General features: G+C 70.2%; 66 protein-coding genes and 1 pseudogene (2 of these 67 only partly in view). 17 read left to right on the top strand and 50 right to left on the bottom strand.

All coding sequences use genetic code 11. The features are described from left to right. The 11 genes from SGFS_RS32000 to SGFS_RS31950 form a co-directional block, all read right to left on the bottom strand. Window positions 1-481 carry the 5' portion of a hypothetical protein gene (locus tag SGFS_RS32000; RefSeq protein ID WP_286255440.1) on the bottom strand. 212 nt of this gene lie to the left of the window's left edge, so the window shows 481 of its 693 coding nt (coding positions 1-481); it begins with the start codon at window positions 479-481; its stop codon lies beyond the left edge, outside the window. A gap of 86 nt (window positions 482-567) precedes the next feature. Continuing rightward, window positions 568-843 carry a hypothetical protein gene (locus SGFS_RS31995; RefSeq protein WP_286255438.1) on the bottom strand — a complete coding sequence of 92 codons (276 nt, stop codon included), beginning with the start codon at window positions 841-843 and terminating at the stop codon, window positions 568-570. 260 nt (window positions 844-1,103) lie between these two features. Next, window positions 1,104-1,448 carry a hypothetical protein gene (locus tag SGFS_RS31990; protein WP_286248354.1) on the bottom strand — a complete coding sequence of 115 codons (345 nt, stop codon included), beginning with the start codon at window positions 1,446-1,448 and terminating at the stop codon, window positions 1,104-1,106. Window positions 1,449-1,531: 83 nt separating this feature from the next. Beyond that, complete coding sequence (locus SGFS_RS31985) at window positions 1,532-1,810, bottom strand: hypothetical protein (RefSeq protein WP_286248357.1); 279 nt, start codon at window positions 1,808-1,810, stop codon at window positions 1,532-1,534. A gap of 26 nt (window positions 1,811-1,836) precedes the next feature. Then, window positions 1,837-2,043 (bottom strand): hypothetical protein, encoded by a 207-nt coding sequence (locus tag SGFS_RS31980; protein WP_286255437.1) that lies wholly within the window; start codon window positions 2,041-2,043, stop codon window positions 1,837-1,839. After that, window positions 2,040-2,441: a hypothetical protein gene (locus SGFS_RS31975; protein WP_286255436.1), complete on the bottom strand. Its 402-nt coding sequence runs from the start codon at window positions 2,439-2,441 to the stop codon at window positions 2,040-2,042. Before SGFS_RS31975 ends, SGFS_RS31980 begins: the two co-directional genes overlap by 4 nt. Beyond that, entirely contained in the window at window positions 2,438-2,935 is a 498-nt protein-coding gene (locus tag SGFS_RS31970; RefSeq protein ID WP_286255435.1) for a hypothetical protein, read from the bottom strand. The genes SGFS_RS31975 and SGFS_RS31970 overlap by 4 nt, the downstream gene beginning before the upstream one ends. Beyond that, a complete protein-coding gene (locus tag SGFS_RS31965; protein WP_286255434.1) occupies window positions 2,932-3,096 on the bottom strand; it encodes a zinc finger domain-containing protein in 165 nt (54 codons plus the stop codon). The genes SGFS_RS31970 and SGFS_RS31965 overlap by 4 nt, the downstream gene beginning before the upstream one ends. Then, window positions 3,093-3,839: a zinc finger domain-containing protein gene (locus SGFS_RS31960; protein ID WP_286255433.1), complete on the bottom strand. Its 747-nt coding sequence runs from the start codon at window positions 3,837-3,839 to the stop codon at window positions 3,093-3,095. Before SGFS_RS31960 ends, SGFS_RS31965 begins: the two co-directional genes overlap by 4 nt. Then, complete coding sequence (locus tag SGFS_RS31955; RefSeq protein ID WP_286255431.1) at window positions 3,836-4,954, bottom strand: hypothetical protein; 1,119 nt, start codon at window positions 4,952-4,954, stop codon at window positions 3,836-3,838. The genes SGFS_RS31960 and SGFS_RS31955 overlap by 4 nt, the downstream gene beginning before the upstream one ends. Before the next feature lie 34 nt (window positions 4,955-4,988). Continuing rightward, entirely contained in the window at window positions 4,989-5,507 is a 519-nt protein-coding gene (locus tag SGFS_RS31950; protein ID WP_286255429.1) for a GIY-YIG nuclease family protein, read from the bottom strand. Between the two features lie 91 nt (window positions 5,508-5,598). Between SGFS_RS31950 and SGFS_RS31945 the strand changes: the two genes are divergently transcribed. Further along, window positions 5,599-5,811, top strand: a complete 213-nt coding sequence (locus SGFS_RS31945) for a hypothetical protein (RefSeq protein WP_286255428.1) — start codon at window positions 5,599-5,601, stop codon at window positions 5,809-5,811. A gap of 48 nt (window positions 5,812-5,859) precedes the next feature. Here SGFS_RS31945 and SGFS_RS31940 read toward each other — a convergent pair whose 3' ends face one another. The 25 genes from SGFS_RS31940 to SGFS_RS31820 form a co-directional block, all read right to left on the bottom strand. Then, entirely contained in the window at window positions 5,860-7,041 is a 1,182-nt protein-coding gene (locus SGFS_RS31940) for a hypothetical protein (RefSeq protein ID WP_286255426.1), read from the bottom strand. Between the two features lie 57 nt (window positions 7,042-7,098). After that, window positions 7,099-7,425: a hypothetical protein gene (locus tag SGFS_RS31935; RefSeq protein WP_286255424.1), complete on the bottom strand. Its 327-nt coding sequence runs from the start codon at window positions 7,423-7,425 to the stop codon at window positions 7,099-7,101. A 106-nt stretch (window positions 7,426-7,531) separates the two neighbouring features. Beyond that, entirely contained in the window at window positions 7,532-8,023 is a 492-nt protein-coding gene (locus tag SGFS_RS31930; protein WP_286255421.1) for a hypothetical protein, read from the bottom strand. After that, on the bottom strand, window positions 8,020-8,412 hold the full coding sequence (locus SGFS_RS31925) for a DUF6915 family protein (protein ID WP_286255420.1): 393 nt from the start codon (window positions 8,410-8,412) through the stop codon (window positions 8,020-8,022). Before SGFS_RS31925 ends, SGFS_RS31930 begins: the two co-directional genes overlap by 4 nt. Continuing rightward, window positions 8,409-8,852 (bottom strand): HNH endonuclease, encoded by a 444-nt coding sequence (locus tag SGFS_RS31920; protein WP_286255418.1) that lies wholly within the window; start codon window positions 8,850-8,852, stop codon window positions 8,409-8,411. The genes SGFS_RS31925 and SGFS_RS31920 overlap by 4 nt, the downstream gene beginning before the upstream one ends. Window positions 8,853-8,911: 59 nt before the next feature. Beyond that, window positions 8,912-9,049, bottom strand: coding sequence for a hypothetical protein (locus SGFS_RS31915; RefSeq protein WP_286255417.1), 138 nt, complete (start codon window positions 9,047-9,049; stop codon window positions 8,912-8,914). Beyond that, window positions 9,046-9,267 carry a helix-turn-helix domain-containing protein gene (locus SGFS_RS31910; protein WP_286255416.1) on the bottom strand — a complete coding sequence of 74 codons (222 nt, stop codon included), beginning with the start codon at window positions 9,265-9,267 and terminating at the stop codon, window positions 9,046-9,048. The genes SGFS_RS31915 and SGFS_RS31910 overlap by 4 nt, the downstream gene beginning before the upstream one ends. A gap of 187 nt (window positions 9,268-9,454) precedes the next feature. Then, on the bottom strand, window positions 9,455-9,895 hold the full coding sequence (locus SGFS_RS31905) for a hypothetical protein (RefSeq protein ID WP_286255415.1): 441 nt from the start codon (window positions 9,893-9,895) through the stop codon (window positions 9,455-9,457). Further along, complete coding sequence (locus tag SGFS_RS31900; RefSeq protein ID WP_286255413.1) at window positions 9,895-10,197, bottom strand: WhiB family transcriptional regulator; 303 nt, start codon at window positions 10,195-10,197, stop codon at window positions 9,895-9,897. Before SGFS_RS31900 ends, SGFS_RS31905 begins: the two co-directional genes overlap by 1 nt. Then, entirely contained in the window at window positions 10,194-10,808 is a 615-nt protein-coding gene (locus SGFS_RS31895; RefSeq protein ID WP_286255411.1) for a RuvC family protein, read from the bottom strand. Before SGFS_RS31895 ends, SGFS_RS31900 begins: the two co-directional genes overlap by 4 nt. Then, complete coding sequence (locus SGFS_RS31890; RefSeq protein ID WP_286255409.1) at window positions 10,805-11,647, bottom strand: DUF6205 family protein; 843 nt, start codon at window positions 11,645-11,647, stop codon at window positions 10,805-10,807. Before SGFS_RS31890 ends, SGFS_RS31895 begins: the two co-directional genes overlap by 4 nt. 3 nt (window positions 11,648-11,650) lie before the next feature. Then, window positions 11,651-11,905, bottom strand: a complete 255-nt coding sequence (locus tag SGFS_RS31885) for a hypothetical protein (RefSeq protein ID WP_286255407.1) — start codon at window positions 11,903-11,905, stop codon at window positions 11,651-11,653. Next, window positions 11,902-12,183 carry a hypothetical protein gene (locus SGFS_RS31880; protein WP_286255405.1) on the bottom strand — a complete coding sequence of 94 codons (282 nt, stop codon included), beginning with the start codon at window positions 12,181-12,183 and terminating at the stop codon, window positions 11,902-11,904. The genes SGFS_RS31885 and SGFS_RS31880 overlap by 4 nt, the downstream gene beginning before the upstream one ends. Further along, window positions 12,180-12,509 carry a hypothetical protein gene (locus tag SGFS_RS31875; protein ID WP_286255404.1) on the bottom strand — a complete coding sequence of 110 codons (330 nt, stop codon included), beginning with the start codon at window positions 12,507-12,509 and terminating at the stop codon, window positions 12,180-12,182. The genes SGFS_RS31880 and SGFS_RS31875 overlap by 4 nt, the downstream gene beginning before the upstream one ends. Continuing rightward, complete coding sequence (locus SGFS_RS31870) at window positions 12,506-13,132, bottom strand: 3'-5' exonuclease (protein WP_286255402.1); 627 nt, start codon at window positions 13,130-13,132, stop codon at window positions 12,506-12,508. Before SGFS_RS31870 ends, SGFS_RS31875 begins: the two co-directional genes overlap by 4 nt. 72 nt (window positions 13,133-13,204) lie before the next feature. Further along, window positions 13,205-13,798 (bottom strand): hypothetical protein, encoded by a 594-nt coding sequence (locus SGFS_RS31865; RefSeq protein WP_286255400.1) that lies wholly within the window; start codon window positions 13,796-13,798, stop codon window positions 13,205-13,207. Beyond that, window positions 13,795-14,592, bottom strand: coding sequence for a hypothetical protein (locus SGFS_RS31860; protein ID WP_286255399.1), 798 nt, complete (start codon window positions 14,590-14,592; stop codon window positions 13,795-13,797). The genes SGFS_RS31865 and SGFS_RS31860 overlap by 4 nt, the downstream gene beginning before the upstream one ends. After that, a complete protein-coding gene (locus tag SGFS_RS31855) occupies window positions 14,589-15,458 on the bottom strand; it encodes a PD-(D/E)XK nuclease-like domain-containing protein (RefSeq protein WP_286255397.1) in 870 nt (289 codons plus the stop codon). Before SGFS_RS31855 ends, SGFS_RS31860 begins: the two co-directional genes overlap by 4 nt. Next, window positions 15,455-15,739 (bottom strand): hypothetical protein, encoded by a 285-nt coding sequence (locus SGFS_RS31850; RefSeq protein ID WP_286255396.1) that lies wholly within the window; start codon window positions 15,737-15,739, stop codon window positions 15,455-15,457. The genes SGFS_RS31855 and SGFS_RS31850 overlap by 4 nt, the downstream gene beginning before the upstream one ends. Next, complete coding sequence (locus SGFS_RS31845) at window positions 15,736-16,167, bottom strand: hypothetical protein (protein WP_286255395.1); 432 nt, start codon at window positions 16,165-16,167, stop codon at window positions 15,736-15,738. The genes SGFS_RS31850 and SGFS_RS31845 overlap by 4 nt, the downstream gene beginning before the upstream one ends. Continuing rightward, window positions 16,164-16,472: a hypothetical protein gene (locus SGFS_RS31840; RefSeq protein ID WP_286255394.1), complete on the bottom strand. Its 309-nt coding sequence runs from the start codon at window positions 16,470-16,472 to the stop codon at window positions 16,164-16,166. The genes SGFS_RS31845 and SGFS_RS31840 overlap by 4 nt, the downstream gene beginning before the upstream one ends. Beyond that, window positions 16,469-17,554, bottom strand: a complete 1,086-nt coding sequence (locus SGFS_RS31835; RefSeq protein ID WP_286255393.1) for a hypothetical protein — start codon at window positions 17,552-17,554, stop codon at window positions 16,469-16,471. Before SGFS_RS31835 ends, SGFS_RS31840 begins: the two co-directional genes overlap by 4 nt. Beyond that, complete coding sequence (locus SGFS_RS31830; protein WP_286255391.1) at window positions 17,551-17,892, bottom strand: hypothetical protein; 342 nt, start codon at window positions 17,890-17,892, stop codon at window positions 17,551-17,553. Before SGFS_RS31830 ends, SGFS_RS31835 begins: the two co-directional genes overlap by 4 nt. A gap of 86 nt (window positions 17,893-17,978) precedes the next feature. Beyond that, on the bottom strand, window positions 17,979-18,149 hold the full coding sequence (locus tag SGFS_RS31825; RefSeq protein ID WP_286255390.1) for a hypothetical protein: 171 nt from the start codon (window positions 18,147-18,149) through the stop codon (window positions 17,979-17,981). Beyond that, a complete protein-coding gene (locus tag SGFS_RS31820) occupies window positions 18,146-18,376 on the bottom strand; it encodes a helix-turn-helix domain-containing protein (RefSeq protein ID WP_286255389.1) in 231 nt (76 codons plus the stop codon). Before SGFS_RS31820 ends, SGFS_RS31825 begins: the two co-directional genes overlap by 4 nt. A 237-nt stretch (window positions 18,377-18,613) precedes the next feature. On the opposite strand from SGFS_RS31820, the gene SGFS_RS31815 reads away from it, so the two are divergent. Together SGFS_RS31815 and SGFS_RS31810 are read left to right on the top strand one after the other, a co-directional pair. Continuing rightward, a complete protein-coding gene (locus tag SGFS_RS31815) occupies window positions 18,614-19,072 on the top strand; it encodes a helix-turn-helix domain-containing protein (protein WP_286255385.1) in 459 nt (152 codons plus the stop codon). 127 nt (window positions 19,073-19,199) lie between these two features. Continuing rightward, window positions 19,200-19,628: a hypothetical protein gene (locus SGFS_RS31810; RefSeq protein WP_286255384.1), complete on the top strand. Its 429-nt coding sequence runs from the start codon at window positions 19,200-19,202 to the stop codon at window positions 19,626-19,628. Here SGFS_RS31810 and SGFS_RS31805 read toward each other — a convergent pair. Further along, window positions 19,561-21,147 carry a recombinase family protein gene (locus tag SGFS_RS31805; RefSeq protein WP_286255382.1) on the bottom strand — a complete coding sequence of 529 codons (1,587 nt, stop codon included), beginning with the start codon at window positions 21,145-21,147 and terminating at the stop codon, window positions 19,561-19,563. The two genes, SGFS_RS31810 and SGFS_RS31805, sit on opposite strands and share 68 nt — an antisense overlap. A 23-nt stretch (window positions 21,148-21,170) precedes the next feature. On the opposite strand from SGFS_RS31805, the pseudogene SGFS_RS31800 reads away from it, so the two are divergent. The 3 genes and pseudogenes from SGFS_RS31800 to SGFS_RS31790 form a co-directional block, all read left to right on the top strand. Next, window positions 21,171-21,776: pseudogene (locus tag SGFS_RS31800) on the top strand (circularly permuted type 2 ATP-grasp protein); the annotation flags it as partial. Continuing rightward, entirely contained in the window at window positions 21,773-22,708 is a 936-nt protein-coding gene (locus SGFS_RS31795) for an alpha-E domain-containing protein (RefSeq protein WP_286255380.1), read from the top strand. The pseudogene SGFS_RS31800 and the gene SGFS_RS31795, both read left to right, overlap by 4 nt. Window positions 22,709-22,713: 5 nt before the next feature. Next, window positions 22,714-23,586, top strand: a complete 873-nt coding sequence (locus tag SGFS_RS31790) for a transglutaminase family protein (protein WP_286255378.1) — start codon at window positions 22,714-22,716, stop codon at window positions 23,584-23,586. A gap of 51 nt (window positions 23,587-23,637) precedes the next feature. Here SGFS_RS31790 and SGFS_RS31785 read toward each other — a convergent pair whose 3' ends face one another. The 4 genes from SGFS_RS31785 to SGFS_RS31770 form a co-directional block, all read right to left on the bottom strand. Continuing rightward, window positions 23,638-24,150, bottom strand: coding sequence for a hypothetical protein (locus SGFS_RS31785; RefSeq protein WP_286255377.1), 513 nt, complete (start codon window positions 24,148-24,150; stop codon window positions 23,638-23,640). A 55-nt stretch (window positions 24,151-24,205) separates the two neighbouring features. After that, a complete protein-coding gene (locus SGFS_RS31780; RefSeq protein ID WP_286255375.1) occupies window positions 24,206-25,777 on the bottom strand; it encodes a hypothetical protein in 1,572 nt (523 codons plus the stop codon). 153 nt (window positions 25,778-25,930) lie between these two features. After that, a complete protein-coding gene (locus SGFS_RS31775) occupies window positions 25,931-27,091 on the bottom strand; it encodes a sugar ABC transporter substrate-binding protein (RefSeq protein WP_286255374.1) in 1,161 nt (386 codons plus the stop codon). A gap of 692 nt (window positions 27,092-27,783) precedes the next feature. Continuing rightward, window positions 27,784-28,281: a hypothetical protein gene (locus tag SGFS_RS31770; RefSeq protein ID WP_286255373.1), complete on the bottom strand. Its 498-nt coding sequence runs from the start codon at window positions 28,279-28,281 to the stop codon at window positions 27,784-27,786. Window positions 28,282-28,635: 354 nt separating this feature from the next. On the opposite strand from SGFS_RS31770, the gene SGFS_RS31765 reads away from it, so the two are divergent. Then, a complete protein-coding gene (locus tag SGFS_RS31765) occupies window positions 28,636-29,010 on the top strand; it encodes a VOC family protein (protein WP_286255372.1) in 375 nt (124 codons plus the stop codon). 120 nt (window positions 29,011-29,130) lie between these two features. Here the strand turns inward: SGFS_RS31765 and SGFS_RS31760 are convergent, their stop codons facing one another. The 6 genes from SGFS_RS31760 to SGFS_RS31735 form a co-directional block, all read right to left on the bottom strand. After that, window positions 29,131-29,583 (bottom strand): heat shock protein transcriptional repressor HspR, encoded by a 453-nt coding sequence (locus SGFS_RS31760; protein ID WP_286255370.1) that lies wholly within the window; start codon window positions 29,581-29,583, stop codon window positions 29,131-29,133. A 5-nt stretch (window positions 29,584-29,588) separates the two neighbouring features. After that, the gene (dnaJ, locus tag SGFS_RS31755; RefSeq protein WP_286255369.1) at window positions 29,589-30,770 is read right to left on the bottom strand and encodes a molecular chaperone DnaJ; all 1,182 of its coding nucleotides are present in this window, start codon (window positions 30,768-30,770) and stop codon (window positions 29,589-29,591) included. A 42-nt stretch (window positions 30,771-30,812) separates the two neighbouring features. After that, a complete protein-coding gene (gene grpE, locus SGFS_RS31750; RefSeq protein WP_286255367.1) occupies window positions 30,813-31,487 on the bottom strand; it encodes a nucleotide exchange factor GrpE in 675 nt (224 codons plus the stop codon). After that, a complete protein-coding gene (dnaK, locus tag SGFS_RS31745; protein WP_286255366.1) occupies window positions 31,484-33,337 on the bottom strand; it encodes a molecular chaperone DnaK in 1,854 nt (617 codons plus the stop codon). The genes grpE and dnaK overlap by 4 nt, the downstream gene beginning before the upstream one ends. A 201-nt stretch (window positions 33,338-33,538) precedes the next feature. Beyond that, complete coding sequence (locus SGFS_RS31740; protein WP_286255364.1) at window positions 33,539-34,192, bottom strand: DUF4328 domain-containing protein; 654 nt, start codon at window positions 34,190-34,192, stop codon at window positions 33,539-33,541. A 127-nt stretch (window positions 34,193-34,319) separates the two neighbouring features. Continuing rightward, on the bottom strand, window positions 34,320-35,396 hold the full coding sequence (locus SGFS_RS31735; protein ID WP_286255362.1) for an MraY family glycosyltransferase: 1,077 nt from the start codon (window positions 35,394-35,396) through the stop codon (window positions 34,320-34,322). Window positions 35,397-35,694: 298 nt separating this feature from the next. Here SGFS_RS31735 and SGFS_RS31730 point away from each other — a divergent pair, with 298 nt between their 5' ends. After that, window positions 35,695-37,977 (top strand): (Fe-S)-binding protein, encoded by a 2,283-nt coding sequence (locus SGFS_RS31730; protein WP_286255360.1) that lies wholly within the window; start codon window positions 35,695-35,697, stop codon window positions 37,975-37,977. A gap of 156 nt (window positions 37,978-38,133) precedes the next feature. On the opposite strand, the gene SGFS_RS31725 is transcribed toward SGFS_RS31730, so the two are convergent. Further along, a complete protein-coding gene (locus tag SGFS_RS31725; protein ID WP_286255358.1) occupies window positions 38,134-38,925 on the bottom strand; it encodes a DUF6281 family protein in 792 nt (263 codons plus the stop codon). Window positions 38,926-39,134: 209 nt separating this feature from the next. On the opposite strand from SGFS_RS31725, the gene SGFS_RS31720 reads away from it, so the two are divergent. Beyond that, the gene (locus SGFS_RS31720) at window positions 39,135-40,607 is read left to right on the top strand and encodes an FG-GAP and VCBS repeat-containing protein (RefSeq protein ID WP_286255356.1); all 1,473 of its coding nucleotides are present in this window, start codon (window positions 39,135-39,137) and stop codon (window positions 40,605-40,607) included. Between the two features lie 63 nt (window positions 40,608-40,670). Here SGFS_RS31720 and SGFS_RS31715 read toward each other — a convergent pair whose 3' ends face one another. Next, window positions 40,671-40,928, bottom strand: a complete 258-nt coding sequence (locus SGFS_RS31715) for a hypothetical protein (protein ID WP_286255353.1) — start codon at window positions 40,926-40,928, stop codon at window positions 40,671-40,673. Next, entirely contained in the window at window positions 40,925-41,218 is a 294-nt protein-coding gene (locus SGFS_RS31710; RefSeq protein WP_286255351.1) for a hypothetical protein, read from the bottom strand. Before SGFS_RS31710 ends, SGFS_RS31715 begins: the two co-directional genes overlap by 4 nt. Before the next feature lie 149 nt (window positions 41,219-41,367). Here SGFS_RS31710 and SGFS_RS31705 point away from each other — a divergent pair, with 149 nt between their 5' ends. The 8 genes from SGFS_RS31705 to SGFS_RS31670 form a co-directional block, all read left to right on the top strand. Next, complete coding sequence (locus tag SGFS_RS31705) at window positions 41,368-41,610, top strand: winged helix-turn-helix domain-containing protein (RefSeq protein WP_286255348.1); 243 nt, start codon at window positions 41,368-41,370, stop codon at window positions 41,608-41,610. Window positions 41,611-41,792: 182 nt separating this feature from the next. Further along, window positions 41,793-43,265 carry an FG-GAP and VCBS repeat-containing protein gene (locus SGFS_RS31700; protein WP_286255346.1) on the top strand — a complete coding sequence of 491 codons (1,473 nt, stop codon included), beginning with the start codon at window positions 41,793-41,795 and terminating at the stop codon, window positions 43,263-43,265. A 479-nt stretch (window positions 43,266-43,744) separates the two neighbouring features. Next, entirely contained in the window at window positions 43,745-45,220 is a 1,476-nt protein-coding gene (locus tag SGFS_RS31695; RefSeq protein WP_286255344.1) for an FG-GAP and VCBS repeat-containing protein, read from the top strand. A gap of 78 nt (window positions 45,221-45,298) precedes the next feature. Then, on the top strand, window positions 45,299-46,699 hold the full coding sequence (locus SGFS_RS31690) for an FG-GAP-like repeat-containing protein (protein ID WP_286255341.1): 1,401 nt from the start codon (window positions 45,299-45,301) through the stop codon (window positions 46,697-46,699). A gap of 41 nt (window positions 46,700-46,740) precedes the next feature. Then, window positions 46,741-48,171 carry an FG-GAP-like repeat-containing protein gene (locus SGFS_RS31685; protein ID WP_286255339.1) on the top strand — a complete coding sequence of 477 codons (1,431 nt, stop codon included), beginning with the start codon at window positions 46,741-46,743 and terminating at the stop codon, window positions 48,169-48,171. Window positions 48,172-48,650: 479 nt separating this feature from the next. Continuing rightward, a complete protein-coding gene (locus SGFS_RS31680; protein ID WP_286255337.1) occupies window positions 48,651-50,105 on the top strand; it encodes an FG-GAP-like repeat-containing protein in 1,455 nt (484 codons plus the stop codon). A 232-nt stretch (window positions 50,106-50,337) separates the two neighbouring features. Further along, window positions 50,338-51,753, top strand: coding sequence for an FG-GAP-like repeat-containing protein (locus tag SGFS_RS31675; RefSeq protein WP_286255335.1), 1,416 nt, complete (start codon window positions 50,338-50,340; stop codon window positions 51,751-51,753). 45 nt (window positions 51,754-51,798) lie between these two features. Continuing rightward, on the top strand, window positions 51,799-52,504 hold the 5' portion of the coding sequence (locus SGFS_RS31670; RefSeq protein ID WP_286255333.1) for an FG-GAP and VCBS repeat-containing protein. Its footprint extends 680 nt past the window's final position; the window shows 706 of its 1,386 coding nt (coding positions 1-706); it begins with the start codon at window positions 51,799-51,801; the stop codon falls past the right edge of the window.

Raw genomic sequence — 52,504 nt, 5'->3', positions numbered from 1 at the left:
GCTGCTGCTGCGTCTCGGCTTCCGGTGTCTCGTTCTGCTGCTCGCCAGCCACACACGGGCCGCCGGACGGCTGCTCGCCGTCGAGCGCGCGGATCGTCGGGCAGGGCCAAGGGTTCTCGTCGCAGCCTTCGATGCCGTCGGGGTCGCAGCCGATGCACCACTGCTTGAGCTTGCAGCGGACGTTGACGCACTCGACGGGTTGGTGCAGGGCGCGGACTCGGGCGACGGCCTCAGCGTCCGCTCGTGTCGCGGGCGGCGGGACAGACACGGCAGCAGGAGCGGGCCCGACGACCACGACCGTGGTCCGCTGCGCGATCCGGTACACGAACTCCGGCCGCATCCTGCGGCGCGCTGCAAGACGCTCGGTCGCGAAGTCCAGATCGGTGGCCGTGCTGCTGGCTTGCTCCCACGTGCCGTCAGGCTGCTGGCACTGGACGAAGTACTCCACCGTCTCGCGGCGGTCGGTCTCGGGGTTGGTCACAGCTTCTCCTCGGGGATGATCAGGGGGGCCGGACGCCGGTAGGTCGAATACCGGCGGCCGGCGTTCTGGCGGGGTAGCCGGATGCGTCAGACCGCGGCGGCGGCGCGGCAGGGCTCGCTGCTGTACTCGCCGTTGTCCTGTCGCTGGCAGGAGCAGACCTGCTCTTCGCGGATGTGGGAGCAGCGCTCGATGCCGGGGTCCTCGCGGCCGTCGTCGTCGAAGTACTCGTCGCACTCGCGGTCCAGGCACTCGAAGGTGCCGACGAGAACCGTGACGGGCTCGTGCGCGGTGTCGATGCTGGGGACGATGCCGTGCTTGGGTCGGGCGTGCTCGCGTACCCGGCACGCCTCCCACGGCACCATGTCGCCCTCCTCGGCGGAGCAGGCCAGACAGGCGGATCCGGCGGGGCGGACAGGCAGAGGATGCCGTCGTCGTAGGGCTGGTGGTTGCACATCCACTGGTCCCAGGCGTCGGTGCCCTGTTCGGGGATCGGCTTGTGGGGGCAGTGGTCGGTGTCGGCGGACCAGTAGTAGGTGCCGGGCTCGTGCTGGTCGGTCATCGGGTGGCCTTTCGTGGGTGGGCGGACCGGTCCCCGCGTGGGTGATCGTCGGCTGGGCGCGGGCTACACGACGGGGTTGAGGGCGCGGGCCACAGCGGCCGGGTGGTTGGCGCTGCACCAGCCGCAGGTCTCGGCGTCACGCTCGGACGGGTCGAGCATCGCCAGGCAGCCGAGCCAGTCCGCGAGGGCGAGCGCGAGGGGCGGGTCCATCGCGGCGATGAAGGCGGCGCACTCGGGGGTTTCGGCGGTGGCGACGTCGTAGAGGCCGTGGTCGCCTTGGGTGACGTGGCGGTCGTCGGCGTGGAAGCGGGCGGCGACGGGGTTGGGCGGGCTGATCGCGGCGACGAGTTGGCGGAGCTTGTCGGCGGCGGCTCGGAGTTCGGCGGCTTCGGCGGCGGCGGCGGTCATGGTGGTGTCCTGTCTGGTTGCCGTCCCACCCTTGGCGAGACGGTGCGGTTCGTGTCGATGGCGGGAAGACGCCACGGGCGCGGTCAGGTAGGCGGCTCGGCCGCGGGGTCGAACGGGCGCTTAAGCCGCCACTGGTGGCCGCACTCCCGGTTCGTGCAGCAGGCGCGCGGGCGGCCGACGGTGCGCGAGTTGTCGGCCATGAGGACGCGCGGTTCGCAGTCCCATTCCTCGCGGCGCACCACACCGTCGTCGCCGATCACGGCAAGGCCCCAGTCGAGGTAGCCGGTGATGTCCTCGGCGATGGTCACCGGCGCTCCGCATTGGGTGCAGGCGAGCGCGCGGGGCTCGGGCGTGGTGTTCACGGTTGTCTCCTGTGGTGGGCGGGGGCTCAAGCGGCGGGGGTGATGAGGCGGAGGCGGGTGGGGCGTTGTTCGCGGGTGGCGCCGACGGCTTCGCGGAGGGCGTTCCAGTGGGCGTCTTGCTCGGCGGGCGTCCACGGGGAGGGGCGGGGCTCTGCGGGTTGGGGCCGGTTCGGGGGTGGTGCGGGGCGGACCGGGATGGTTTCGGCGAGGAGGCGTTCCAGCGGGGTGCTCACGTCTCCTCCAGCGGGAGTTCGGTCTGCTGGCCGGTGGTGGCGGCTTCGCGGGCGATGCAGCGGCGGCAGACCTCGGGGTAGTGGATGGCGAGCGAGGAGTGCAGGGCCATGGCGGTCTGGTGCTTGATGTGGTCGGCGAGGGTGCCGTGGGCGGCCATGTCGTCGATCGCCTCCGGGGTCATCAGCGGTTCGTCCAGGGGGACGTGGCAGCCGCACGGGCATCCGGCCTCGCCAGGCAGGCCGAGTGCGACTATGTGGGCCCAGCAGGCGTGGTGCTTGTGCTGGCGGCAGGCGGGGCAGATGAGGGTGTTCTCGCCGAAGGGGACGACGACTTTGCCGGGGCGGAGTTCAGAGTCCTTCGCGCGGTAGCCGCGAGAGCGGCCAGCACCCCGGGTCATCGGCCTCCCTCCGGGTGGTGGCAGCCGACGAAGGCCAGGTCCTCGTACAGGTCGGCCAGCTCGACGACGGCGGTCCGGACTTCCATGGCCGAGCCCGTCCAGTCGGCTCGGTTGGCGATCTCGTGGGCCCCGGCGTGCGCCTCGTGCTCGCTCGCGGCAACGGCGATCAGGAGGCCGGAGTAGTGGCCGAGCCGCCAGCGCAACGGGCTGTCTGTGTCGACGTGCTCGGGGATGCGGTAGACGAGAAGACCCGGCATGTAGCCGCGCGCCTGGACGGTGGCGGGTCCGGTCTCGCAGCGGATGGTGTGCTCGATGACCGGCTGCTCTGTGTTGGGCCGGACGCAGGCGGTGTGGTTGTGGCAGTTGCAGCGTCCGCATCCGGCGCACATGTGGGTGGCTTCGGTGTCGCAGAGGCCGCAGCCACCGCCGAGGGCGATGTCGAGGCTGTCGGCGAGGATCATGCGGTCAATGGGGTTCGTGGGCTGGCTGGTCACTGGCTGGCTCCTGTCTGACGGGCGGTCTGCACGGTGTGGGCGGTGATGCGTGCGTCGTGGGATTCGACGGCGAGGCGCCGTCCGCGGGGGCTGGTGCAGCGTTGGCCGGGGCTGGCGTTGCACCACGGGCAGCGGATCTGCCACTCGGGCGGCTTGGTCACGGCTGGTCCTCGACGATCACGGCGTCATGGATGCGGCCGTCGTCGCGGGCGAAGTGCTGGGCGGCGCGCGCCCGGATCGCCTGCTCCTCGACGGCCCGCTGCTCGGCGGTCTGCTCCGGGACGCCCTGCGCGGCTCTCAGGCGGGCGCTGTGAGGCTTCGGGCGGGGCTTCCCCAGCGGCCGCTTCTCGGACGCTCCCGGGCTCTTGCAGGGGCGGCCTATGGCTGCATGGCAGGCGGGACACTCGACACCGAGCGGACCGGCACGGCGGATGCTGTCGGCTTCGGCTTCCTCGTCGGAGTCGGCAACGGTGCGGTTGCCTTCCCAGCCGCGGGCCGTGAGCTCCTTCACGAACTCCCGGTCCCGCTTCGGGTCGGCTTCGAGGGCGAGCCGGCCGACGGGTGCCGGCGCCCGGCCGGAGGCGATTGCCTGGACCTGGCCGCGGTAGCGGGCCATGAACTCGCCGACCGACTCGTCGGGCAGGGGCTCGTACTGGAAGTTCTCCAGCCGGGCCGAGCGGAGCTTGGAGCGGAGGGTGCGGACGTTGTGGGGCTGGATCCACAGCCGCTGGTGCGGGTCCTTGGGGGGCGTGCCGTAGAAGCGGGCGACAGCGGTGCGCGCGTCGTTGTCGTACGGCACGTCGTGGAGTGCCGAGGCCCAGGCGGTGGCGTCGGCCTCTCCGACGGTGCGGTTGTCGAAGGCCGCGCAGTGACCGAGCAGCAGGGCTGCCTCTGAACGGTTCATCCCTCTGAGTCCTCCTGGGCGAGCCGGGCGGCAAGTTCCATGGCCCCGGCGAATCGGCGGTCGGCGGTGGAGGGGCGGGCGAAGTCGAGGACGTTCTCGGCTCCGGCCGCCATGGGCAGCCGTTGCGGCTGGGCGTTCATGGCTTCGTTGACGAAGCTGGGGATTGCGGAGGGGGCGGAGCCCTTGGCCATCCAGCGGGAGAGGCCGGCTCGGATGTCGTCGGCGTCGATGCCGTCCTCGAGGAGTTTCTTGATCTGCTTGGAGGTCTGGCCGATGGTCTGGCTGGGCGGGCGCTTGGCGCACCGGTCGATCCATTCGCCGACGATCGTCTGTGCGGTGACGGGCTCGAGGGGGGCGGCTTTGGCCGCTCCGACGAAGTCGGTGTCGTCGACGACGATCAGCTCTGGTTCCTCGTCTGCCTCGGCCGACCCCTCTTCTACGGGGTAGGGGAAAGGGGCAGGGGCAGGGGCAGGGGCAGGGGCCGCGCGCACGTACGTGGCCGCGCGCCCGCGCGTAGAGGCTTTCGGACCCCCTTCGTCAGGGGTATCGGAGGGGGTTCCCGAAGGGGTTCCGGAGGGGGTTTCGTAACCCCTTCCGTGAGGGTCCGGGGTGGGGGTCCCGAAGGCTCGGCGAAGGGTCTCGATGTGGGTGGCAACCTGCTCCCGGATCGACGGACCGTCCCCGCCGTTACGGAGCTTCGCCGGGGCGTCGCTCAACTCCTCGAGCGGGATCCGGTCCATCTCCGCGAGCATCGCCGCCTGAAGCTTCCGCGACGTGATCTCGAGCGCGCCGGACACCATCGCGCCCATGACCTTCGGCATGCGCCATACGCCGTCGTTACGGACGAAGGTCCGGATGAGGAGTTCCTCGGTGTCGTCGTCGACGACGATGAACCGGGCCTTCTCGAGGCACTCGATGCGCTGCTCGAGTTCGGCAACGGTCAGCCCTGACGCCTTCCTGGCCCACCGGCGGAGTGTGAGGTCGAGCAGGCCGGCGTGGTTCAGGTTGGGCTGGGAGATGAGGAACAGGTAGAAGCGCTGCTCTCGTTCCTCGAGCGCGAGGAAATCGTCGTCCTCCCAGATGCTGGTGAGGATTCTGCCGTGACCGCGAGCCATCAGATGAGTCCCTTTGCAGTGCAGGTGGAGCTGGTTACAGCTGGTTCGATTCGTCCGCGAACGCGGCGGGCGGTGGGGGTTCCGGCTGGGGGAAGCGCTCGGGCTGTGTCAGGAGAGCCGCGAGGCTGGCGATGAACTCGGGCTCGGCGTCGCGGAACAACAGCGCCGCCGCGTCCTCGGCGTGGCCATGCAGATGGAGTGAGGCGTTGGCCGGGCCGCGCAGGAACAGCTTGTTGAAGCGCGGCTGCTCGCTTCGGATGGCCGCCTTCTCCGCGACCTTGACGGCCTCGTACGACTGGTAGAAGGACACGGCCACGTACTCGGCGAGGGGCCACCATTCCGAGTGCTTGCGGTGCTGATCCCAGCGAATCCCGCCCCCGGCTGTGATGCCGATGTAGAGCGGCTGCTGGTCGCTGTCGTAGAAGCGGTAGAGGAAGTCGAACTTGTGCGACGACTCCCACTCGCGATGGGTGCGCTCCGGCGCCTGGAAGTACTTCGTGGGCGCGTCGCGGTCGAGCTTCCGCAGCGGGAAGTGAGTGACTCTCAAGGTCATGAGAATGAGAATACCGTTCGCGATCGCGGTTCGCGACCCCATAGCGCGGACGCGTAGCGCGATCGTGACAACGTGTGTCACCATGAGGGCCATGGACACCCCCGACGCCCTCGACCTGGAGATTCAGGCCGCCGCCAAGAAGCGCGCTCGCGCTGAGAAGGCTTTCAACGACGCCGACAGAGAGCTGCGAGCCCTGCTCGTGCAAGGGCGAGCAGAGGGCAAGGGGCCGTCGCACATGGCCAAGCTGACGGGCTTCACCCGCGAGTGGGTCGCGAAGATCGCGCCCGCCCCTTCCTCGTCCTGACACCGTCGTCCTCCTCTCCTCTGGGCTCCGCCGTGTGCGGGGCCTCGGTCATGTCTGTGGGGTGCGCCAGCAGTTGGTGGGCACGTGGTTGTCGCAGCGCCATCCGGCGGCGTAGAAGCGGGCCGCCTTGCCGCAAGTGGGGTTGCCGGTGTCGCAGACGCCCGGCTTGGGGCGTCGGATGGTGGGAGCCACCGGCCGCTTCGGGGTCGCTGCGGCGAGCGTCGACAGATCGATGGCCAGCGCGTGCATCGCCGCCAGCTCCGCCTCTTTGCGGCCGGAGTGTCCGCGGCGCGCACCGTTTCGGGTTGCCGGCTGGCTGGCTGGCGCGCCTTCGAGCGGCGCGAGTTTCCCGTCGCCGTCCAGGGCGGATATGTACCGCTCGTAGCATTCCCGAGTCGTCCAGAAACTCTTGGGCAGCGCGGTGACCTTGGCGTTCATGACGTATCGGAACTCGTCCAAGGCGCCGTGGATCAGGGCTTGATCGAGCGTGATCCCCCGCAGCGGCTCAGTGCGGGCATGGGGTTTGCCGCAGCCGGAGATCTTCCCCTTGGGGCAGTAGACGCCGTTGCGGACGTCGCAGGTGAATACGATGATTTCGCGCAGGCCACCTGTGATGATGAGCGGTCGGTTGAGGTCTTCGATCCACTCCAGCGGCACGTCGCCGTCAGTACGCAGGATGGGCGCCGTCTGCTTCTTGAAGATGGCTTCCTGGTCCGTGTGGAACATGGGAACGCGGCCGGCACCAGCGATGAGTTCAATGCGTCTGGTCAGGCCTTTGTCGCGGCTGAAGTCGGAGTGCTGGTGCTCGTAGTCCAGGGGCACGACGCCTTCGAGGAGTGCGTCGGCGATCGTCTTTCCGTCGGCGGCGGGTACTTCGTTGCGGGACTTCAGACCATCGCGGTCGCCGACCAGGCAAGCGCGCCTCTTGTATCCCTTATGCCGAGGCGTCTCGACGGACTGGTACGGGTGGTCTTGGCTTTCGCCGGGCTGGTGCCTGACGACGCGGTTGCCCCTGTGGTTGGTGAAGGTCTGCATCCACTGGAGTTCGCCGTGGTCGGCCCAGCAGAACCCGCACTGAACGAGCTTGGCTTTCGGCGAGTTGATGTTGAGGGCGCACAGCTGATCCCATTCACGGTCGAGCAACTTCTCGGCGTCCAGCTCGCGGTGAATGCCTCGCTGGGCAGCCAGGAACAGGCTTCGGTCAGTGACGATGATCTGGTTGTTCAACATGCTGCGCGCTCCTCCTTCCTCCGGCCCCGCACCGTCCGTGCGGGGCCGTCGTGCTGCTCAGCGGTAGTTGTGGATCAGCAGCCAGGCGGGTGCCGGGTGGTCGGTGAGGCCGAGGCGGACGGCGGCGTCGTGGAGGGCGGTGTCCCAGGCGGTGAGGTCGGTGGGTTCGGCGAGCGTGTCCGGGGCGATGCGGACGACTTCGTTCTCGGCGACGAGGGTGGATCGGGTGACGAGGAGCAGCTGGTCGCGGTCGCCGACGACGATGTAGCCGACGCTGTCGGGGCTGTTGGGCTGGCCCTGGAGCGCGCGGTCGATGTCGTCGATGTCGGTCCGGGGCGGGATCTCGAAGCCGTAGGAGAGGCTGACGGAGTGGTAGAGGCCCATGGGCGGTGCTCCTTCTGGTGGCTGGTGGTCCGGGCCGCCCCGCGGGGAAGGTCGGGGCGGCCCGGTGGCGGCTGCTGGGGGGAGGTGCAGCCGCCCGACAGGTGGCTCAGTCGTGGCTGTAGAACTCGATCTGGATGCCGTCGCGGCGGACGGTGATCTCGGCGTGGTCGCCGAACGCTTCGAGGAGGACGACCTCGAACGCCCCGCCCTCGACCGCCTTCTCCAGCTCCTTGCACCGCAGATAGCGGGCCTCGTCCGGGCCTTCGTACGGGTCGGTCACCCACTCGCCCGTGGACGCGTCGCGGTGGCCGGTGACCTTGCCGAGGGTGCGGTGCCCCCACATCTCCAGCTCGTCCTCGTCGGCGTCCTCGTCCGCCGTGGTGCGCACCCAGGTGCCGTGGGCGGAGAAGGTGCAGGGCTCGCCGTCGTTGAAGTACGGGGTGTACTGCCGCCAGCCGAACTCGACGATCGTCGGGTCGTCGAGGACGGCCTGGAGGATCGGCTGCAACTCCTCGATCGGCTTCTGCTCGACGCGGTCGGAGCCTCGGGTGATGTCGCCCTGGACGGGAATGCCGAGGAAGTTCTGCTGGGTGGTCACTGGGTGTCTCCAGAGGGCTGGTTGAGGAGCAGGTGGGAGAGGGGGATGGTCTTGCGCTGGGCGCCGGACATCCACGGCTTGATGGGCATGCCGTCGATGTAGTCCGCGGGGCTGGGGAGCCAGCCGAGGTCTTCGAGGACGTGCTGTTCGGCGATCAAGCGGACCGGGACGCGGACGGTGGAGTGGGTCTTGGGGACGTCGAGGGTGACGCCGAAGATCCGCTGGCAGAGCCAGACGCCCTCGGTGTGGTGGTAGAGGGAGCGGTGCCGGGAGTCGCCGATGATCCGCTTCGACGAATCGATGAACTCGTGGACGGGCAGGTAGATCTCGGGTTCACCGCCCCACTTACGGGCGCTGGACTGGGCGTGGTGCCAACTGTTGATCGTCATCCCCTCCCCATGACGCCCTGAATGCAGCCGAACGAGACGCTGTGCTCGCGGGCCAGGGAGCGGTAAGTGCAGCCGCCTCGCGCGTACTGAGCGCGGATTGCCGCTTCCTGCTCGTCCGTGAGCCGCCTCGCGCGCGGCACGTAGAGCCCTCGCTCTATGGCGTCTGCGGCATTGGACTTGTGGTCGCCGGGGAGCAAGTGGTCGGGACGCACACACGGCGGGTTGTCGCAGGTATGCCGCAGCAGGCCGGGCAGTTCGCCGTTGGCGAGCCAGTAGGCGGCGCGGTGCGCCTTGATGTCGACGCTGGCCTTGCGGGACCGGAAACGGCCGTAGCCGTTGCGGTCCTGGTTTCCGGTCCAGAGCCAACAGTCGTCAGGGGCCGTTGTCGTGGCTACTCGGGAGCGGAACCGCTCGACGAGCCATGTGGGCCAGGAGTTCACGCGTGTTCTCCTTGGGGTTGGGTGCCCCGGCCGTATTCGGGTCGGCCGGGGCGCTTCGGTCAGTGGTCGGTGAGTGCGTACGCGAGGGCCGCCGCGGCAAGCCCCGCCCACGCCGCCCACAGGACGCTCGCTCCGGCGGACCAGGCGATCGCGTACACAGCGGCACCGAAGACCAGGCCGGTTACGGGGCGCTTCATGACGGCCTCACGTACTGGCGGAGACGCCGGACCGTGCGCCCGGACACCCCGAACTCGACGGCCAGATCGGTCGACTTCTCGCCCTCACCCAGCCGACGGACGATGTCCTCGCGCTGTGCGGTGGTGAGCTTCGGCTTCTTCCAGCCTTGAGGCCGGAGCGCGGGCGTGTTGAAGCCGCCGTAGCCCTGGTTCCAGATGCGCTGTTGCGGGGTGGGCATCAGGTGTCCTTTCGGGTGCACACGGTTCGGTGTGCGTGGATGGGGTTCGAGGCGAGGAAGTCGCGGACGAGGGCGCGGCCCGTGATCCGGCGGTGGTGCATGCACGCCGTGCAGAGGAAGTCAGCGACGGCGACTTGGCCGCGTTGCATCCGCCGTACGGCGATACCGCCTTGCCACGGGCCGGCCATCACGCCGCGGCCCCGAAGATCCGGCGGTACATGGCGTCCGCCCGGCGCATCGGTTCATCCGTCGCATGCGCCGGAGCCACACACCACGACTGGCCACAGCCCGGCAGCACACGGCCGACCGGCAGTCGGCCGTATTCGAGCTGGAAGCCGACGCGGCGGGCGGAGTAGTTCCGTTTGCGGTGGACGAGGTTGGGGGTGATGCCGCGGACGGGGCCGGTCCATCGGATGTGGCCGCCGGTGACGGGGCGTGTCCAGGTGTTCCACTTGTGTTCGATGGCGGTGCCTTGTTCGCGTACGGATTTGGGGAGGCCGAGTTCGGCGCGGATCCGTGCGGCTCGTTTGGGGTTGGTGTGGAGGGTGCGGCTGATGTACCGGTTGGAGTGGCCTGCTTGGAGGAGGGCGACGATGTCGGCGCGCGGCACGCCGCTGGGGCCGGGCATCAGGCGGCCTTGACCGAGGAGACGCGGCGGCGCGTGTACAGGGCGTACCGCTGGCCGTGCGTCAGCCCGCCGCGTACTCCGAACCGGTTGTCCTTCGTCCGCCCGCCTTCCTCGGCGAGTGCGGCCTCCAGGCAGGTACGGAGTACGGGGCAGCCGACGCAGATCGCCTTGGCGTACTCGGTGCCGGCGGTGTCGCCGGGTTGCGGGAAGAACGTGTCGTCGTTGATGTCTCGGCAGGCGCTGGCGTCGCGCCAGTCGGGTCCGCGGCGGGTGTCGGGGACGGTGCCGGTGTAGTGGGTCACGACGGCTCCCCGTTCAGGTCGGGCCACGCAACCTTGAGCAGCCGGTCCCGCTGCGCCTGCGGCATGGTGAACTCGGGCTGCTCGTACCAGTCGAGGCCGGCGGCGCGGAGCCAGAAGGCGTCGCACTGGTTGTCGTCGGCGAACTCCCGCCCGGTGCGCTTCAGGGCGGCGACCGCCATGGCCGTCTTGTCGGCGTTGCCGCGGCCGGTGGCGTACGCCTTCAAGGTGGCCGGGGTGACGAGGACGTACGGCGTACCGAAGTCGATCAGCCGGAGGCGTACGGCGCCGTGGACCATGCCCGTGATCCCTGCGGACTTTGCGTGGGTGGGGAGGTCTTCGATGACGACGAGATCCACGCCGTCGCCGATGCCGTCCGGGCCTTCACCGAGGGCAAGGCCGACCTCGTCGACGATGTGCTGCAACCTGCGGTCGCCGGCCTTCGAGTTGGTCTTGACCGTGCGGGCGGTGCCGTCGGGTAGGGCGATCCCGGGGGCAGTGATCGAAAGATCCAGGCCCATCACTCGCAGGGCCGGGGTCCTGGCCGCCGCAGGGGCGATCGGGAGCGGGTGCAGCTTCACCAGCGGGTGTGTCTCGAACAACGGCGTGCTCATGAGCGCACCTCGGTCTCACCCTCGAAGGGCTCCAGCAGCCGGTAGGCGGCCTGCCTGTCGCCGTGGAGGTACTCGACGGCGTAGTCCCCGAGCCGCTCCCGCTTGAGCCAGCCGCGTTGTTCGGCGACGAACCCGGTGTCGTCCCAGTGACCGGCCCGGTAGCCGCCCATGGCGCTGCTGCCGTTCTCGTCGGCCCGGTTGAGGCGGGAGATGGGGAAGCCGTGCTCGCTGGCGGCTGCGCGGGACCACACGCCGGTGGGGGCGTCGCATACGGTGGACCAGCCGACGTACATGTCTTTGTCGGCCGCGGGCTTGACGAGCAGGCAGCGCAGTTGTGGGTCGTTCGCGGCTTTCAGTTCGGCGTTCTCGTCGGCGAGCTGAGCGTTCTCCTGCTCCAGGGCGACCGCAATCCGGCGGGCCCGCTCCAGCTGCTCGACAGTCGGGGAGCTGTCCTCGTCGGGCCAGACGATGCGCGGCTCGACCTTCACCGCGCGGCCGTCGCGGATGATGACCCGCCACAGGTCGGTGTTCTCCTCGCCCTCGCATTCGAGGCGGCCGGTGAACGCGTGGCCAGGGAACGCGTCGATCGCGGACTGCACCTCGTCGATGAGGTCGTACGCCCGGTACTCGTCGATGTCCCGCATGACGAGGGCGGTCGCGGTCCGCTTCAGCAGCGGACCCTCGTCGGTGTCGACGCTGTCCTCGCTGATACGGAGGATGAGTGACGGGTCGTAGCTGTTCTTGACGTTGTCCGGCGCGAACCGGCTGTCCTTGAACTCGGGCCAGGTGAGCGGCGGCGTGATGGCGAACTCGCCGGTCACGTGGGTGGTGTAGCCCACGGGTCAGTCCCCCTCGATGGTGGTGGTGTGGTCGTCGCCGCTGTACAAGGGCAGCGAGAGGATGAGCTGGCACTCGTCGAGGTCGGCGAGGTTGGTGCCCTCGAAGTTGTCCGGTGCTGGGGGCGGGAAGCCGACGCGGGCCCGCGCTTCGGCCAGCTGGTCGCGGACGGCCGTCCGGCGCTTGTAGCGGCTGAACAGGACGGCGGCGAGAATGCCGAGGCCGATCCAGCCGCCGAGGAAGAGGAGGGCGTCTCTCATGCCGCACCTGCCGACGACTCGGTCCCGCACACCCAGCAGCGGCGTGTATCCCGGCCCATGGCGTGCGGGGTGGTGTGGTTGCAGCACGGGCAGCGGGCGCCGGTCAGTACCTCTGCCTCGCCGTCGTCGAAGAGCCGCAGCAGTTGCGCCTCGGTGAGGTGCTCGCGCACGGTGAGAGCGACGGGCGGGATCGGCTCGTCGGGCAGCAGCAGCGGCCGGAGCCGGTGTCGGCCGTTGGGGGCGACGACCTGACGCAGGTAACGGAGCGGACTCGTCATGACGCCACCCCCCGCCGCAGGTCCTGAAGTTCGCGGCTGGCCGCGTCGTTCGATGCCTGCAACTCGTCGAGCCGCTGCTGCAACTCGCTGGCCCTGCGCAGGGCCAGGCTCAGCCGCCGCTGCAACTCGGCGTCGCCGACGGCGGGCTTCGGCTGCTGGACGGGCCCGTCGGGCTTGCGGTCTCGCTGCTGGTCGAGTTCAGCGCGGAGCCGTTGGATGGTGGCGGCGTGTCCGGCGTTGGCCTTCTTCTCGTCTTCGAGTTCACGGGCCTGGCGGGCGAGGCGGGCGAGTACGGCGGCGTGCTTGGATGCGGAAACGATCCTCACGACGCACCGCCCGTCACGGCGTCGAAGACGTCGCGGGCCCAGCGGGCGTCACCGAGGGCGGTGTGTGCCACGTCGCCGCCCGGCGGCTCTACGCCCGTCCAGCGGGACAGATCCCGGGACGAGAACGGGAACCGCACCTCGTCCGACGGCAGCGGCTTGCCGCCCATCCTGCGGACCATCTCGGCCATGCCGAGCTTCCGCCCGGCGGCGAGGGTGGCGATGTCGACGGGCCGGTAGTGCCACTGCGACGAGCCGGGGCTGAGGAGCTTGCGCAGGAAGCGGTCGTCGAAGCCGGGGTTCGAACCGACCAGGATGGCCCCGCCGAGGACGTTCATGAGGGCGCCGACGACCGCAGCCCGGGTCATGGGGAGGATGGGCCCGTCCTCGTATCCGGTCCACGCCGCTTCGGCGGGTACGGGTACGGCGAACCGCTCCAGGTAGCGGCCGATCTTCAGGGACTCGGGGTCGGCGGTGGCGAGGTTGGGGCGGATCTGCCACACGTACTCGGTGTCCGTGGGCTGGTTGTCGTCCAGGGCGCGGAGGATGACGGCGATCTCCCACGCGTCGCCGAGTTCGGCGTCCAGGTGGGTCGTCTCGCAGTCGACGAAGGCGATGGGTGTCATGGGCTGTGGTCTCCTTGAGGGGGCCGGGCCCCGCCTGTTATCGGCGGGCGGGACCCGGCGTAGAGGGGTGGGCTAGAAAGGGGGCTCGTCGCTGTAGCCGAGCGACGGACCGGTGTCGTAGGTGAAGGGCTTGCCGCCGTTGAGGTCCTCGGCGCGGTGCTCGATCGCACCGCGCAGGTCGAACCCGACCCGCAGCAGCTCGTCCGCGATGCTTCGGGCCCACTTACGGACTTCGTCGTTCTCGCCGTCGACCAGGGCCTCGGCGATGTGCCCGGCGATGACGGCCCGCGCGGAGATGAGCGTGTCCGCGGGCGTCACGTAGCCGGCCGCGTTCAGATTCCGCAGGGCGGTCTCGACGGGCGGCGAGTACGAGTGGCCGGGGATGTAGGGCCGCGGGGCGGCCGTCCACGGGTCGTCCACGATCTCGGCCGGCGCGAGCCAGCTCACGGCGTCCCGCCACTCGTTGATGTGGGGCCCGTCGCCGACGTAACGGTCGGCGAGCCGGGCGACGGACGCTGCGGTCTGCGCGGCCGCGAAGTGGGCTTGGGCGGCCATCAGGTGGAACATCGAGGCCGTCGGGTCGACGGGCTTCCCGCCGGGGCGGTCGAGGCGTTCAGCAGCGCTCATGTGCTGCTCGCCCTCGCGGTAGTGCTGCGGCCCGTTCACGCGGCACCGCCGGGGGTGGCCGTCTCGGGCCAGTCGGTGGAGCCGTTGACGGCGTCCTCGTCCCACACGCCGTCACCGGTCGCCTCGTCGACGTCGGCGCGGCCGACGCTGTACTCCTGCTGCGGCGTCTCCGCGACCGCCGGAGCGGGTGCGGGGGCGGTGATGGCGGCCACCGACAGCGGCGCCTTCGCCGGGAGTACTTGGCCGGTCGTGAAGCCCTCGTACTCCTCCGACGCGTACGGCATCCCGTGCAGCGCGTCCGAGGCGATCAGCCGGGACAGCTCGCCGGTGGCGCGGGCGATGAGCATGCCCTTCGGGTTCTTCTTCCACTGGTCCTTGCCGAGGAGCCCCATTAGCTGCGCACGGTCGACGGTCCACTCGATCTCCTGCCAGTTCTCCGACCCCTGCCGTCGGCCCCGCATCACGCAGCGGGTGTCGTCGGAGTGGACGAGTTCGATGTCGTGGCCCTGCTGCTGGACGATGGCGCGCATGGCGTGCGCCCGCAGCGCGGGTGTCCCTTGGATGACGTCGATGGACTTCAGCGTCGCCATCGGCTTCAGCCCCAGTTCGGCGCCGGCGAGGATCGCGGCGGTGATGTCGCCGGGCTTGCCGCGCAGGGACTGCGGGACGAACGAGGTGGCGGCGAGCTTCTGCGCCATCTGGTAGGCAAGGTCCGCTTCTTGGGCCCACGCCATGAGGGAGGTGGTTCCGGCGGTCGGCGCCGGGGCGGGAAGGTTCTGGGGTTGGGTGGCGACGGCTTGCTGCTCGTCGCGGGTGGCGATCTCGTTGCTCACAGGTATTCCTCGGCTTGGCGGATGGTGTCGTAGGAGGGCATCCCGATCGTTGGGATGTCGGTGACGGGGCCGGTCCAGTCGGGCCACTCGCCGGTGCGCTCGCAGTCGGCGTAGATCCGCAGCGCGCGTTCGTTGCGGGCTCGGCCGATGTCTTCTTCCTGACCGGCGAGTTCGCGCACGGTGATCAGGTACGGGGGCTTCTTCGACTGGAAGACGAAGACGAACCGGGCCCCCTCCGGCGCCAGCCCTGCGGCCTGGACGCCGTCGAGGTAGAGGGCGCCTTGCTGGTGGTAGCTGTAGGCGGCGATCGCCTTGCTGCACGCCTTCGGGTTGGCGTCCGTGGTCGTCTTCAGGTCGACGACGACCGTCACCTCGGGGCGGACGATCAGCCAGTCCGGGCGCACCCGGCAGCGGACACCGGTCGCCGGGTCGGTCCAGTACACCGACCGCTCCGCGATGCCGTTGCCCGGCGCGAACATCGGTCCGGCCTGGCGGTGCCGGCGGACGGCGGCCGCCATCGCGTCGACCTGTTCCTTCTCCTTCGGCAGGAGCGGGATCTTCCCGGCGTCGTAAGCAAGGTCGCGTGCGGCCTGCGCGTCGCCGGTCCTGTAGTTCGGGTAGGGGATCTCGACGATGTCGCTGCCCTTGCCGAGGACGGCGGCGTGGACGGCGTTGCCGAGGTCGAACTCCCGCTTCGGCGGCTGCGGGTACTGGCGGTCATGGTGGAACTGGGCGGGGCAGCCCGGCTCCAGCAGTTCCCGCAGCCCGGTGGAGGAGACCGACGTGAGGTCGGCGTGGTACTCCTCGGCGGTCAGGTCGTCCCGAACCTCCGGGCCAGCGACTGGGGCTTCTGCGGTCGTCGTCATGTGCGGCCGCCCTTCAGCGTGTAGAAGCGGTTGCTGGGCTCGTCGTGGAGGGTGAGGTAGCCCCATGCGGCGAGGTCGTGGAGGTCGCCGCGTGCTACGGCCCGGATCTTGGTGTCGGGCAGGTCGGCTGTGGAGTCGAGGCGGCGGTAGAGGCGGACGGTGCGAGTCGAGTTCCATCGGCCGCGTTGTCGGCGGATCTCGTTGAGGAGGTCGGCGAGTCGGCCGGTGGGCCCGGCGGCCGGGACCGTGGTGGCCCCGGCGCGCTCGGTGGAGACGGTCACGAGGCCCGCCGGTCCTGCTGCTCGGGCAGCGGGTTCGCGGCGAGGTGGCGGCGGGTGGGCAGCATCGACGGGTGCTTGATCTCGGAGGCGCCCTTACGGAACCGGGAGGTGACCCGCTCCACGGCTGTCAGCTCGCCGAGGAGACGGCGGATGTCGAACGCGCCCACCTCGACGTGCGCGGTCTCCATCCCGGCGACGTCCTCGACCTGCTCGATCGCGGCGTCCAACTCGCCCTCACGGGCCACACTGCCGACGACGGCGGCGAGTTCGTCGAGGGCGTCGATGATGTCGTCGCGGGAGGTCGGGTCCGCCCAGTGCTGCACCAGCTGGACGAAGGTGTCCGTGCGGATCTGGTCGACACGCAGCACGCCGTGGAGGTGGTTGGTGCCCAGCTCGACGCTGAGCGGCGGGTTAGTGGAGTGGTTCATCGGGTGGCGCCTTCCGTGGCGGGGAGAAGAAGAGCAAGCAGCGCGGCAGCCGTCAGAGCCGCATCACGGGCGGTCAGCCGGGCGTCCAAGACGACGGACTCCACCCACCGCAGACCAGCGACGAGCGCGCGGTCGAAGGTGTGGCAGGCGTGCACAGCGGCCTGCCACACGCGGGGGAAGTCCGAGCGGTGCGCGTCCGCCAGCAGCAGAGCCGGAACCGACACCGCAGCAGCGGTACCAACACCCAGACAGATCGCGGCGGGCGCGGACAGATCGGCGAAGAAGAAGACGAGGATGTCCATCACGCACCGACCTGGTGGCAGTCGGCGTCCTTGCCGTGGTCGCAGTTGCCGCAGACCATTCGCCAGCCGTCGCGCGGGCTGAAGTGGTGGACCTTCAGGCAGCGGGCCGGGTCGTCGTCCTCGCGAGCGGTCCGCACCGACAGGCCGCCCGTCTCGGGCAGGTCGTGCCCCACGCGGTAGGTGTGGTGCACTGCGGCGTAGTGCTCACCGTCCGGCGGCCCGTACAACGCCGCACGAAGCGCCCGCATCTCCGGCGCACCCGCACCCACACCCACACCCGGGATCGGCCCGTCCACCGGACACGGCGCATCCTCCTCAGGGCACCCCGACCAATGCGGCTCCACACGATCCGTCTCCGGACACGTGCACCCGTCCTCGTCGGCCAACTCCGGGCCCGGCGCCGTGTTGTGACCGTGCTGCGCCTCCGCAATCAGACGCCACGTCTTGCACGTCTCCTCGACCTCAGCCAGCGCCACGTCAGTGGTCGCGTGAGTGATCGCCGATGCCGCCAACTCGTCCAGGAAGTCCGCGCGGTCCTCGTCGTCCAACAGCGCCGCCCACGGCAACGCAGGCGGGTACTTGCCGTCCGGCGCCTCGATCGCCCGCAGTGCCTGCACCGCGTCGTCCAACGCCTCGTTCGTGACGTGCCGTTCCGCCTCCAGCTCGATAACCCGAGCACGGAACTTGGCGATCATCTCCAGGCACCAGCCGAGGTCATCGTGCGCGTGAATGACCAAGTCAAGATCGGCGGGCAGCACGTTCGTGAACTGGCCCACCGTGCGCTGGTAGCCGTCAACGTTCGTGCGCACCGTGCCCGGAAGATCGCTCGCGACCGGAGACACGTACCAGCTGCCGGACCGCGCCTGATCCACCCGGCCCCGAATGCGAGCGACCTCCTGGTCGACCAGCTCGGGAACATCGGTCCAGTGCGCGCCCATCGGGAGAAGCGGGCGGCCATCCTCACCGCGCCCCCAAGGAGCCTTGACGCGGTCGTCCTCCACCGGCGCCGGGCCCGCAGGCATCGGCAACGCGCCCACGGCCGCAACCGCCTCAGACAGGCTCGTGATCGACTCATCCGCGCTCACGCCGCCACCGCCGAAGACTCGACCGCAGCCAGCGCCCACGCCCGGAACGGCACCTCGCCCCGCACACCGTCCGCATGCACGTACACACGCCGCTCGTCGTGCGGCCGCTCCTCCACCGCGACACCGAGCGACTCCGCGAACCGACGAACCGCACCCGCGTCGGCGAAGTGCAACTGCACCCCGATCCGCCACTGGAACGTGCCCGGCAGGTAGCCCCAATCCTGGTGAGGCATCAGGCTCACCGAGTCCGGGGCAACCGGCGACGCCGCCGTGACGTGCTCCGCAGTCGAGTAGGCGGCCATGAACTGTTCGGTCGGGGTCTGCAACACTGTGGCCATCGAAGGCCTCTCTTTCTCTGTGGTAGGGGTCGCCGATCGCTGGGCCGTCATCCGGGCAAGGGGGCGGCCCTTCGGCGTGGAAGGGGTCAGGCAGCGTCGGCGGCGGGGGGCTTTCGCACCTCTCCAGCCGGCCGGGTGAAGATCCGGCGGAGCTTCTCCACGAGTTCGTCCGACGGGTCCGGGGCTTCGGCGACGCGCTTCTTGAGGTACGCGAAGTCGTCGGGGTGGAGGAGCGCGTGGCGCTCTTCGCGAGTCACGCGGTGGCCTCGATGGCCTCGTCAACCTCGTCGAACACGTCGCGGAGGTCGAAGCCGTAGGTGACCGACAGGCGGATGGCCGTGATCAGGTCAGGTTGTGCGCCGCCTCGGAGCAGCCGGTAGACGGTCGTCTGGTTGATGCCGGTTGTCTTCTGGATGGCGTGGCCGCTTGTGTCGCCGTGTTCGCTGGCCTTGGCCTTGAGTTTCTCGACGTTGAGTTCATACATGGGCGTGCGCCTCCTTCCGCAGGTAGCGGGCGGGTTCTGCCTCACGAGGAAGACTCTGACACAAGAATGCCTGCCTAGCAAGGCAGGTGCCGCTAAAGGTAGGCGTAAGTTTGGAAGCGAACGCTTGTTCGAAGTGTGATGTGACCAGTGTTAATGCAGGTCAGTGGCCAAACGTCACACCTTCCCTGCGAGGCAGCGTCTAGCTACTGCCTACCTAGGCAGGTACTGTCTGGGGACATGACGGATACCCCCCCGGGCCGCGTGGAAAAATTCTTCGCGGTCGTCCTCCCCGCCCTCAGGCGCGCTGGCTACGCCGAGTACGGCTCCCAGGTGCGCCTCCAGGACGCCACCGGCATGTCCCCCGGCACGGCGTCTCGACTCGTCCGCGGTAAGACGATTCCAGACATCAAGTTCTTCCCGGCACTCGCCCAGGTTCTTGACATGTCCCCGCTTGAACTGCTGGTCCTGGCGGGACACTTCCCCCCCAGCGCACTTCAGTCGCAGCAGACACTGTCCGAAACTAATCAGTCACAGGTAGGCTCCGAGGGAATCACCCCGGAGAGCGCTGCGGACCGACTCGGTTTCCAGGACGAAGTGCGCCGCGCGGTCTTCCTCGGCGTCGTTGAGTCCCTGAAGAACACCAAGCCGGAGGACGACGCCAACGAGGACTCCGGGGGCGCAGCAGCACAGATGTGATGCGGGGGTGCGGTGGATGAGTCTCACAGGCAGTACGCGGGCCACAGTGGCAGCAGGTACAGCGCTACTAGCAGGCGGCCTAGCGGTCAGTGGACACGGACTCATCCGCAGCCACCCATCCTGCTCCATGGCCGGAACAAGCCTCGTCGTCACTGCGCTGACGTTCATAGCTCTGGTCATCATCCGCGGGTGGATCGGCGACGCCCGCGACGAACGCCGCGAACTCGCCATCTCCCGGCGGGAAGCCGACGCTCAACAACGCAAGTACTTCGCCCTCCAGGCCTTGCTCGAATGTGAAGCAACCAGGCTGCACCACGCCGTGGCCACTGAGCAGGCACAAAACGCGGCCACGCTCATCGCCGAACGCGAAGCGATGCACGCCGAACTGGAAGAGCAACGTCTCCAGATCTCCACAGAGGCGTTCCGCACCGGAGTTGAGATGGAGAGAGCCGGCATGCTCAAGCCCGACGCCCCCATCCCGGCCAACCTCATTCAGTTCCCAGACCGATCACCCGGGCGCGAGCATTCCCGCGGACACGGAGTGGTCGGTCCCTGAACCCCGGCTCCCCGGCCCACGCCAACTGGACACGGCTCGACACCCGGCGGCTACCAGCCGCCTTGAACAGCCGCACCGTCACTATCGACCGGACAGCCTCCCGCCGCTGGTCCAACGTCAACCCCGGCTCCATATCGGTCCCGTTCCACACCGCCTCCGGGTCCGGCGCGCTCAGCAGCCGCTGAATCAGCACCGGCGTCCCCGTCACCCGCTCAACCCGGGCCCGCGCCTCATCGATCTGCGGTTGCAGCGCAGCCTCCAAACTCGCCAACGACGCCACCGACAGACGCGGCCGATTGTTCTCATCAAGCTGCGTCGCCAGCCCCCGCGCCTCCTCCAACTGGGCAGTCAGCTGATCCACCTGCTCCTGCGCCAACGCCGACGCGGCACGCACATCCGAGTCGTCGGGGACGAGCGCGGCACGGGCCTTCGGCTTGTCGGCGAGCCAGCCGAACAAGGCCTCCTCCACGTACGCGTCGAGCGCATCCTTCTTGATCGACGTGTCGTGTCTGGACTGGCAGGAGTACATGGCGCTGCCGTTGGTGTGGTTGAACTTGGTGAGGATGGCGTGGTCGCCGCACTCCCCGCACAAGGCGATGCACGACAGCAGATGCTTGGGCTGGTTGCCCTGCTGCGTACGCCGCTCCGGGTCCGTGAGACGTTTAGCCACCCGCCGGAACATCGCCTGGCCCTCGGCAGTCTCAAGGCCCTTCAGCGGATCCCACGTGGCCCTGCGGAGCACGCTGCCCTGATGGACACGCTGCCCGACGTACGCCGGGTTCATCAACATGTAGCGGGCCAAGTCCGTGGTCCACTCCACCCCGTCCGCACGGGCCGCGTCCGGGGTGTCCTGAAGCCACTCGACGACCGCCGTCAGCGAGTCCCCCGAGTCGAAGCGCTCCATCGCAGCAACCACCTGCGGGCCGCGCTGCGGATCCTCGAACTGGCCGATCAGATCACCAGTCGCCGGATCGTACCTCCGGATATACCCGAAGGGGATCTTCCCGTGCGGCTTGCCGGCCTGCGCGTTGAGTTCGACGGTGCGGACGTTGCGGTCGCGGATGCCCTCGGCTTCGTCCTCGGCGGCGATGGCGTCCTGTGCGGTCATCTTGCGGTCGCCGCGCTTGGACAGGTCGTAGACCTGGTTGTCGTAGCAGAGGAGGACGTTGGCGGCGAGGCAGGCGTTGCGGAGGCGGACGTACACCTCAAGGTCGCGGTAGTAGCGGCTGGCTTCGAAGGCGACCACGATGTTGCCGCGGCCTTCTTCGATGGCGTCGAGGAGGTCTTCGAACTCGTCGCGTCGTTTCTTTGCGTGGCGGCTGGCGGAGATGCCGGTGTCTTTGAACTCGTGGGCGATGTTCCAGTCGTGGGTGTTGCAGAGGAGGCGGCCGGTGGAGAGCTGGTCGGAGACCGAGCTTCCCTTCTTTTTCGGGTCGCGGCTGTTGCGGCCGTAGAGGAGGGCGTTGAAGGGTGTGCGGCCGGGATAGACCAGGTGTAGGTATTCGGGTGCGACGGGCATGGCGACACGATAATGCGTGTCGTGTCAACTGTGCTATGGCGGACGACAAGCTGCTCTACACGTACGTACCCGACCTGATCCGCTACTACCTCGGTGAGGAACCGATTCTCCCGAACGTCGAGTCCTTCCGGCCGGACGAGCCGGGGCAGTTGGAGGCCGTCCTCGACCAGATCGACCAGCTCGTCATCAAGCCCGTCGACGGGGCGGGCGGGCAGGGCATCGTGATCGGGCCGAAGGCGGACCGGGAGACCCTGGAACTCACCCGTGCGGCCGTCGCCGCCGATCCCCGGGGCTGGATCGCGCAGCGGCCGGTCGCGCTGTCCACCTCCCCCACGCTCGCCGGTGAACGCATGGCGCCGCGCCACATCGACCTGCGGCCCTTCGCCGTGAACGACGGCAGCGAGGTCTGGGTGCTCCCCGGCGGGCTGACCCGCGTCGCCCTCCAGGAGGGCAACCTCATCGTCAACTCCAGCCAGGGCGGCGGCTCCAAGGACACCTGGGTCCTCGCGGAGGGCCCCGCCGAGCAGTCGTACGAGGACGTGAGCGGCCCGCCGCCCGAGAAGGCGCCGCGTCAGCTCGGCCCCGACGGCACCCGCGCCATCGTTCAGGAAGGGGCGCAGCAGCAGTGAACGACGTGATCCTCTCCCGGATAGCCGAGGCCCTGACCTGGACGGGACGGTACGTGGAGCGCGCCGACGCGACCGGCCGCATCCTCGACGCCTATCTGCACCGCCTGTTGGAAGACCCGTGGCGCGACGAGGACGCGGCCTGCCGCTCCCTGTACGCGATCCTCGGCGTGGACGCCGGTGACCAACCGGTCGACATGCAGCAGGTGCTGGACCAGCTCGCCTTCGACGCGCGCTCGACGGGGGCGATCGAAGGGGCACTGGGCGCTGCCCGGCTGAACGCCCGCAGTGCCCGTGAGGCCGTCTCCTCCGAGATGTGGGAGTGCCTCAACTCCACCTGGCACGCGCTCGCCGACCAGCGCTCGGCGGCGCGCCGCACCGGCGGCCCGTACGCGTATCTGGAGATGGTCCGGCGCAGAGCCGCCCTCTTCTTCGGGCTCGCCGACTCCACGATGAGCCGTGACGACAGCTGGCGGTTCGTGGTGCTCGGGCGGAGCCTGGAGCGGGTGGACATGACCGTACGGCTGCTGTCGGTGCGGGTGCTGGACGCCGCGCACGCGCCCGACTGGCCGACTCTGCTGAGCGCGTCCGGCGCCGACGAGGCGTACGCGCGGCTGCACGGCGGCTTCGGCGACAGCCCCAAGGTCGCCGAGTTCCTGCTGCTCGACCGCGACTTCCCGCGCTCGGCGCTGCACGCGCTGACCACGGCCGAGGAGTGCCTCGCCGCACTCGGCCGCCCCCGCCAGGACCCGGCCCGCCGCCCGATCGGCGCCCTGCGCACCCATCTGGAGTACCTCGACTCCCAGTCCCTGGAGGCCGGACTGCCCGTCCTGCTGCGGGACCTGCAGCAGGCCTGCATGGCGTCGGCGGAGGCGGTCGCCGACAAGTTCTTCCCGTACCAAGGTCCCGTCGAGTGGGCCCAGGAAGGAGCGTGACCCCGATGACACCTCCGACACCTCCGGCGACGAACGCCACCCGGCGGCTGCGCATCCGGCACATCACCCGGGTCGCGTACGCCCAGCCCGCGGCCTCCTCCCACAACGAGGTCCGCATGACCCCGCTGACGCTCCCGGGCCAGACCACGCTGGACGCGCGGGTGCTGGTGAACCCGTCGACGCCGACCTGGTCGTACTGGGACTACTGGGGCACCCAGGTCACCGGCTTCGACCTGATCGAGCCCCACTCCGACCTGACGATCACCGCGTCCAGCCTGGTGGAGACGGCCCCGCCGGAAGCTCTCGAAAAAGCCCCCGGGTGGGCGGAGATCGCGCGGGCGTCCCACGACTCCCGCCTCCTCGAATACCTGACCCCGACCCGGCGTACGACCGTCCCGGACGCGCTCGTCGAGCGGGCGCGGGAGGTGGCGGGCGGGCTGGACGCCCACGAGACGGCGGTCGCGGTGTCGTCGCTGGTCGCCGACCACGTGTCGTACGTGCCGGGCTCGACCGGTGTGAACACGAGCGCCGCCGAGGCGTGGGAGCAGGGGGCCGGGGTCTGCCAGGACATCGCCCATCTGGCGCTCGGGCTGCTGCGCGGGCTCGGGCTGCCCGCCCGCTACATCTCGGGCTATCTGCACCCGGAGCGCGAGGCGGAGCTGTACCGGCCGGTCGCCGGGCAGAGCCACGCCTGGATCGAGTACTGGGCGGGCGACTGGTCCGGCTACGACCCGACGAACCGCACCCGCGCCGACGAGTCCCATGTGGTCGTCGGCCGGGGCCGCGACTACGACGACGTGACCCCGCACAAGGGCGTGTACCGGGGTGTGGCCGGAGGGCCGCCGGAGGTGACGGTGGAGTTCACGCGGGTGGCGTGAGCCCCCGCGCTCCCGGGGGCCGTACCGCCCGTGCGGTACGGCCCCGCCGCCTCACTCCCGCTCGTAGTCCGTCAGCACGCAGTCGTCCTCGGCCTCGATGCGCTGGTACTGCTGCGGGGTCTGCATACCGGGGTTGCAGTCAAGGAAGAGCAGGCCCTGGTCGAGGAGGGTCTGCACGGCGCTGCCGCGGTCGACGTCGAGGGCGAAGTCCATGCCGATCATGAGGACGTCGTCCTCGTTCTCCTCGTTGGCCGCCACGTCCTGCTGGAACTTGGTCATGTCGGTGACGTGCACGAAGAAGATGTCGGAGTCCTCGTCGATGTCGCACTCACCGCCGCCGTCGACGGCGTTGCTCACCTCGGACTTGATGAGCGGCAGTTCGTCGCTCTCGACGTAGTCGGGGTCCGTGCAGCCGACCTGCTTGTTCAGATAGTCGGCCACGCCCTCGCTGGTGCGGAGCATGGGCAGCTCGACCTCGTCGTCACCGCAGCCGGTGAGGGTCAGGGCGAGCAGCAGCGCGGCGGCGGAGGCCAGGGCCGTACGAGTACGGGGAGGGGTACGCAAAGGGAGTCCTCTGGGATGTCTCTGGGGATGTGGATGAGCGGTGGCGCGGGGGGTGTCAGGAGGCCGGCGCGAAGGCGAAGAAGCCCGCGCCGGTGGTGAGGAAGCCGTAGCCCGACGAGTCGTCGACGACGGGGACGTGGTCGGTCGGCAGATCCTTGGCGAGGACCTCGCGGGTACGGGGATCGACGGCGAGGCCCTTCTCCGAGCTGCCGGGGGTGATCGTCAGGCCGTAGAGAACCTTGCCGTCGGCGGTGAAGCGGACGGGGTCCAGCGGGTTCTCGCCGGAGCCCTGTTTCTGCGCCCACAGCTCCTTGCCGCCGGGCAGCTGCCAGACGGTCGTGCCGGTGAACGCCCCGTCGCGGGGCCTGTCCTCGGCGGCGAGGTCGCCTGAGGGGGCGTAGAGGACGGCCTCGGTGGCCTCGAAGGAGTCGGTCAGTTCGCCGCTTTCGAGGTCGTAGCGGGCGTGGATCCAGATGTCCGAGGTGCTTCTGCTCGACATCCAGGCCAGCAGGACCTCGCCGTCGCTGACGTCGAGCAGGGAGAGGGTCTCGGACGCGGGCGTGGGCTCGGTGCCGGGTTCGCCGTCGTCGTAGAGCTCCACGCCGGGCGGGATCTCCGCGTCGGCGCTGCTCCAGATTTTCTTGCCGGTGGTGAGGTCGTTCAGGGTGACGCGGACCATGTCGGAGCCGCTGACGTTCGCGTTCTCGAAGCCGGCGTAGTAGCGGCCGTCGAGGACGGGCGCGGCGGTGGCCCGGGCGCCGGTCAGCAGTCCCGTCTCGGGGCTGAACTCGCAGGTGGCGCCTTCCTCGGTGCAGGGCACCGTGCGGGCGGTGCCGTCGCCGACCGGGACGAGGCGGAGGGTGTCGCCGGCCGCCTCGACGCGGTGGCCGCCGGTGAGGGCGGCGGCGTAGTACAGCCCCGTATCGGTGTCGGTGCCGGTATCGGTTTCGGCGCGCGGCACGACGGTCCTGCCCAGCTCATGGCCCTCGGCGTCGTACAGCGTGACCTTCGACGTGGTCCTCTCGGCCGTGAGCCCGTCCGACCCGGCGGTCTCGGAGCGGCCGACGGCGAGCGCCGGGGTGCCGTCCCGCCAGGTGGTGAGGGTGACCGAGTCGGTGGTCGCCTTGAGGGTCCCGCGCACCTTCCCGGTCTTCGCGTCGCGGAACTCAAGGGTCAGCCGTTGCGGCGTCTCGGACAGGTACAGGACGCGGTTGGGGCCCTGGGGTGTCCTCTTCGCGTAGCCGGAGTCCCAGGCGTCGGGGTCCAGGAAGGCGTCGTCGTCGTGGAGGTCCGGGAGATACGCGCCGCGCGCGTCCTTGGCGAACAGGAGGGTGCCGTCGAGGTCCAGCGCGCCGGGCCCCTGATCGCCGTCGGAGGCGAGGCTCCAGGCGGCCTCGCGGGCGAAGCCGGGCAGTTCGGGCCCCTCGTACGCGGGACCGGCGGCGGCCGTCGCCCCGCCTCCGGACGTCTCCTCGGCCTTGCCCGCCGAGCCTTCGCCGGCTTTCTCGGAGCCGCCCCCGCTGCACCCGGTGAGCAGGGCGAGCGACAGGGCCATCCCCGCGATGCCTGTGAGCCCGACGGCGCGTACGCGTGGCCGTACGCCCCCGTCGCCGTTTCTTCGACGCATCCGACAGTCGTCCCCCGTGATCACGACATGACAGACCGCAACCCTAGACCATGTGCCGGGCCGCGCGCCGGTCTTGCTGCGTCGTCGGCCCGGCCCTGCACAGGATCTCCGCGAGGGCCCGGGGGCGTCGAGGTGCGTCGGGGACGGTGGGGGCTACTTCAGGCCGAGCGCGGCGCACCTGGCGGCGAACTTGGATGTGCAGATCTGCTCGAGGGTGTAGATGCCGTCAGCGAGGACCGTCTCGTCGATGTTGTTCTTGGTCAGCGCGACGGGCGGCACCAGCTGGGACGGGACGTCCTTGGTGGTCGGGGAGTCGACCTTGTCCGCGGCGAGCGCGTCGAACTCGATCGAGCGGCCCTGGAGCTTGGCGACGGCCATCTGCGCGGCGGCCCGCGCCTCCAGCGGGAACGACTTGTACACGGTCATGTACTGGTCGCCGGAGATGATCCGCTGCACCGCGTCCAGGTCGGCGTCCTGCCCGGTGACCGGCGGCACCTTGGAGACACCGGCGGTCTTCAGTACGTCGATGACGGCGCCGGCGATGCCGTCGTTCGCGGCGTAGACGCCGTCGATGTTGTCCACGCCGAGCTTGTCGACCGCCTTCTCCATGTTGACCTTGGCGACCGCCGGGTCCCAGTCCTTGGTGTCGAACGTCTCCGAGATCGTCACCTTGTCCTGGAGCTCGGAGAGGGCGCCCTCCTTGAACATGGCGGCGTTCGGGTCGGTGGGCGAGCCGTTCATCATCACGATCTTGCTGGCGACGCTGTCACCGAGGTCCTCCGTCAGCGAGCGGCCCTGCACCTGGCCGACCAGCTCGTTGTCGAAGGAGACGTATCCGTCGATCGGCCCCTGGGCCAGCCGGTCGTACGCGATGACCGGAATGCCCGCGTCGTCCGCCTTCTGGATGCTGCTCGCGATGGTCTCGGAGTTCACGGCGTCGACGATGATGAGGTCGACCTTGTCGGCCACCATCTGTTCGAGCTGGGTGTTCTGCTTCGTCTCGGACTTGTCGGCGTTGGCGTACTTGACCGTGCCCTTGCTGTTGGTGAGGTTCTCGACCTCGTCCTTGATGATCGGGTAGTCGAACTGCTCGTACCGCTTGGTGTCCCTGTCCGGGAAGAGCACGCCCACCGTGATGTCGTTGCCCATCGTGGGGGTCGCCTTGACCTCGTCGCCCTCGATCATCCCGCACGCGGCCAGGGACATGGCCGCGGCGGAGGCGGCCAGCGTGAGGGCGGTACGGCGCAGAACGGCGGTACGGCGTATGCGGCTGTCGGCGGCGGGGAGGGTGTTGCGGGTATTACGGGCGTTCACATCAAGGGCCTTCCGGGCGTGGGCGCAGCACTGCGACCCAGATGGCTGAAAGCCAACGTGGTGACCACCTCAGCGTCAAGGAGTAATCACTTAACGAGATGACAACAGCCTTGTGTGGTCTCGGTGTGAAGAGGGTAAAGCAAGGGCCTCGCGGGGTCACCGCGCGCCCTTCACCCGACGGGCGCGGCGGCTGTCTCCGGCAGACGCCACGGGCGCGCGTACCGGGTCGCACCCCCTTCGGCGCGGGGGAGTTCGAGTCGCGGTCGGCCGGGTTCGCCCTATCGGAGTCGGCTGGTCAGGACGGTGACCGGGCCCGCGGAAATGGACGCGGACATGACCACGGCAACCGAGACGATCACCATCCCCGGAGGCCGGGCGTCCCACTCGGACCGCCGCACAGAGCGCACCCTGGTGGCCGAACTCACGCCGCACCGCATCGCGGCGCATCCCGTGACGGCCCCGGCATCCGACCGCCCAGGGCGGACGTTTCAGGGCGGGACGCGGCCCGCTTCTGTAACTCTCGGTAACAGGGGAAGGGGTTCACACCGGCCCACCACCTGTACGGCGAGGCGCAAATCCGACCGTGTCATGGGCACGGCCGCCGACGGCTGCGCCCATGAGGCCCACTCCCGCAGCGGGGCCACGAGCCCCACTGCCACAGCAGGGCCACGAGGCCCACTTCCGCAGCGGGGCTACGAGGCCCACTTCCGCAGCAGGGCCTCCCGCTCCTCCCGGCGCGGGGTTCCCTCGGCGCCGCGCCCCCACTCCTCCAGCGCTCCCAGGTCCGCCGTACCGTCCGCCAACCGCTTCAGCAGCGCCACGGACAGGTCGTACTCGGACTGCGCGTACCCTCCGGCGGCGGCCGCGACGTACGCCTCCAGCTCCACCGTCCCGTCGGCGGTGTCGAGATGCACCTCGAAGGCGCCCGGGGAGTCGCCGCCGCCGCTGATCGTGCTGACGACGAGGTCCACTGCGGCGCCGACGAGCAGCCGGGAAGTGGAGGGCCGGATCTTCATGTCCCGCACCTCGACGCCGCCCACCTCGCCCCAGGCCCAGCTGCCGCCTTGGTCGGTCCCGAGCCCCTCCACACCGGCCGCCGTGAGCCGCACGCCACGCCCGTACCCCTCCGGCTCGGACCCGACGTACACCACGCCGTCCTCCGTGACCCAGAACAGTCCGACCATGGCCATGAGTTGCCTCCCCTAGTGCGCTGTACACGTCTCCCCTGTTGAGACACCGTACGACGGCGGATGGTTCAGCGGCCGGGCGGGAGACGGGAGTTGGCCACCGGACGGTTGAAAATCGCCGTTGTCGCCTTCCCTCCCGTCCCGTAGGGTCGGTCGACATGAACACCGGACCGGCGTCGCGACGCCACACACGGATTGGCCACCCGGTGGAGGGCTGATCGCACGGTGGGTGCGTCGACGGCACCCCGGCACCTCGCATTCGGCACGCGGACCTCCTGGCGCCCGAGCACCACGAGCCCGTTCCTCTCGTATCCCCATCCTTCGTGCTTCGCGCCGAACGACAACGAGGTCAGCCGAATGTCAGCCACGTTCAACCACACCATCATCGCCTCCAAGGACCGCGAGCGGTCGGCCCTGTTCTTCCGGGAGTTGCTGGAACTCACCGAAGCGCCGTCCTGGGGACCGTTCACCAACGTCCAGCTCACCGACGGCGTGCTGCTCCAGTTCGCCGAGCCGCCGGTGGAGATCCAGATGCAGCACTACGCGTTCCTGCTGGACGACGAACTGTTCGACCGCGCCTATCAGCGTCTGTGCGACCGCGGCATCACGCACTGGGCCGACCCCCAGATGCGCCGCCCCGGCGAGATCAACAACGAACACGGCGGTCGGGGCGTGTACTTCAAGGACCCCGCGGGCCACGCGATCGAGCTGATCACGCGGCCGTATCTGTAGACGACACGAGGGACCTGTCGGTACTGGTGAGTACCGGCAGGTCCCTCGTCGTTCGCTCAGTCATTCAGCCGCTCAGCCGCTCACTCGCTCAGCCGACCAGTCGCCGCTCAAGACATGACGTCAGTCCGACGGCTGGCGCCCCTTCGGCCGCCACACCACCAGCGCGCTGGTCTGCTGCACCTCCTGGTACGGCACCAGGTCGCGGCGGTACGACGCGTGGACCGCGGCCTCGCGCTGCTGCATCGCCGCCGCCGCGCCCTCGACCGCCGACTGGAGTTCGGCGACGCGCTGCTGGAGCGCGGCGACCTGGTTCTCCAGTTCGATGATGCGCTTGATGCCGGCCAGGTTGATGCCCTCGTCCTGCGACAACTGCTGGACGGTGCGCAGGAGTTCGATGTCGCGGGCCGAGTATCGGCGGCCGCGCCCGGCCGTGCGGTCCGGGGAGACCAGGCCCAGGCGGTCGTACTGGCGCAGGGTCTGCGGGTGCAGGCCCGAGAGCTGGGCGGCCACCGAGATGACGTACACCGGTGTCTCTTCCGTCAGCTCGTACGGATTGCGTCGACGACCGTCCATCTCTCTCATGCTCCCTTCGCGGCCTGGAACAGCTCCGCCCGCGGGTCCTCTTCCGCGGTCGCCTCGCGATACGCCTCCAGTGCGTCACGAGCCTTCCCCGACAGGTCCTTCGGGACACTCACCTCGACCGTGATCAGCAGGTCCCCGCGGGTGCCGTCCTTGCGGAAGGCGCCCTTGCCGCGGGCCCGCATCGTGCGCCCGTTGGGCGTGCCCGAGGGCAGCTTCAGCGTGACCGGCGGGCCGCCCAGGGTCGGGACCCTGACCTCCCCGCCGAGCGCCGCCTCGGCGAACGTCACCGGCACGGTCACCGTGAGGTTGTCCTCCTTGCGGCCGAAGACCGGGTGCGGGTCCACATGCACGACCACGTACAGATCACCGGCCGGGCCGCCGCGCTCGCCGGGTGCCCCCTTGCCGCGCAGCCGGATCCGCTGGCCGTCCGTGACTCCGGCCGGGATACGGACCTGCATCGTGCGGGAGGACCTGGCGCGGCCGCTGCCCTTGCAGTCCAGGCAGGGGTGCTCGGCGATGAGGCCGCGCCCCTTGCAGTCGGGGCACGGGTCGGTGAGGGAGAACCCGCCGCCCGAGCCGCGCGCCACCTGGCCGGTGCCGACGCAGGTCGGGCACACGCGGGGCGTGCCGTTCTTGTCGCCGGTGCCCGAACAGGCCTTGCACGGGGACTGGGAGGACATGCGCAGCGGTACGGTCGCGCCCTCGATGGCCTCGGTGAAGCTCAGCGTGACCTCGGACTCGATGTCCTGGCCGCGCCGGGGCTGCGCACGTGTGCCCGCGCCCGCGCCGCCCCGGTTGAACAGGCCCCCGAAGACGTCCCCGATGCCCCCGCCGAAGCCGCCGGAGCCGCCCTGGCCCTGGGCGCCGCCTCCGAAGAGGTCGCCCAGGTCGAAGTTGAACGAGCCGCCGCCCGCGCCCGGCCCGGGGCGGAAGCCGCCGTTGCCGAAGAGGGCGCGGGCCTCGTCGTACTCCTTGCGCTTCTTGGGGTCGCCGAGGACGTCGTTCGCCTCGGAGATCTCCTTGAAGCGCTCCTCGGCCCTGGCGTTGCCCTTGTTGGCGTCCGGGTGGAACTCGCGGGCGAGCTTCCGGTACGCCTTCTTGATCTCGGCCTCGGTGGCGTCCTTGGGGACGCCGAGGACCTTGTAGAAGTCCTTCTCGATGAAGTCCTTGGTGCTCATCCTCGACGTCCCTCCTTCCCCTCGGTGTGCACGCGGTCGGCGTCAGCCCTCGTCCGGGCCACCGCTCTCCTTGTCGTCGCCCGCCTCGGCCTCGTCGGCCTTGACGGCCTGCGCGCCCGGCTGCGGTTCGGCGACGGCCACCCGCGCGGGGCGGATGGTGCGCTCGCCGATGCGATACCCCGGCTGCAGAATCGCCACGCACGTCGTCTCGGTGACGTCCGGCGCGTAGCTGTGCATCAGGGCCTCGTGGAGCGTCGGGTCGAAGGGCTCGCCCTCCTTGCCGAACTGCATGAGACCCATCTTCGCCGCGACGGTCTCCAGCGACTCGGCGACGGACTTGAAGCCGCCGACCAGTTCGCCGTGTTCCCGCGCGCGGCCGATGTCGTCGAGCACGGGCAGGAGTTCGGTCAGGAGGTTCGCGATGGCGATCTCCCGGACCGTGATCCGGTCGCGCTCGACCCGGCGGCGGTAGTTCTGGTACTCGGCCTGGAGCCGCTGGAGGTCCGCCGTGCGCTCACCGAGCGCCGTACGCACCTGGTCCAGCTGGGCCGTCAGACCGGCCACCTGGGCCGCTGCTGCCGCGTCCCCGGCCGGGGCCGCCCCCTCCTGGGGGGCGGCCTTCGGCTCGGCGTCCTCGGAGCCGGAGGGGACGTCGGGCTGCTGCGGCTGAGCCGACTGCGGCTGCTGCTCGTCGAAGCCCGGGGTCTCCTCTGTCACGCGGCACCGTCCTTGCGGTCCTCGTCGACGATCTCGGCGTCCACGACGTCGTCGTCGGCCTTGGCGTCACCGCCACCCGCGCCGGCACCGGCCTCGCCGCCCGCGGCCTGCGCGGCCTGGGCGTCGGCGTACAGGGCCTGGCCGAGCTTCTGCGAGACGGCGGCGACCTTCTCGGTGGCCGTACGGATCTCGGCGGTGTCCTCGCCCTTGAGCGTGGCCTTCAGCTCCTCGACGGCGGCCTCGACCTCGGTCTTGATGTCGCCGGGGACCTTGTCCTCGTTGTCCTTGAGGAACTTCTCCGTCTGGTAGACGAGCTGCTCGCCCTGGTTGCGGCTCTCGGCGGCCTCGCGGCGGGCGTGGTCCTCCTCCGCGTACTTCTCGGCCTCCTGGCGCATCCGGTCGACCTCGTCCTTCGGCAGCGAGGAGCCGCCGGTGACGGTCATCTTCTGCTCCTTGCCCGTGCCCAGGTCCTTGGCGGTCACGTGCATGATGCCGTTGGCGTCGATGTCGAAGGCGACCTCGATCTGCGGGACACCGCGCGGGGCCGGCGGCAGACCGGTCAGCTCGAACATCCCGAGCTTCTTGTTGTACGCCGCGATCTCGCGCTCGCCCTGGTAGACCTGGATCTGCACGGAGGGCTGGTTGTCCTCGGCGGTCGTGAAGATCTCGGACCGCTTGGTCGGGATCGTCGTGTTCCGCTCGATGAGCTTCGTCATGATGCCGCCCTTGGTCTCGATACCGAGGGACAGCGGGGTCACGTCGAGGAGCAGGACGTCCTTGACCTCACCCTTGAGGACACCGGCCTGCAGGGCGGCGCCGATGGCGACGACCTCGTCCGGGTTGACGCCCTTGTTGGCGTCCTTGCCACCGGTCAGCTCGCGGACGAGCTCGGCGACGGCGGGCATACGGGTGGAGCCACCGACCAGGACGACGTGGTCGATCTCGGACAGGCTGATGCCCGCGTCCTTGATGACGTTGTGGAACGGCGTCTTGCAGCGCTCGAGCAGGTCCGCGGTGAGCTGCTGGAACTGGGCGCGGGTGAGCTTCTCGTCGAGGTGCAGGGGACCCTCGGCGGAGGCGGTGATGTAGGGCAGGTTGATCGAGGTCTCGGTCGAGGACGACAGCTCGATCTTGGCCTTCTCGGCAGCCTCACGCAGCCGCTGGAGGGCCATCTTGTCCTTGGCGAGGTCCACGCCGTGCCCGGCGCGGAACTGCTGCACCAGGTAGTCGACGACGCGCTGGTCCCAGTCGTCACCACCGAGGTGGTTGTCACCGTTGGTGGCCTTCACCTCGACGACGCCGTCACCGATCTCGAGGAGGGACACGTCGAACGTGCCGCCACCGAGGTCGAAGACGAGGATGATCTGCTCGTCCTTGTCGAGGCCGTAGGCGAGGGCGGCGGCGGTCGGCTCGTTGACGATGCGGAGGACGTTCAGTCCCGCGATCTCACCGGCCTCCTTGGTGGCCTGCCGCTCGGAGTCGTTGAAGTACGCCGGGACGGTGATGACCGCGTCGGTCACCTTCTCGCCCAGGTACGCCTCGGCGTCCCGCTTCAGCTTCTGCAGGATGAACGCGGACATCTGCTGCGGGTTGAACGGCTTGCCGTCCAGCTCGATCTTCCAGTCCGTACCCATGTGACGCTTCACGGACCGAATCGTCCGGTCCACGTTCGTGACCGCCTGGCGCTTGGCGACCTCGCCGACCAGCACCTCACCGTTCTTCGCGAAGGCGACGACGGACGGCGTGGTCCTGGCACCCTCGGCGTTGGTGATGACGGTGGGCTCGCCGCCCTCCAGAACGCTGACGACGGAGTTAGTCGTGCCCAGGTCGATGCCGACCGCACGTGCCATTTCAATTCCTCCAACAATGACTTGAGTGGAACGGACTCAAGTGTGCATGACCCTTCCCGCTCGGTCAACAGAGCTGAGTCGAGGGGGCTCAACTTTTATCTGCTGCTTATGTGTAGGTGGCGGGTGAGCTGGGGGTTTGTGGGGTTGAGGGGGGGTTGGGCGGCGTCAAACGATCACCTGTCCGGGGGTACGCGGTGGGGGTCATGGGGCGTACCGCTGCTGAGTCGCCGTCAGCGCGCGTACGACGAAGACGGCCGCCACCGCCGCGCCGATCACCGCCGCGTCGGCCGCCAGGAGCAGCTCCACCTTGTCGTAGGCCCGTGCGATGACCTCGTCCGTCGTGTCCGCGTACATCAGGCCCGTGCCGCTGAGCATCGCCACGAGCCACAGGGCCCACCACCAGTTCACCGCGCGCGGCAGTCGCGCCTCGGGGGCGCCGGCGTGGTGGATGTCGGCGACGACTCCGCGGGGGATCCAGAGGTTCGCGACGGGGATGATCCAGCCGGCGTAGACCCAGATCCCGGCGTAGCGCGGGGGTCGGCCGGAGAGGGTGCGGGCGTTGTCCCGGAGGCGTTGCAGCCAGAGCAGGAACGTGAGCGCGCAGATCAGGGTGGCGACATCTCCCACCGAGCTGACGACGTGGTAGCCGTCCTCCAGCGGCGTCGGCAGGCGCTGCCGGTCCCCGTCCCGGTAGAGCGGCCCGGCGTCCGGCATCCCGGCCGCCGCGAGCCGAACGTGCCACAGGGCCCGGGCCACCCACGCGGCACCGGCGAGGGCCAGGGCCATGACGGCACCGCGGGCCACCCAACGAACCGGGCTCAGCACGGGCGGACGCGGGGCTATGTGATCGTTCATCGGGGCATCCTTGTCGATGGACGACCGCACCTGCCAGGCCCCACGCCCGAAGCGGCGCCCGAAGCGACACCCGACTCGACCGACACGACCGACGCGCTCGGCCCACCCGTTCACCCTGCCGGTCCGGTCAGCTAGTCCGCCGCCTGAGTGCCAGCTGGCCGTCGCGGTCGTAGGGCCGCGGCGCGGCGCTCCTGCCCGAGGGCGTCCCGTACGGCCGCCGCGGCCGTCCCACCCCCGGCCGGTACACCGGCACCCACACCAGCCCCAGCACCACGATCCCGGCCGCCCCCGCCACCCACCACACCGCCGTCGGGCCCAGGCGTCCGAGGTCGATCAACAGGCCCATGACCGCACCGGCCAGGGCCGCGACCCCGACGGCGACCGTCGCCGCCCCGGGCGTCACGCCGAGTCGGCGCAGACGATGGACGACGTGGTCGGGGGCCGCACGCAGCAGCGGCCGGGCCGCCCGGCGGCGCGAGACGAGGACGAGTACGGCGTCGGCGGTCGCGACCGCCGTCAGGGCGAACACCGCCGCCGGGCCGGACCAACCCGTCTCGGCGTCCGCGTGCACGAGCACCACCGTCGAGGCGAGGACGAAGCCGACGAACAGCGCCCCGCACCGGCCCGGCACCACCCGCGCCGGAGGGCGGCCGAGGACCAGGAAACCGGTGAGCGCGGCGGCCAGTACGCCGAGCAGGGCGGCGACCTCGCCGTAGAACGCGGCGGCGGCGCATCCGCCGAGCGCGAAGGCCGTCACGGCGCCGACGGCCCCGAGCACGCCGTCCGCGTGGTCGAGGGAGGCGAAGGCGAATGTCAGCAGTACGGTCAGCGCGACGGCCGCCACCGCGCCCGCGGCACCCCATTCCTCGTACGGCAGGGCCACCGCGGCCACCCCGGCCACGCACCCCGTCTGCACCACGGCCGGCACCCGTCGCACATCGGCGACCAGCCCGAGCAGCGCGACCGCGCACCCTCCGGCGAGCAGCCACGCCGCCTCCTCCCCCAGCGGCGCGACCCCGGTCCACTCGCCGCCGAGGGCCACGAGCGCGGTCCCACCGGTCACCGCCAACCCGCCGAGCAACGGCACCACCCGGCCCCGCCGACGCTCGACCAGACCGAGGCGCACGGCGGGGGCCCGCAGCAGCGCGGTCAGCACGGCGGTGAGGAGCAGGGCGGAGGCAGCGGAGGCGATCCCGTACAGCACAAGCCGAGGTTATGACGGTATGCCCCGATATTGCGGGAATAACACGATCGGGTTTACGGGGTGGCACGGGCTCGGATCGGCTCGGATCGGCAATCCCCGCGAACGGCCGCGCCACCCCGGACCGACCCGTCCGGCACCGCACAGTCACGCCACGGTCACTCAGGCAACCCTCAGCGACGCAGATCACCGCCTCGCTGGCTACAGTGCGGCAAGAGATGAGGGTAGTCTCGAAGTACCACCTAAGTTACCGCTTAGTAATCTCGCTGAGACCTCCCTCGCAGGCCCGAGGAGCCCCGACATGCAACTCGCCGCGATCATCGTGTCGCTGGTTCTGACCGTGGTCGGCGTCGCGCTGCTCGCACGCGCCATCGGTCAGTTCTTCCGGTATTTCAAACTGGGCCAGCCGGTCCCGGCCGGCAGCCGTACCGACAATCCCTATCAGCGCAGTGTGACGCTGGTGCGGGAGTTCCTCGGCCACACCCGGATGAACCGGTGGGGCATCGTGGGCTTCGCCCACTGGTTCGTTGCCGTCGGCTTCCTCACCCTGCCGCCGACCCTCGCCCAGGCGTTCGGCCAGCTCTTCAAGGCCGACTGGGTGCTGCCGGTCATCGGTGGGTTCCTGCCGTTCGAGCTGTACATCGAGTTCATCGGTGTGATGACGATCCTCGGCATCGCCGTGCTCATCGTGATCCGCCTGCTGAGCCTGCCCTCGCGCGCCGGCCGCAAGTCCCGCTTCGCGGGCTCCAAGGCCGGTCAGGCGTACTTCGTCGAGTACGTCATCCTCACCATCGGTCTCGCGATCTACGTGCTGCGGGGCCTGGAGGGCGCGCTGCACCACGTCGAGCACTACGAGGCCGGGTACTTCGCCTCGTACCCGCTGGTCCTGGCCTTCAAGGGGCTGAGCGTCCCGGCGCTGCAGAACCTCGTCTACCTCACCGCGATGGTGAAGATCAGCACCTCGTTCATCTGGATGATCGTGGTCTCGCTGAACACCAACATGGGTGTCGCCTGGCACCGCTTCCTCGGCTTCCCGAACATCTGGTTCAAGCGGAACGCCGACGGTGCCACCGCCCTGGGTGCCCTGCAGCCGATGACCAGCGGCGGCAAGGCGATCGACTTCACCGACCCCGGTGACGACGACGTCTTCGGTGTCAGCCAGGTCGAGCAGTTCTCCTGGAAGGGGCTGCTGGACTTCTCCACCTGCACCGAGTGCGGTCGCTGTCAGTCGCAGTGCCCGGCCTGGAACACCGGTAAGCCGCTGTCCCCGAAGCTGCTCATCATGTCGCTGCGCGACCACGCGCACGCCAAGGCGCCGTACCTGCTGGCCGGTGGCGGCAAGAGCATGGAGGGCGAGGAGAAGGCGTCCGAGGAGCAGCTCAAGGACGTTCCCGCCGCCGCGCTCGCCGAGGCCGAGCGGCCGCTGATCGGGACCGTCGAGGAGAACGGCGTCATCGACCCCGATGTGCTGTGGTCCTGCACCACCTGCGGTGCGTGCGTGGAGCAGTGCCCGGTCGACATCGAGCACGTCGACCACATCGTCGACATGCGCCGCTACCAGGTGATGATCGAGTCCGCCTTCCCGTCCGAGGCCGGGACGATGCTCAAGAACCTGGAGAAGAAGGGCAACCCCTGGGGCCTGGCCAAGAAGCAGCGCCTGGAGTGGCTGAAGGAAGTCGAGTTCGAGGTTCCGGTCGTCGGCAAGGACATCGAGGACCTGTCCGAGGTCGAGTACCTGTACTGGGTCGGCTGCGCGGGCGCGCTGGAGGACCGGGCGAAGAAGACCACCAAGGCCTTCGCCGAGCTGCTGCACATGGCGGGCGTCAAGTTCGCCATCATGGGCGGCGACGAGAAGTGCACCGGTGACTCCGCCCGCCGCCTCGGCAACGAGCCGCTGTTCCAGGAGCTCGGCATGGAGAACGTCGCCGCGCTGAACATGGCCTTCGGCGAGGACGACGACGACCCGGAGACGAAGAAGCCGAAGTCGGCCAAGAAGATCGTCGCCACCTGCCCGCACTGCCTCAACACGCTCGGCAACGAGTACCCGCAGCTCGGCGGCGACTACGAGGTCATCCACCACACCCAGCTGCTCCAGCACCTGATCGACGAGGGCAAGCTGATCCCGGTGACCCCGGTCGAGGGTCTGATCACCTACCACGACCCCTGCTACCTGGGCCGCCACAACAAGATCTACACGCCCCCGCGCGAGATCATGTCCGCCGTTCCGGGCCTGCGTCAGCAGGAGATGCACCGCCACAAGGAGCGCGGCTTCTGCTGTGGCGCCGGTGGCGCGCGGATGTGGATGGAGGAGCGGATCGGCAAGCGCATCAACAACGAGCGTGTCGACGAGGCCCTGTCCCTCAACCCCGACATCGTCTCCACCGCCTGCCCGTTCTGCCTCGTCATGCTCACGGACTCCGTGAACGGCAAGAAGAACGAGGGCAAGGCCAAGGAGTCCATCACGGTCGTCGACGTCGCCCAGCTCCTCCTGGAGTCCGTCAAGACCCCGGTCCCGGACGAGGACGAGCCCCCGGCGGGCACGGCGGAGACGGAGAGCGAGCCGGAGCCGGAGCCGGTGAAGTAGCCACGGGCCCGCCCGTCCAGCCTGGTACCCCGCCAGAGTGGTAACCGGTCAAAGCGGTTACCGGTCGAAGTGGGTACGTGTCTGGGCGGGCGGCTCTGCGACGCCCCCTGGTCCAGTAAGGACCCGGGGGCGTCGCCCGTTTCGCCGCCCGACCGCCTACTGCGCCGAGAGCAGCTTCTCGACCTCCGGCGGCAGATCGTCGCCCAGACGCACCATGAAGTACGGCTCCTCGTCCGCCGAGCGGCGGATCGCGATGACGTCGGCCGGGTCCAGCCCCTCGACCTCGTACGCCTCGAACCGCTCCGGCTCGGGCGTGGCGGCGCCGTCGCCGTCGCCGTCGCCGTCGCCGGGGGTGTCGTCGCAGTACGTCGTACGGGCCGTCCCTACCTTGGCGCCGAGTTCGAACTCGGCGCCCGCGCGGCCGGTGTAGGTGTTCTCGCCGTACTCCACGGCGAACGCGCACCTCGCGGAGCTCGCGCCGCTGCCGCCTCCGTCGTCACTGTCTCCGCTGTCTCCGCTGTCTCCGCTGTCTCCGCTGTCTCCGCTGTCGCGGCCGAAGATCCTCTCGGCCGCCTTGTTCACACCCTCGTCCTCGGTCCCATGGAGCACGACGTGCACCTCCCCCTTCGGGGACTCGCGGACCGCGATGGCGTCGTCGGTGTCGACGCCCTTGAGGGCGTACACCTTGTAGAGGGTCAGGTCCTCTTCCGGGACCCGGTCCTCATCGCCGCCGCCCTGGTCGTCGCAGAACGACTCCCGTGCCGTGCCCAACTCGGCGCCCAGCTCGTAGTCGACGCCGCCCACGTCGACGTACAAGCGGTCGTCGTAGTCCACGGCGAACACGCACGAGGCGCTGCTCTGCCCGCCGCCGGCGAGCGCGGAGCAGCCGACGGCCAGTGGGCTCAACGCCAGGGCGGCCAGGGCGATCCGTACGCGGATACCGGTCATCGTCACGTCTCCTAGTCAGTGGTGTTCTGCGGTCGCTTCGCACCGCAGACGCACGACCGCCGACGAACGTTCGCCCGCACTCGGGTTCACTTCTCGGCCACCCGCACACAACCCTTCGTCCGTCTCTGGTGTCACACCCAATAACGGCACGCCCACCGTCCTCCTCCTGGGGGGCACTCGTGGTTGCGAATCCTCACCTGGAGCCCCCCATGTCCCCCTCTCCCCACCAGCGGCGCGGCCTCCGGCCGACGCGCGGGCGAAGAGCTTTTCCAGCCGTCGTGCTCGTCGCGGCCTCCGCTCTGGCCGTCGGCGTGCTGACCGCGCCCACGGCCACCGCCGCCCCGTCCGTGCGCAGCGACTTCAACGGCGACGGGTACGCGGACCTCGCGGTCGGCGTCCCCAAGGGCACCGCCGTCGGCCGGGCGGAGGCCGGGTTCGTACATGTGCTCTGGGGCTCGGCCAAGGGGCTCGGGGGCCGCACCAGCAAGATCAGCCAGGCGAGCGCCGGTGTTCCGGGGACCGCGGAGGCCGGGGACCAGTACGGGTACGCCGTGCAGTCCGGCGACTTCAACGGCGACCGCTTCGCCGACCTGGTCGTCACGGCCCCCGGCGAGCGGGTGAAGGCGTCCGGCCGGCGTGGGGGCGCCGCCTACGTCCTGTGGGGATCGGCCAAGGGCCTGAAGTCCGGGTACACGATCGCCAAGGGTGTCGACAACCAGCAGCTCGGCCGGCTCGTCACCGCCGGGGACTACGACGGCGACGGCGACCAGGACGTCGTACTCACCGTGGGCGGCGAGGAGGTGGGCCAGAGCGTCCTGCGCCGCGGCCCGCTCACCACCGCCTCGCCGACCACCCCGGTCGATGCCTATAACTTCGGCGACGCCCGCGCCCTGACCAGCGCCGACTTCGACGGCGACGGCACGGACGACTTCGCGTCCACCTTCTACGGCATGGAGAGCTCCGGCACCCGCGTGCGCTCGCTCGCCTCCGGCACCTGGGAGACCCGCTGGCGCACCTCCGACTTCGGCTCCGCGCTCGCCGCCGGTGACTTCGACGGCGACCACCGCACCGACCTCGCGATCGGCGAGGTGCACCGCAATCCCGAGTCCGACCGCACCCACTGCGAGGACCAGCTCGGCGGCGCCATCGCCACGGTCTTCGGCGCCCCGGGCACGACACTCGGCGGCAAGGTCACCTGCACCACCCAGTCCTCCCCGTCCGTGGGTGGCACGGCGGAGACCGAGGACAACTTCGGCGCCTCGCTGGCGGTCGTGGACCTCGACGGCAGCGGCGACGCGCTGCTCGCGGGCGCGAGCCACGAGACCGTGGGCACGGCGGCCCGGGCGGGCGCGTACTGGGAGCTGGAGGCGGGCGGCGACGGCGTCTTCACCGGCCCGTCCTTCAGCCAGAACTCCCCCGGGGTGCCGGGGACAGCCGAGCAGGGCGACCTGTTCGGCGCGGCGGTGACGGCGGCGGACTACGACACGGCGGGGTACGACGACCATGTGATCGGCGCGCCGGGCGAGGCTGTGTCCAACAGCGGCTCCGCCGCAGGCCCTGCGGGTGCCCTCTGGTACCGGGCATCCGCAGGCGACGCGCCCCGCCTGCCGGCCGTGACGCTCAGCCCGGCGAAGCTGCGGCTGTCGGGGGCGGTGGGGTACGGCAGGGTGCTGAGCCGATAAGGCGCCGGGTGAGTGTGTGAGTGGGTGCTCAGGGCGGACCCCGGGCACCCACTCATCGCTCCGTCACGCCCTGTCCGCCGCCATGATGCCGACGCATTCTTCGAGCGCGCCGTGCAACGCCGGTACGAAGGCGGCGAGTTCGGCGTCCGACGACCTGCCTCCCTCCAGCACGGCCCCGACGACCGCGACGAGGACGGCGGCGGCCTTCAGGGCGTGCACGTCGGCCAATTCCTCAAGGAAACCGCCGGGTCGCGCGACCACGAACGCCTCCTTGCCGGTGCCCGGGTCGACGCCGAGGCTGCGAAGACGTGACGTACTCATACGGCTGCCTCCAACGGGACGTAGTCCTGGCCGAGCGTCGCGAGAACGGCCGCCCGGCGCCGCGCCCGCTGAAGCCGTTGCCGGTCCAGCTCGTCCCGCTCGCGTTCCCATACGGCGACGTACGGGCGGACCAGGGGGAGGCCGTCGGCGAGGATGACCTCGCTGTGCGGATGGGGCGGACGGGGCGGGCAGGGCGGCCAGGGGGTGAGTCCCTGCCGTGACACGGCGGCTCGGTGCGCTCCACGAGGAGGCAGGAAGAAGGTCAGGATCGCGGCCATTAGGCTGCGCATAGGTCGACTCCTGTTCAGTCGGCTCAGGCCCCGGTGAGGAAGTAGCCGCTTCCAGTCGGGGCCGTTCTGCTTTCGGAGCCACGATACCCGTAGATAACCGCAGATAACCACGGATGCACAGAATGCCGTGGTCATCCACGCTGAAGTTCATGGAGCTTGATCGCACACGCCCGCTGTGGCGACAGATCGCAGCGGAGATCATCCGACGCATCCAGGACGGCACATATCCGCCGGGAAGCCGCGTGCCCTCCACGCTGGAAATCGCCCAGGAGTTCGGCGTGGTGAACGCAACGGCAGCGAAGGCCATGCGGCATGCACGGGAGCAGGGCTGGACACGAGGCGAAGTCGGGCTGGGGACCTTCGTCTCCGACCCCCTGCCGCCCTCCGCCTAGCCCCTCCCGCGCCAACAAATTTCTCGAACGCCCGTACAACTCTCCTGCCACCCCACCGGTCTCCTGTTCAGCAACGACCTCCCCACGCCCAGGCCAACTCCGGGTGAACCAGGGGGAGTTCGGACCCCCCATTTACTGTGGACGCCTACTACCAGGCGTCCCGCATGCCGCAGGAGACCCGCATGCACAAGCACCTGCGACTCGCCCTCGCGACGGCCTCCGCGGCCGCGCTGACCGGCGGTCTGCTCACCTTCACGGCCGCGACGGCGACCGCGGCCGACTCGGTCCACCAGCCCGTGGCCGACTTCAACGGCGACGGGTACGGCGATGTCGCGTACTCGGCCGTCGGCGCCAATGTGGGCGGCAACAATTTCGCCGGTCAGATCGTCGCCCTGTACGGCTCGGCGAACGGCGTGACGTCCACGAAGCGCACCACGATCAGCCAGAACACGCCCGGAATCCCCGACAGCGCCGAGACCGGCGACTGCTTCGGCCAAGACCCCGCCTACGGCGACTTCAACGGCGACGGCTACGACGACCTCGCCGTCTCCGCGGCCCTGGAGGACGCCGGCGGCGACAGGGACACCGGCACGGTCGTCATCGTGTGGGGTTCACCGAAGGGCCTGTCCGGCGCTACGACCCTGAAGGACCCGGCGCCCGTCACCCACGGCGACTGGGGCAAGTCCCTGGCCGCGGGCGACTTCGACGGCGACGGCAAGCAGGACCTCGCGGTCGGCACCGCTTCGAGAACGATCCACGTGTTCAAGGGCGGCATCGCCAAGTCCGGCAAGGCCGGCGGCCGCTACACCTTCGAGCCGCCCATCAAGTCCGAGGAATTCACCGGCGCGGTCAATCTCACCGCGGGCGCCGTCAACGGCGACAAGCGGACCGACCTGATCGTCACCGGCTGGGATCCCGACAGCGAGAAGCGCTTGATCGTCAACTACTACGTGCCCGGCACCGCCTCCGGCCTGTCCGTCTCCTCCGCCCAGCAGCTGAAGTCCGGAATCGTCAGCGGCATCGGCGACATCAACGGCGACGGCTACGGCGACATCGTGACCGGCGAGGATTGGGACCCGTCCGACGGCGACGTACTGTCCGGGCCCGACGCCGTCACCGGCGGCCAGGTCCACATCGCCTACGGCTCGGCCTCCGGCCCGGGCACGGCCGTCGCGGTGACCCAGGACACCGGCAACGTGCCCGACTCCTCCGAGATCCGCGACGAGTTCGGCAACGACCTGTCGCTCGGCGACATCAACGGCGACGGCTTCCAGGACCTGGTGGTCGGCGTGTCCGGCGAGAGCCTGAACGGTGTCGGCGACACGGGCGCGGTCACGGTCCTCTACGGCTCGGCCTCCGGCCTGGACACCGACTCCGGCCTCCAGCACTTCGCCCAGTCCACGGCCGGTGTGCCCGGCGCGGACGAGAGGTACGACCACTTCGGCTCCGAGGTGAAGCTCACCGACGTCACGGGCGACGGCAAGGCGGACCTCACGGTCGGGGCGTCCGGCGAGAACGGCGGCAACGGCCGGGTGGTCTACCTGCCCTCCGACGGCACGAAGATCACCACGACCGGCTCACGCACCCTCTCCGCGTCCTCCGTGGGCCTGTCGACGAAGGGATCACCCGGTTTCGGCGGGCAGGCCGCCAACTGACGTACGGCATAGATGAGTTGGGCCCGCGATCCGGTCACAGGAGTGCGGGCCCTTCGCCCCCTCCGCCCTCACCCCCCGCTCTCACCCCCGGCGGCGTTTCCACACCCGGTGCACCTTGACGAACAGCACGGCCGCGAGGAAGCCCACGGTGTTCAAGATGACGATCACCGCGGCCACGGTCCAAACGGTTTCTTGCATGACTTCACCCCGTTCTCGAACTCGTATGCCCCGGAGCTACCCGTTTCCGTGACGGCCGATGTGGCGCCCCCGAGCCCCATGGCCCCCCATCAACCCCACCACCCCCACCCCGCTCAAAAATTTCTCGAACTCCCGTACAACCCTCCCGCCCCCTCACCGGTCTCCTGTTAGCCAACGCCCTCCCCACGCCCAGGCAAACTCCGGGCGAACAGGGGCAGGACGGGCACCCCATTGACTGTGGACGTCTGCCAGGCGTCCCGCATGCCGCAGGAGATTCCCGCATGCACAAGCATTTGCGACTCGCCCTCGCGACGGCCTCCGCGGCCGCGCTGACGGGCGGGCTGCTCACCTTCACGGCCGCTACAGCCACGGCGGCCGACTCGGTCCACCACCCGGTGGCCGACTTCAACAACGACGGATACGGCGATGTCGCGTACGCGGCCGGAGCGGCCACCGTCGGCGGCAAGAAGGGCGCCGGTCAGATCGTCGCCCTGTACGGCTCGGCGAACGGTGTGACCTCGTCGAAGCGCACCACGATCAGCCAGAACACGGCCGGCGTGCCCGGCAGCGCCGAGACGAACGACGGCTTCGGCTGGCTCAGCGCGTACGGCGACTACAACGGCGACGGCTACGACGACCTCGCCGTCTCCGCGTACCTGGAGGACGTCTCCGGCGACACGGACGGGGGCACGGTCCTGATCGTGTGGGGCTCGGCGAGCGGTCTGTCCGGCGCCACCACGCTCAACGACCCGGCGCCCTCCTCCCACGACAAGTGGGGCAAGTCCCTGGCCTCGGGCGACTTCGACGGCGACGGCACGGAGGACCTCGCGGTCGGCGCCACCACGAGCACGATCCACGTGTTCAAGGGCGGCATCACCAAGTCCGGCACGGCGGGCGGCAGCTACACCGTCAAGCCGCCGATCATGTCCGGCAACGGCGCGGGCCCGATCAACCTCACCGCGGGCGACGTCAACGGCGACAAGAAGACCGACCTGATCGTCGACGGCTACGAGACGGACAGCGACTACGGCTGGAACGCCAACTACTACGTGCCCGGCACCGCCTCCGGTCTGAAGGTCACCTCCGCGCAGAAGCTGAAGCCCGGCATCGTCACCGGCATCGGTGACGTCAACGGCGACGGCTTCGGCGACATCGTGACCGGCGAGGAGTGGGACCCGTCCAAGGACGGCAGCGAGCCGTCCGTGCCGGAGTCCGCCACCGGCGGCAAGGTCCACATCATCCACGGCTCCGCCTCCGGCCCGGCCGGGGCCACGTCCGTCACCCAGAACACCGGCAATGTCCCCGGTTCCTCCGAGCGCGGCGACTTCTTCGGCAACGACCTGTCGCTCGGTGACATCAACGGCGACGGTTTCCAGGACCTGGTCGTGGCCTCGGCCGGCGAGAACCTCGGCGGCGTCGTCAACGCGGGCGCGGTGACGGTCCTCTACGGCTCGGCCTCCGGCCTGAACACCACCTCCGGCTACCAGTACCTCTCCCAGTCCACGGCAGGCGTCCCCGACTCTGACGAGAAGGACGACTTCTTCGGCACCGAGGTGAAGCTCACCGACGTCACGGGCGACGGCAAGGCGGACCTGACGGTCGGCGCGTACGGCGAGAACAGCGGCAACGGCTCGGTGACCTACCTGCCCTCCAACGGCACGAAGATCACCACGGCCGGCTCGCGCTCCCTGTCGGCGTCCTCGGTCGGCGTCTCGACGGACGCGGCCCCGCTGTTCGGCGGCAATGCCGCCAACTGACGTACAGCACTCATGAGTTGGGCCCGCACTCGGCAAGGGTGCGGGCCCTCCTTCCCCTCCGGCATCTGGAGCCCCACCGTGCGCATCCGTACCGCCGCGGCGCTCGCCGCCCTCCTCGTCGCGGGCCTGACCCCGCTGACGCTCACCACGCCCGCCTCGGCCGCCCCCGCCAAACACGCCGACGACTTCAACGGCGACGGCTACCGCGATGTCGCGATCGGTGCCTCCAACACCATGGTGGACGGCAAGATCACCGCCGGTGCGGTGGTCGTGCTGTACGGCTCGTCGTCGGGCCTGTCGGCGGGCAAGCGGTCCGTGATCACGCAGAACTCGCCCGGCGTGCCGGGCGTGGCCGAGGAGCTGGACCAGTTCGGCGCCTCGCTGGCCTCGGGCGACCTCGACAGGGACGGATACGCGGACCTCGTCGTCAGCGCCCCGAACGAGGGCCTCGGTGACTATCACGGCGTCGGTACCGCCACGATCCTGTGGGGCGGCAAGTCCGGCCTGTCCGGCGGCGCACGCGTGCCGCAGCCGGACTGGGTCTCCGAGGGGGGCGGCTACGCCATCGGCCTCGCGGCGGCCGACTTCGACGGCGACGGCGACACCGACCTGACGGTCACCAGCCGGCCGACCACCCGCGTCTTCGACGGCCCCTGGAAGCGCACGGGAGCCCCGGCCCGTGAGTACGACATCGACGAACTCGGCTCCACGCAGACCGTCTTCGCGGGCGACCTGAGCGGTGACGGCGCGGCCGAGCGGCTCTACCCGGTCGGCGTGACCGGCGACGAGGGCGGCGCGATCGGCTACCTCCGCTGGACCGGCACGGCGTACGAGACGACCGACCTGCCCACCGCCGACGGCGACCAGGGCGCGATCGGCGACGTCAACGGCGACGGCTACGGCGACCTGGTCCTCGGCAACATCTACAAGGGCGCGCACAAGGGCGGCGAGATCAACGTCTGGTACGGCGGCCCGACCGGCCCCGACCCGACGCAGACGCCGGTCACCATCCACCAGGACACGGGCGGGGTGCCCGGCAAGGGCGAGGGCGACGACTGCTTCGGCTGCGCGGTGAGCGTCGGCGACATCAACGGCGACGGTTACGCGGACGTCGCGGTCGGCGCCCAGAACGAGGACGTCGGCGGCAAGAGGAACACGGGCTCGGTGACCGTCCTGTACGGCTCCGTCGCCGGCCTGACCACGGCCGGCGCCACGTCGTACACGCAGGCCACGGCCGGGGTGCCGGGCACCGCCGAGTCCCAGGACTGGTTCGGCACGGCCGTCCGCCTGGTCGACCTCGACAAGAACGGCAAGGCCGACCTGGTCGCGACCGCCGAGGGCGAGAACGACGCCAAGGGCGCCGTCTGGGTTCTGCGCGGCACGGCGAAGGGCCTGACCACGAAGGGCGCGAAGAGCATCTCGGCGGGCGCCTTCGGCCTCCGCGGCGAGGTCAATTTCGGCTGGCCCATCGCCCAGTAACTCCCCTCTGTTCACGAGCACTTGAGGACTCGATAACCGCTATGCGCATCCGTACCGCCACGACGGCCGCGACCCTCCTCGCCGTCGTCGTGGCCCCCCTCACCCTGACGGCCCCTCTCGCCCACGCGGCGGACGCGGCCGCCCCGTACGACTTCAACGGCGACGGCTACCGGGACCTGGCGATCGGCGCCCCGGCCGCGACGGTCGGCGGCAAGTCGAAGGCCGGAGCCGTCTCCGTCGTCTACGGCGGCTCGACGGGCCCCGGCACGTCGAAGTACAAGCTCCTCACCCAGAACACGTCCGGTGTCCCGGGCGGCGCGGAGGCGGGCGACGCCTTCGGTACGGCGCTGACCTCGGCCGACCTGAACACGGACGGCTACGCGGACCTGGTCGTCGGGGCCCCCGGCGAGGACACGGCGATCGACACGAACGACGGCACGGTGGTGATCGTCTGGGGCAGCGCGTCCGGCCTCTCCGGCGCCCGCACCCTGACCAACGACGGCTCCGACGACACCGACCGCTACGGCCAGGCCCTGACCGCCGGTGACTTCGACGGCGACGGCGACCAGGACGTGGCGGTGGGCGGCACCGGCAAGTTCAACCTGCGCCTGACCGACGGCCCGTTCGCGAAGACCGGCGACTTCGCGGGCGGCAGCGGCACGGCCCTGGCGTACGCGCCGCAGCCGTTCGACGCGTCGTACGGCGTCGAGTACCTGTCGGCCGGCGACATCCAGAACGACGGCACGGACAGCCTCGTCATCCACGGCCGCGCCAAGGGCACCGACGACGCGCTCACGGCCGTGGGCAACGGCGACTACAGCTACTGGCTGGAGTACATCCCCGGCGGTCATGTCTCGTCCGTGGCCGATGTGAACGGCGACGGCAACGCGGACGTCGTGGTCGGCAACCACCGCGAGACGTCGGCCGACGCGTCCGGCGCCCTCGGCGGCGAGGTGACGGTGGTGTACGGCCAGTCGGTGACCGACGGCGTGGACGACTCCACCGGCAAGGAGGTCACGTACACCCAGGCCACGTCGGGCGTCCCCGGCACGGCGAAGTCGGGCGACGCCTTCGGCACCGGGGTGTCCCTCGGGGACGTGAACAACGACGGCTACGCGGACCTGGTCGTCGGCGCCCCCGGCGAGTCCTCCGCCGCCGGCGCGGTGACCGTGCTGTACGGCTCGGCGAGCGGCCTGACGACGACGGGCGCCACGGTGCTCTCCCAGTCCACGTCCGGCGTCCCCGGCTCCTCCGAGTCCGGCGACCGCTTCGGCGCCCGCGTCCTCCTCGCCGACACGACGAAGGACGCCAGGGCCGACCTGACCGTGACCGCCCCCGGGGAGAACTCGGGCGACGGCGCGGTGTGGTGGCTGAAGTCGGCGACCGCCTCCGGCGCGAAGTCGTTCGGGCCGTCGGCGGTGGGCGTCTCGACGTCGGGGGCGCCGGGGTTCGGGGCGGTGCTGGGCGGCTGAGCGGCACTCGGCTCAGCGCGATCGGCTCCATTCCCACGGCTGAGGACGACACAACTCCATGCGAGGCAAGCACACGACGGCAACGGCCCTCGCCGCCCTGCTGGCGGCGGGGGTGACCCCTCTCCCCCTTTCGGCAGCCCCGGCGCCGGCCGCCTCCACCTCCTCCCCGACACCCCGGCGGGCCCGACCGGCACCGGTTCCGGCATGCTGACGGTCGCGGACCTCGGCCTGGACCTCGGCCTGGACCTCGGCCTGGACCTCGGCCTGGGCGACCGCGCGTACTTCTCCGCCGTACCGGCGGACTGACTCCTCCCCGCCGTACCGACGAATCGATTCCTCCCCGCCGTACCGGCGGACTGACTCCTCCCCCGCCGTACTGGCGGACTGACCCCTCCCCCGCTGTACTGGCGGACTGACCCCTCCCCGCCGTACCGGCGGACCGATTCCTCCCGCGTCCACACGATCCGGAGCCCACCGTCATGAAGCGCCCTCTCGGCACCACCACGGCCCTCGCCGCCCTCCTGGCCGCGGGCCTGACTCCGCTGGTCCTGGCCGGCCCCGCCTCCGCCGCGCCTTCCGGTCTCCAGGGGGACTTCAACGGCGACGGCTACCGCGACGTCGCGATCTCCGCGTCCGACACGACGGTCAACGGCAAGACCTACGCGGGGCAGGTCGCCGTCGTCTACGGCTCCGCGAGCGGCCTGAACCCCACCACACGGACCGTCATCAGCCAGAACACCGCCGGAATCCCCGACACCGCCGAGAAGGGCGACCAGTTCGGCGAGCAGCTCGCCACCGCCGACCTCAACCGGGACGGCTACAGCGATCTCGTCGTCGGCGCGCGGCACGAGGACGCGGGCAGCAAGAAGGACTCCGGCACCGTCGTCATCGTCTGGGGCTCCAAGTCCGGTCTCTCCGGCGGTACGACGGTGAAGAACCCCGCGCCGCAGTACGGAAGCTACTTCGGCATGAGTGTCGCCGCGGCCGACTTCACCGGTGACGGCAAGCCGGACCTCGCGATCTCCGCGCAGAGCTCGTCGGGCTCCCCGACCGACCGGATCCGCCTGGTCCGCGGCCCGTTCACCAAGTCCGGCAGCACCGGCGCCGTGACCTCGTACTCCCCCGGCGTCGACCGGCCCTCCCTCACCGCGGGCCGGGTCGACAAGAACGCCAAAGCCGACCTGGTCGTCACCGGCCTGCAGCCCGACGGCGACCGCCTCGCCGCCGCCGTCTACTACAAGGGCACGTCGAGCGGTCTGAGCAAGGGCGCGAAACTCCGGGCCGGCACGACGGCGGCGATCGGCGACCTCGACAAGGACGGCTACGGCGACATCGTCATCGGCAACCCGCTGGACGACGACGTCGACCCGTCCGGCTCCAGGGGCGGCGAGATCAGCGTCATCTACGGGACGTCGTCGGGCCCGAGCGCCGACCGCCGTACCACCCTCACCCAGAACAGCTCGGGGGTGCCGGACTCCTCCGAGCACATCGACCAGTTCGGTGCGGCCGTCGCGGTCGGCGACCTCGACAAGGACGGCTACGCGGACCTCGCGGTCGGAGCACCCGGCGAGTCCTTCGGGGACGACACCCACTACATCTCCTCCGCGGGCACGATCACCCTGCTGCGGGGTTCGTCCTCCGGGGTGGCCAGGACCGGCGCGGTGCTGCTGACCCAGGACAGCCCCGGGGTACCGGGCGACCTGGAGGCGCTCGACGCCTTCGGCGCGACCCTGCTCGCGTCCGACGTCGACGGGGACGGTCACGCCGACCTGACGGCGATCGCCGCCCAGGAGAACGAGGCGGGCGCCGCATGGCACCTGCCCGGCGCCAAGGACGCCCTCTACTCGACGACCGGGTCACAGAGCTTCGGCCCCACGGGGGTCGGACTCTCCACCAATCAGCACGGGGCGTTCGGCTCGGATCTGGCGGGTTAGGACGTCCCGCGCCCCAGCGGCACACGGGACCCGGCACACGGGTCCCGGCACACGGACCCAGCACACGGGTCCCGGCACAGGGTCCCGTGACCCGGGACCCCAAAAGTTCACCCGCCTCCCGTACAACCCTCCTCCACCACCACCGGTCTTCTGCTCGCACGTTGCTCACGTCTTACGGCAGTTGGGCCCGCGCCCCACGCGACGCGGCCCTCCTCCCTCTCCTGGAGTCTCCTTGCGCACTCGCCCGTTCCTCATGGCCGCCGGTCTGCTCGCCTCCGGTCTGGCCCCGCTCGCCCTGGCCACGCCCGCGACCGCCGCCGTCGCCAAGTACTCCGACGACTTCAACGGCGACGGCTACCGCGACCTCGCGGTCGGCGCGAGCGCCACCGATGTCGGCAGCGCGTCGAACGCCGGCGCGGTGGTCGTGCTCTACGGCTCGTCGTCCGGCATATCGGCCGCCAAGCGGAGCGTGATCACGCAGAACACGACCGGAGTCGCCGGTTCGGCCGAGGACGGGGACTACTTCGGCAGCGCCCTGGCCTCCGCCGACTTCAACAAGGACGGCTACGCGGACCTCGCGGTCAGCGCGACGGGCGAGGGCCTCGGCGGCAAGGAGCACGTCGGCCAGGTCACCGTCCTGTGGGGCGGCTCCTCGGGCCTGAAGGGCGGCACGGCCCTCCCGCAGCCGTCCATCACCCCGGAGACCGGCTACTCCCAGGGCCTCGCCGCAGCCGACTTCAACGGCGACGGCTCGCCCGACCTCACGGTCACCGGCATGCTCCACAACCGGCTGTACGAGGGCCCGTTCAAGAAGAGCGACGGCACCGCGGCGAGCATGCGCTTCATCGACGGCGGCCCCTTCGAGGTCGCCGCGGGCGACATCACCGGGAACGCGGCGGCCGAGCGGGTGTTCCCGTACACGACCGAGTCCGACCCCGGCGGCCAGATCAGGTACCGCACGTTCGACAGCAAGGAGGACGTCCTCGTCGACATGCCCGCCGCCAGCGGCAGCGGCCCCGTCACCATCGGCGACATCAACGGCGACGGCATCGGCGACCTCGTCCTCGCCCAGGACTTCGACCCGGCCAACCAGGGCGGTACCGGCCACCTCGGCGGCCAGGTGGAGATCTGGTACGGCGGCAAGGGCGGCCCCGACCTCACCCAGACGCCGACGGTCATCAACCAGGACACCCCCGGCGTCCCCGGCACGGGCGAGGAGGGCGACGGCTTCGGCCGCTCCCTCAGCATCGGCGACATCAACGGCGACAAGTACGCCGACCTCGCGGTCGGTGCCCCCGACGAGGGCTGGAGCGGCAAGCCGTTCGCCGGCACGGTCACCGTCCTGTACGGCTCGGCCTCCGGTCTGACCACGTCCGGTGCCAAGACCTACAGCCAGGACACCGCGGGCGTCCCCGGCACCGCCGAGCGCCAGGACGGCTTCGGCGGCGCCGTCCGCCTGATCGACCTCAACAAGAACGGCAAGGCCGAACTCGTCGTCGGGGCCCCCGGCGAGGACGCCAAGGGCGCGCTCTTCGTCCTGAACGGCACCGCCAAGGGCCTGACCACGACGAACGCGAAGAGCATCTCGACGGCGAACGTCGGCCTCAAGAACACGTCGTACAGCTTCGGCGCACCGATCGCGCAGTAGCCCCTGGCCCGCCCACCGACTCGGCTCCCCCCTCCAAGGATCCTCATGAGAATCCGCACCGCCACGGTCGCCGCCACGCTGGTCGCGGCGACCGTGACCCCCCTCTCCCTCTCCATCGGCCCCGCCTCCGCCGCGCCCGCCGAGTACGCGGACGACTTCAACGGCGACGGATACCGCGACTACGCGACCTTCTCGTACGGCCCCGAGGGCGCCAGCAAGGGCGGCGGCATCCTCGTCACCTTCGGCACGGCGACCGGCGCCCCGGGCACGAAGACCCAGTTCATCGACCAGGCCGGCGCGGGCGTCCCCGGCACGGACGAGACCGACGACTTCTTCGGCGAGTACCGCACGGCCGCCGACTTCAACGGCGACGGCTACGGCGACCTCGCCGTCTCGGCCAACGGCGAGAACGTCGGCAAGTACAAGGACAACGGCACGGTGACCGTCCTCTGGGGCGGCGCGAAGGGCCTCTCCGGCGGCACGACCGTCCCGGACAAGGGCCCGAAGGGCGTCTCCGGCCGGGCCACCGACCTCGCCACGGGCGACTTCAACGGCGACGGCAAGCAGGACCTGGCCCTGGTCCGCGACAGCAAGACGTACGTCTACCGGGGCTCGATCGGCAAGTCGGGCGTGAAGGGCTCGGTGACGGTCCTGGACAAGGACAACTCGTCCTTCTACTCCACCGCCGTCATCACCGGCAAGGTCGACAAGGACGGCAAGACCGACCTGGTCATCATCGGCGACGTCGTAA

Source organism: Streptomyces graminofaciens (assembly GCF_030294945.1).
GTDB classification, from domain to species: Bacteria; Actinomycetota; Actinomycetes; order Streptomycetales; family Streptomycetaceae; genus Streptomyces; species Streptomyces graminofaciens.
This window is presented reverse-complemented; position numbering and strand designations above follow the sequence as displayed.

What these genes read in the sequence shown, in the direction of transcription:
- SGFS_RS31955 (WP_286255431.1), bottom strand. Translation starts at nt 4,954, where the DNA reads ATGGCTCGCGGTCACGGCAGAATCCTCACCAGCATCTGGGAGGACGAC.
- SGFS_RS31815 (WP_286255385.1), top strand. Translation starts at nt 18,614, where the DNA reads ATGACGGATACCCCCCCGGGCCGCGTGGAAAAATTCTTCGCGGTCGTC.
- SGFS_RS31725 (WP_286255358.1), bottom strand. Translation starts at nt 38,925, where the DNA reads ATGACCGGTATCCGCGTACGGATCGCCCTGGCCGCCCTGGCGTTGAGC.
- SGFS_RS31720 (WP_286255356.1), top strand. Translation starts at nt 39,135, where the DNA reads ATGTCCCCCTCTCCCCACCAGCGGCGCGGCCTCCGGCCGACGCGCGGG.
- SGFS_RS31855 (WP_286255397.1), bottom strand. Translation starts at nt 15,458, where the DNA reads ATGACGACGACCGCAGAAGCCCCAGTCGCTGGCCCGGAGGTTCGGGAC.
- SGFS_RS31925 (WP_286255420.1), bottom strand. Translation starts at nt 8,412, where the DNA reads ATGACGATCAACAGTTGGCACCACGCCCAGTCCAGCGCCCGTAAGTGG.
- SGFS_RS31780 (WP_286255375.1), bottom strand. Translation starts at nt 25,777, where the DNA reads ATGCGTCGAAGAAACGGCGACGGGGGCGTACGGCCACGCGTACGCGCC.
- SGFS_RS31710 (WP_286255351.1), bottom strand. Translation starts at nt 41,218, where the DNA reads ATGCGCAGCCTAATGGCCGCGATCCTGACCTTCTTCCTGCCTCCTCGT.
- SGFS_RS31995 (WP_286255438.1), bottom strand. Translation starts at nt 843, where the DNA reads ATGGTGCCGTGGGAGGCGTGCCGGGTACGCGAGCACGCCCGACCCAAG.
- SGFS_RS31950 (WP_286255429.1), bottom strand. Translation starts at nt 5,507, where the DNA reads ATGACCTTGAGAGTCACTCACTTCCCGCTGCGGAAGCTCGACCGCGAC.
- dnaJ (WP_286255369.1), bottom strand. Translation starts at nt 30,770, where the DNA reads ATGAGCACCAAGGACTTCATCGAGAAGGACTTCTACAAGGTCCTCGGC.
- SGFS_RS31705 (WP_286255348.1), top strand. Translation starts at nt 41,368, where the DNA reads ATGGAGCTTGATCGCACACGCCCGCTGTGGCGACAGATCGCAGCGGAG.
- SGFS_RS31895 (WP_286255411.1), bottom strand. Translation starts at nt 10,808, where the DNA reads ATGAGCACGCCGTTGTTCGAGACACACCCGCTGGTGAAGCTGCACCCG.
- SGFS_RS31700 (WP_286255346.1), top strand. Translation starts at nt 41,793, where the DNA reads ATGCACAAGCACCTGCGACTCGCCCTCGCGACGGCCTCCGCGGCCGCG.
- SGFS_RS31790 (WP_286255378.1), top strand. Translation starts at nt 22,714, where the DNA reads ATGACACCTCCGACACCTCCGGCGACGAACGCCACCCGGCGGCTGCGC.
- SGFS_RS31685 (WP_286255339.1), top strand. Translation starts at nt 46,741, where the DNA reads ATGCGCATCCGTACCGCCACGACGGCCGCGACCCTCCTCGCCGTCGTC.
- SGFS_RS31680 (WP_286255337.1), top strand. Translation starts at nt 48,651, where the DNA reads ATGAAGCGCCCTCTCGGCACCACCACGGCCCTCGCCGCCCTCCTGGCC.
- SGFS_RS31830 (WP_286255391.1), bottom strand. Translation starts at nt 17,892, where the DNA reads ATGGCCACAGTGTTGCAGACCCCGACCGAACAGTTCATGGCCGCCTAC.
- SGFS_RS31740 (WP_286255364.1), bottom strand. Translation starts at nt 34,192, where the DNA reads ATGAACGATCACATAGCCCCGCGTCCGCCCGTGCTGAGCCCGGTTCGT.
- SGFS_RS31905 (WP_286255415.1), bottom strand. Translation starts at nt 9,895, where the DNA reads ATGCCCGGCCCCAGCGGCGTGCCGCGCGCCGACATCGTCGCCCTCCTC.
- SGFS_RS31695 (WP_286255344.1), top strand. Translation starts at nt 43,745, where the DNA reads ATGCACAAGCATTTGCGACTCGCCCTCGCGACGGCCTCCGCGGCCGCG.
- SGFS_RS31990 (WP_286248354.1), bottom strand. Translation starts at nt 1,448, where the DNA reads ATGACCGCCGCCGCCGCCGAAGCCGCCGAACTCCGAGCCGCCGCCGAC.
- SGFS_RS31935 (WP_286255424.1), bottom strand. Translation starts at nt 7,425, where the DNA reads ATGGGCCTCTACCACTCCGTCAGCCTCTCCTACGGCTTCGAGATCCCG.
- SGFS_RS31880 (WP_286255405.1), bottom strand. Translation starts at nt 12,183, where the DNA reads ATGACGAGTCCGCTCCGTTACCTGCGTCAGGTCGTCGCCCCCAACGGC.
- SGFS_RS31845 (WP_286255395.1), bottom strand. Translation starts at nt 16,167, where the DNA reads ATGAACCACTCCACTAACCCGCCGCTCAGCGTCGAGCTGGGCACCAAC.
- SGFS_RS31810 (WP_286255384.1), top strand. Translation starts at nt 19,200, where the DNA reads ATGGCCGGAACAAGCCTCGTCGTCACTGCGCTGACGTTCATAGCTCTG.
- SGFS_RS31770 (WP_286255373.1), bottom strand. Translation starts at nt 28,281, where the DNA reads ATGGCCATGGTCGGACTGTTCTGGGTCACGGAGGACGGCGTGGTGTAC.
- SGFS_RS31715 (WP_286255353.1), bottom strand. Translation starts at nt 40,928, where the DNA reads ATGAGTACGTCACGTCTTCGCAGCCTCGGCGTCGACCCGGGCACCGGC.
- SGFS_RS31805 (WP_286255382.1), bottom strand. Translation starts at nt 21,147, where the DNA reads ATGCCCGTCGCACCCGAATACCTACACCTGGTCTATCCCGGCCGCACA.
- SGFS_RS31765 (WP_286255372.1), top strand. Translation starts at nt 28,636, where the DNA reads ATGTCAGCCACGTTCAACCACACCATCATCGCCTCCAAGGACCGCGAG.
- dnaK (WP_286255366.1), bottom strand. Translation starts at nt 33,337, where the DNA reads ATGGCACGTGCGGTCGGCATCGACCTGGGCACGACTAACTCCGTCGTC.
- SGFS_RS31945 (WP_286255428.1), top strand. Translation starts at nt 5,599, where the DNA reads ATGGACACCCCCGACGCCCTCGACCTGGAGATTCAGGCCGCCGCCAAG.
- SGFS_RS31760 (WP_286255370.1), bottom strand. Translation starts at nt 29,583, where the DNA reads ATGGACGGTCGTCGACGCAATCCGTACGAGCTGACGGAAGAGACACCG.
- SGFS_RS31910 (WP_286255416.1), bottom strand. Translation starts at nt 9,267, where the DNA reads ATGCCCACCCCGCAACAGCGCATCTGGAACCAGGGCTACGGCGGCTTC.
- SGFS_RS31960 (WP_286255433.1), bottom strand. Translation starts at nt 3,839, where the DNA reads ATGAACCGTTCAGAGGCAGCCCTGCTGCTCGGTCACTGCGCGGCCTTC.
- SGFS_RS31730 (WP_286255360.1), top strand. Translation starts at nt 35,695, where the DNA reads ATGCAACTCGCCGCGATCATCGTGTCGCTGGTTCTGACCGTGGTCGGC.
- SGFS_RS31820 (WP_286255389.1), bottom strand. Translation starts at nt 18,376, where the DNA reads ATGTATGAACTCAACGTCGAGAAACTCAAGGCCAAGGCCAGCGAACAC.
- SGFS_RS31940 (WP_286255426.1), bottom strand. Translation starts at nt 7,041, where the DNA reads ATGTTGAACAACCAGATCATCGTCACTGACCGAAGCCTGTTCCTGGCT.
- SGFS_RS31975 (WP_286255436.1), bottom strand. Translation starts at nt 2,441, where the DNA reads ATGACCCGGGGTGCTGGCCGCTCTCGCGGCTACCGCGCGAAGGACTCT.
- SGFS_RS31885 (WP_286255407.1), bottom strand. Translation starts at nt 11,905, where the DNA reads ATGAGAGACGCCCTCCTCTTCCTCGGCGGCTGGATCGGCCTCGGCATT.
- SGFS_RS31915 (WP_286255417.1), bottom strand. Translation starts at nt 9,049, where the DNA reads ATGAAGCGCCCCGTAACCGGCCTGGTCTTCGGTGCCGCTGTGTACGCG.
- SGFS_RS31870 (WP_286255402.1), bottom strand. Translation starts at nt 13,132, where the DNA reads ATGACACCCATCGCCTTCGTCGACTGCGAGACGACCCACCTGGACGCC.